The organism is Mesorhizobium sp. M0478, from assembly GCF_040321305.1.
Taxonomy (GTDB): domain Bacteria; phylum Pseudomonadota; class Alphaproteobacteria; order Rhizobiales; family Rhizobiaceae; genus Mesorhizobium.
The window spans coordinates 57672-115342 of the sequence record NZ_JAMYRH010000015.1 but is presented as its reverse complement, the minus strand read 5'-3'; the positions used below and the strand labels follow the sequence as shown (position 1 = coordinate 115342).

Genomic DNA, 57671 nt, shown 5'->3' with positions numbered 1-57671 from the left:
ATGGCCGGAATTCAGAAAATCAAACTGTCGCTATTCGATAGCAGTTTGGCCAAAGAGAAGACCGCTAAGCGAATAATAGTCGCGTCAGATATGATCGAACATACGGCGCTGTACTCACAATATCGTTCGGGTCTCGATTATCAGAAGTACCTTGATAGCGCGGCTGACAGGACTTACGGGACATCGCTCGATGGCGTCGGGTTTACGATACTCTACGTCGATAGGGCGAAGAAGCCATTTGGCTCTTTCGAACATGCAGAGTTCTGGACCCGGTGGGTTCAAAGCCATCATGGTGATTTTGAGAAGCTGGTAGGGTTGGAGGGGTTAAACTAATGGCCAAGAAGCGAGGGGAGTCGTTCTTAGGACATCCGAGCCTGCCCCTTTTCGTCTTTGCGACGCTAACCCTGGGTGGCTGCGTGTTCATCGCAATAGCCAAGCTGTCGGGCGTAGACCCTATAATGGCGGCGAGCGCACCGGTGTGCCTGATGCTCATCTATCTTGCCGCGTCCGTCTTCACCGGCAAGCTACGGCTCCACGATGAGCAAACAGGCGACAATCTCTACTACATGGGTTTCCTGTTTACGTTGACGAGTCTCGGCGTATCGCTGTTTCAGTTTGGTTCCGAAGGATCCACCGACACAATCGTGAGGAACTTTGGTATCGCGGTGACGTCGACGATCACGGGCATTGCTTTGCGGATCTTTTACAATCAGATGCGCCGCGATCCTGCCGACATCGAACGGACGGTCAGGCACGAACTCGCGGATATGACGCGGCGTGTAAGAGCCGAGATGGAAAGTGTAACCAGGGAATTCGCTGACTTTCGCCGCGTAAGCAATCAGATGTTGGAGGAGGGTTTTGCCGAAATCGCCGTTCAAGCGGAGCGGAACGGAGAGCACATAAGATCGGCCCTGGATAAAATCGCGATGGAATCGATCAGACCAGTTCAAGAGGCCTCGGGAAAGCTCAGCAATGCTTTGAGCCACAATTTTGGGCAGATCGAAAGTCAGTTCTCGTCGATCGCACAGCGCGTCGAGGCGGCAGCCGATCTGCTCGACAAAGCCAACAGCTCAATGTCCTCTTCAGTTGGCAGACTGGGTGAACAGGCCGAAAGCGTAGCCACCAAGTTGGAGAAGGTTGTCGTCCCTGATGAGGTCCTTAAGAACGATCTGGCGCCGATGGTGAAACTTCTTGGCAGCGCGGTCGCTCAGTATGCTGTCAAAACAGAGACGGCTTCGCAGGAACAAGAAGCCCGCATGGCGGGCATCGTTGATGCTGTGGCTAAAGTGGCCGCAGGTGTGGAAAAGGCTGTGGCAGCCGCAGAGCAAACAGCGGAGAGCGTCCAAGCGCAACAACGCTTGACCCAGGCGCTTGCCGCAGTGGTGCAAAAGCAAAGCAAGGACACCGAAGACCTTGTCGCAACCTTGGCAGGAAGAACCCTTCACGCGCCGAGGCATGTTCCCCCTCTCAACGCTCCTATCGCGATTGAACAGCCACTGGCAGATCTGGCCGCAAATGACACCGTCGAGAGCGCACCAATTCGGGTCGAGCCTGAGCCCCAACCAGACGCTTTCCAAACTCTGGGAAGCGAGCCTCCCGCCGAACGAACGGAACCGCCTAAGCGAACCAGTTGGTGGGGCAGGTGAGTGACGCTGGCGGGACTTCGGTCGCCTTCGAGCGCAAGGGTTTTGGCCGCGGTTTGATACTGGGCCTGACCATGGCCGAGACGATGCTGCTTTTGGTGTTCTGCCTGTTGCTAGCAGCCGGTGCTATCATCACGAAAAAGCAGAAAGAGACCGATGAGGCACTGCGAGCCACTCAATCAAACAAGGAAAACGTGCAGAGGCTCGAAGCCGAGAACAAGCGGCTTCTGGCTCAGATAAAAGCGGTGTTTCAGCCCACGAGGGGAGGAACCGTTCCCGACGAACAATGGCGCGAGCTGGTCCTGGCCAAGGATGCTGTTAAGTCGGTCAAGGAAGCAGGTATTTCTCTGGAGGAGGTCGTGCGAAATGCCCCTGTCGCGAAAGTCCTTGCGGACAACGACATAAGCATTGATCAGACCAAGGCCATGATAGATGCGGCGAAGGTCTTGAGAGAATTTGGTTACGCCGGCACCGACAAAGGGCTGCAGGATCTGGCTGATGTGCTCAAGGAGGCTGCAGAGCCGACGCAAGCAGCAAAACCTCACGATTGGCCGCCGATCATCAGTCTCAGCGAACTGGATGGCTATAATTTCGATACCGGAAGCGCAGAGCTTTCGAATGCCTTCAAAACAAAGTTGCGCGATCTTGCGAAGACCATCGCCGGGACTGCGACCTCGTACGGTGTCGACGTGATTGAGGTAATTGGACACACGGACGAACAGGCAATGGCGGGCGAATCCTCCAACATGGACAAGGGGCTCCAACCGGTCCTGTCAGGGAAAGTGGAAATCGGCTCACTCCATCCCGCCGACAATGCCGGTCTTGGGCTGGCCCGCGCGATTTCAGTTACAAGTGTGCTCAGTGACATGCCCGCATTAAAGGGGTTTACGATTTTGCCGATGTCTGGTGGTCAGCTCATCCTGCCCGGCGATCATCTCACCGACGGAGCGCAGATTGGCGATGTACGGGCTCGAAGGCGCATCGAGATTAGGGTGAGGCAGCGATCAAAATTGGCGCCGGTTGGTGGCGCCAAGCCATGAATGGGGACGAGAGACTGGCGCCTTAGTCGGTACGGCAGTTGAGTTGGGGGGATTGGGCTATGGGGTTTTACGTTCGAAAATCGATCAGTGCGGGACCATTCCGCTTTAACTTTTCGTCCGGTGGGGTTGGCGCTTCCGTTGGCGTGAAGGGCCTCCGCATCGGCACTGGGCCAAGAGGTCACTACATCCACGCCGGCGTGGGTGGGCTCTACTATCGTGGCACTTTAGGCAAGGCCAGCGCGAAGAAGGTAGTTCAGCTCTCTCAGACCCCATCTGCGCCGCAACCCCGTCCACAATCCTCGCGCCCGGAATACGTCTCTGACGGCGTCGTGATGAGAGAAATCGAGTCCCGCGATGTGGTGGAAATGCGTGACGAGACATTCGCCAATGTGCTCGATGAAATCAATGCCAGGCAATCGCAGACGCGGCTGTCCGTAGCACTCGCGGTTTTGTTCGGGATTGCAGGTTTCCTTGTGGGGACCAAGCTCGGAGGTGCCGCACCGGTGCTGGGCATCGGTGCCTTTGTGCCGGGTATGCTCATTGGCAAATGGTTTGACAGTTACCGCCGGGTGAGCGTGCTCTATTACGATCTGGAAAAAGACGCGGAGGCCGCCTACGGGCGACTTGTCGGCGCGTTCGAAACTCTCACCGGCTGCGCAGGGAGATGGCATGTCGCTGCCGGCGGCAAGATAGAGGATCTGACTGCTTGGAAGCGAAATGCCGGGGCCAGCATGCTGGTCGACAAAAAGCCCACGACCCTTACAAGCTCCTTGCCGAAGGTTGTACGCAGCAACGTTACTCCTCCTTCAATCCATGTGGGTCGGCAGGTGCTCTTCTTCATGCCTGACCTAGTGCTGGTGAAGGACGGAAACCGATACGGCGCAGTCGGATATGCCGATCTGCAGACCCAATTCGCCCCGAGTAATTTTATCGAGACCGGCAAAGTTCCATCTGATGCGGAGATCGTGAGCTACACCTGGGCTCACCCAAACAAAAACGGCGGGCCTGACAAGCGCTTCAAAGACAATCGGCAGATCCCTGTATGCCGCTACGAAGCGTTGCGGTTTTCTAGCCCGTCCGGACTTAACGAGCTGGTGGAATTTTCCAAGACAAACGTCAGCCAGCCCTTTTGCCAGGCTCTATCGGCACTCGCGCAATTGCATCGAAGCTCCGACCGCCAATTCATAACGCTAAATGCGCACACTAGGGAGTGATGGTTGGGGATGGGCTCAAAGCGTGAGCCCAGGTCAGCAAACGCCTTCGCACGGAATCCCGTCGCTATCTCGATCCAACTTGCTCCCCCATGAGCAGTTGGCGAGATACCAACGTGCTTCTTCGCAAGATGAAATCTGCGTGCACAAGCGGCGAGGTTGGCATGAGTAGCTCTGTGCTACTTGGCGACGGCTGACAAGCCCAAGGGGGCTTTTGGTTGGGCTCGCAGATTCGGCATGTTGTTCGCGCCAATCCCAAGGGTTGTCAAACGTCCCAATCCAGATTCCAACCTTTGCGGTTTCAGCATTAGTTTGCTGTTGCGCATAGGCGCCGTGGCTATAGCGGGGCCAGTCCAAGGCTTGGCCATGTTCGACCATCCAGGACGCGGCGCTGACACCGTCCGCGCGCCGACAATCACCGACGAAGCGACGGTACCGATCCCATGAAACAAATGTGCATTGGACAGGCTGCGAAGCCGCAAGGAAATTCGCCAATGCTTCGGCCGCCCGGCGCCCGCAGGGGTATTGATGTGCGCTAGCGTCATTGCAGTATTGGCGGCTTTCGGGTGCATCGATGCCGTTGAAGCGGACGCGCTGCCCGTGGATCTCTATCGTGTCTCCATCAATCACCGATGCTATGCCTACTATCGGCGCCCGTCTCGACCCGGCCGAGTTTGCTATATCGAGACCACGTAACTGGTCACCCGAGCCTGTAAATTAGTGGGTCGCGTAAGCAGCCAAGGCCACCACGATCACCAGGATCAGAGGCAAGCGCACATCTGGAGAGAAACGTCTGCGGACGATTGGTTCAGCGCCGCGCCTTGGTCGCGCGCGGCGACGATGAGAATAGCGATTGTTATTCAATTTCCGATCCTTTGCGAAACGCAAGCTGCATGATTTGTAACGTGCCTCTGCACCATTCATAGGCGCCTTTTTCGCTGGCGCTGGTTTGCCTTGTAGTTCGGCGCTTTGAACACCATGGTGCCTTCGCAGATCAGCCCGAAGTCACGACTTTGTAGTTACCTTTTCCGTAAACACGACCATCTTTCCGCGCTGGAGCCTACAAGTTTTCTCGGAATGAAATTAGGAGGCCGATTCAAAAAGAAGTCGGCTTGTGCGCCAGTTGGTCGTGGCCGGCGAGGCGGATGCCAGAACTGCCAACACCTCGTCCACACGTATGATGGCATTTTGTCCGAAAGGGAACCTCGAGATCAAGGTGGGGATGCGAAGTGTCCGGAACATTAAACAAACATCCGCAATTTTTCCACCAAGCCGCAGTGCTCACAATACTAAACGATTGAAGTGTTGGTGGCAGCCATTCGAGGTTGAAAAACCAGCATTTTATGTTGCGGACTGCCCTTGTCTAGGCTCTATGTGTCCAGCCTATCAGGGGGGTGTGAGTGTCGGAAGTTGAAAAATCGGTCTTCCAAAGCGATCTGCCTTTAAAGGAAAAGCTCGAGCGAGCCAGGATGGAATTGCTCGACCTTTCTGCTCGCAACCGACTTTTGAATGTGCCACGGTTTTCAAAGAGCGCGAAGACGATCGATATTGTCGACGAGAGGTCGTCTGAGATCTATCGATTGCTGGTGAGCGAAGGAAAGGCTTTTACCTTCCTGGCCGGCAAGCCGGATCGGCCGAAGGCAGGCCAGGTTGAAAGCAGCCCTCCAGACGAGGAAATCGACTATTCCCCCGTTGCTCTTGCTCAGCCTGAGGACGAAGGATTCGACGACAGAGGGGTATCTGCGCGACATTCTGACACCAAGCTTCAGACGAGGATGACCCCAACGGGGCTGCAGCGCCGGCTCCTTGATCTCTACCACGATGCCCGCACACTTGAGGAAGAGCAGGGCGTCAATATCCTCTTTCTGGCCCTTGGCATGCTGAAGTGGATTGACCCGAGCAACAAAGAAAACATCCGTCAGGCTCCTCTCATTTTGGTCCCGGTACGGCTGGAGCGAGGGGCCGCTGGAGAAAAGTTTCGGCTGCGAGCTCGTACGGAAGATCTTACCGCAAACCTCTCCTTGGAACTCTATCTCGACCGCATTCACAAGCTCGCCCTGCCGCGTTTTGAAGTAGGAGACGACTTCGACGTCTCGGCCTATCTCGAAGCCGTTGCCGAAGCAGTGTCGACCAAAGAGGGTTGGCAGGTTCTTGCCGATGATATGGTGCTCGGCTTCTTCTCGTTCGCTAAGTTCTTGATGTACCGTGACCTGGATCCGGATCTCTGGCCGGATGGCGCAAAGATTATCGAACAACCGAAGATCCGCTCGCTTCTTTCAGATGGTTTCGAAACACGCGAACCGCTGATGTCGGACGACATTGCGATTGATCCGCATATCGCGCCTGCCGAAATGTTGCATATCGTCGACAGTGACAGTTCTCAGACGCTGGCGATCCATGATGCAAGAAAGGGTCGCGACCTCGTTATCCAAGGTCCTCCCGGGACAGGAAAATCGCAGACGATCGCAAACATTATCGGGTCGGCCGTTGCCGATGGAAAGACCGTGTTGTTCGTTGCGGAAAAAATGGCCGCACTTGAGGTCGTAAAGCGACGGCTTGACACTGCGGGGGTGGGGGACGCCTGCCTTGAGCTCCATAGCAACAAGGCAAACAAGCGCATGATGCTGGAGGAGTTGCGGCGCACCTGGCAACTCGGATCGCCTCGCGGACAGCTTGCTTCTTCCCTTACTGAACGCCTGCTGGAGGCTAGGGATAAACTCAATGCACATGCTACAAGGATGCATGTTCCATTTGGAACGTCCGAACTCACTCCATACCAGGTTCTTGGCCAGCTAACCCGACTAAGGCAGAACGGGCAAAAGACAGTTGATATTGAACTTGAGGATGCCACCGCTTGGACGAATGACGGTGTCTCGCAACGTCGCAAACTTCTCGATGACGTGTCTCAGCGGATCAACGAGATCGGCTTGCCGATCCACCACCCATGGCGGGGAGTTGGCCTGGATGTCGTCCTACCAACGACCATTGAGAGGCTCGTCCCACGCATTGCGTCGTCGCTGGATCAAGCAAAGGCTCTGCACGCCAAACTGGCCGATATTGCTGAGCGGATCGAGGCGAAGCCTCCGCAAATCCTCAGCGACAGCGGCGAGGTAGAAGATCGCGCTGAGCTTCTCGCGTCCGCACCTGGACTTCCTGCCGAGGCGCTAGTCTCGCCGGTTTGGGATGAGCGTCCAAAGGACATTGCATCGCTTCTCTGGACAGGAACAGATTTCAACCGCAAATCCGAGGAACTGTCGGAGCAGTTGGTGGCGACGGCTATCGACACGCCAATTGAAGGTCTCGAGACAGAGCTTGCTAAGCTTCCTTCAGACTTTCCGAAAGATGGTTTCGTTCGTGCGCGCCAGCTAACCGTGTTGCTCCCACGCTTAAGAGAAGAAGCTGAGCGGCTAAATCAAGAACTGGGGTCTACGGTTTTACCGGACACGCTTGCAGGACTCCTCAGGTTAGTGATGACCGGCGAGAGAGTTGCGGCAGCCCCCGATGCGAGCCCTGAGGCATTCGCAGCCACAGTTTGGGACTCCGGGCTGGAACAGGCTGGTGACCTTGCCGACAGCGTAGCAAAGCTAGAGACTGCTAGAGCCGAGCTTCAGGGCAAAGTTGTTGATGCCGCTTGGAGTACCAACGTGGCCGCGGCGCGGCAAGCGCTCGCCGAGCACACGGGAATATTGAAAGCATTGAATGGCGATTACCGTCGTGCCACTGCACTTGTGCGGACTATTTTGGTGGCCCCTAGCGCGCCTGCGGCGGAGATAGTGGGTCTCCTCGACATTCTAATGAAGGGCCAGGCGGCCGCAGCAAAAGTGCGCGAAGGCGACGCCTTTGGCGGTTCCGCCTTCGGAGCCGATTGGCGCGGTGAGAGATCGTCTTCGGCACCACTCCAGGCCTTAGTGGAGTGGATGCGCACGCTGAGGGGACTTGGCTCGGAACCGCGAATTATAGCCGGGCGGATGGCGGAGCGCTCTGAAGCGGGCGCGCGTGCGGTCCGAGTTCGTAAGGTGATCGACATCGGTCAGCCGATTATCGAGGGGTTTTGGAACGATTTAGGCCACCTTGCGTCATCCCTGCAAGGTGACGTGGCTTCCGCCGAGCGGGCCTCGCTGCAAATGATGGAAGCGAAGGCAAGCACTGTAGCTCAAGCCGATGACGCGTCACGACAGGTTCTGACTGACGTTCCAGATCTGATCAGTGAGCGGGTGGAGATACTACGCCGACTAGGCAGACTACAAGCGCTTGATCAAGAGATCGAGGACGGGGAAAGCCTTGGCAAGTTCGCATTCGGCTCGTCGTGGCTCGGTCGAGGATCCGATTGGGCCGCTCTCGCGCAAGCCGAACTTTGGCTGAGAGAAAATGGCTCAATCCGGCATTTGGCTGCGCGGTTGCCTGAAAGAAAAGAGATCGCAAACTTGGCGCGTTCAGCGCGTGAAGCGGCCCAAGCGGCAGCGCGGGAATTGAAGGCGCTTGCAGGGGATTTGAAAGCCGATGCTCCCTCCTTGTTTGGAGTAGACGATTTTCCAGACGTCGCGATAGTCGAGGTTGTTTCTCGACTGGAGGGGTGGCTTGATCATCAGGAACAGCTCTCAAAATGGGTTGCCTATGGAGAGCGATCCGAAACAGCCCGAAAGGCTGGACTGGGACAGTTGATAGACGGCCTGGCCGACGGCCAGATTACAACAGGATCGGCGCGATCAGTCTTCGATATGGCCTACTACGAACGAATGTTTCTAGCGATGGCGACCGATGAGCCGGAGCTGGCAAGGTTCGACGGGGAATTGCATTCCAGGGCTGTACGTGACTTCGCGGATCTGGACCGACAGAGGATCAAGGCCGGTGCCATCGAAGTTGTGACGGCTCATCACCGAAAAATTCCTTCAAGAGACGGCGGAGCTGGACCAGTCGGATTGCTTCGTTCTGAGATGGCGCGCAGACGGGGCCACATGCCTATCCGGCAGTTGATGCAGAAGGCAGGGCCTGCCATCCAGGCACTCAAGCCAGTGTTCATGATGAGCCCGCTTTCGGTGGCCCAATTCCTGTCGCCCGGCAGGATGTCCTTCGATCTTCTTGTGATGGACGAGGCGTCTCAGATACAGCCTGTGGACGCGCTCGGCTCGATCGCCAGGGCCAATCAGGTGGTCGTTGTTGGCGACGAACGCCAACTGCCACCCACGACATTCTTCGCCAAGGTGACAGGCTCGCAGTCTGAAGATGACGAGGGTGAGGGCGCGCAGGTCGCCGACATCGAAAGCATCCTCGGCCTGTTCACGGCCCGCGGCTTGCCGCAGCGTATGCTCCGCTGGCACTACCGTAGCCGTCACCAATCTCTGATCGCCGTATCGAACAGCCAGTTCTACGAGAACCGGCTTTTCATCGTGCCAAGCCCCTATACTCAAGAGGCAGGCATGGGGTTGCGGTTTCATCATGTGCCAGAGGGGGTCTTCGATTCCGGTGGCACAGGAACCAATCCGGTAGAGGCGAGAGCAGTAGCCGAAGCGATCATCCGTCATGCGAAGGTGAACCCGCGAGAGACTCTAGGCGTTGCAACATTTTCGGTTAGCCAACGCCGCGCGATCCAGGATGAACTCGAAGGGCTGCGGCGACTAAATCCCGATACGGAGGAGTTCTTTCACGCGCACCCCAGCGAGCCATTCTTCGTCAAGAGCCTTGAAAATGTTCAAGGCGATGAGCGCGACGTGATCATGATCTCAGTGGGGTATGCCAAGAATGCGCAGGGGTACATGGCCATGCGTTTCGGCCCTCTTGGTGCGGAAGGCGGCGAGCGTCGGCTCAACGTCCTCATAAGCCGCGCCAAGCGCAGCTGCGAAGTATTCGCGTCCATCACAGACGAGGACATAGACCTGGAGCGTGGCAAAGGGAAAGGCATCTTCGCCTTCAAGCTCTTCTTGCACTACGCGAGAACAGGGCGAATTTCGCTTGCCCAGGCCACGGTTCGCGAAATGGATTCAATCTTTGAAGAGCAGGTAGCCAACGCGCTGATCGGAAAGGGTTACCAGGTTCATGCTCAGGTTGGCATTGCAGGCTTCTTCATCGATCTCGCGGTTGCTGATCCGGAGAGGCCAGGCCGCTATATTCTTGGCATCGAATGTGATGGCGCAGAATATCATTCATCGCGCTCGGCCCGAGATCGAGACCGGCTACGGCAGTCTGTTCTGGAAGACCATGGTTGGATAATCCATCGCATCTGGAACGCTGACTGGTTTCAGAGGCCACGCGAGCAGCTGGAGCGAACCATATTAGCGATTGAGGCTGCGAGAAAAGAGCTCGATGAGCGGGCCGAATTGGGGGTCCAGAGAAATCGTGCTGTAGCCGTGCAGGTTGTTACGGTCGACAGAGGCAACGTGACGGAAATCGGTCTCGAAAGCACAAAGGGATCCGAGATACCCAATCGAGCCTACGAAGAGGCCGAACTAAACCGACCGGGATCGTTCGAACTCCACGAGACGCCCAGCGGAATCATGGCCGGACTGGTCGAGCAGGTGGTGGCTATAGAAACACCAATCCATGTCGACGAAATAGTTTCGCGTATTCGGGGCGCGTGGGGTCTGCAGCGGGCCGGTGGCAGGATTCAGGATGCAATCGAGCGAGGGGTAGGCCTAGCGCAGAGAGGTGGTGCAGTAGCCCGTCGAGGCAGCTTCTGCTTCAAGCCAGGTGCTCCTGTTCGTCTCAGGGATCGCAGCGGCGTCGTGTCCGCTGGATTGCGCAAGCCCGAAATGATTGCGCAGGACGAAGTCGCCCAAGGCGCCATGGAAGTCGTGAAATCCAACCTCGGTGCGACGGAGGAAGAAATCGCAATAACCGTTGCGAGAATGCTGGGCTTCAAAGCCACAAGTGCACAATTGCGGCAGTTGATTTCAGCTGGGGTCGCCGATTTGATTGCCAAGGGCTTGCTGCGGCCCCAAGACGGTTTGTTGGTGGCCGGCGAGTCCGCGAGCGAGGCATTAGCTGAAGTGTGACCGGGCATTGTAGAGCCCTCGTTGCAATCTCTGTTGAAGCTCGGAACACCTCTTTTGCTGGCGGAGGCCGAATGGCATTTCGATTCGTACACACGGCCGATATTCATCTCGACTCGCCGCTGCGTTCGCTCGCGATGCGTAATGCCGATCTTGCCGGGCTCGTGGGCGACGCCAGCCGCCAGGCATTCGTTTCGATAGTGGATCTCTGCCTAGAGGAACGCGTGGATGCGTTGGTAATAGCCGGCGACTTATACGATGGTGATCAAACCTCGATGAAGACGGCGCGGTTCCTGGCAGCGCAGATGACACGCCTGCACCAGGCTGGCATCAGGGTTTTCAAGATCCGCGGCAATCATGACGCCCTGTCGCGGATTTCCAAACAGCTGGTGTTTCCTGACACCGTGACCATTTTTGGCGGTCGTGCTCAGTCGGTATTGCAGACAGCCGGCGGTGTGGACGTCGTTTTCCATGGTTTGAGCTTTGCGAACCCTAAGGCGCCGGACAGCCTGCTGCCCAAATATCCGGCTGCTCGCGAAGGAGCCGTCAATATTGGCATCATGCATACCAGTCTGGCCGGATCGCCCGGTCACGACGTTTACGCGCCCTGCAGCATCGCTGACCTGCACGCCCACGGTTTCGACTATTGGGGGCTTGGCCACATTCATCTTCGCCAAGTCCATTCCGGCGCAAGCACGGTGGTGATGCCGGGAATACCGCAGGGGAGGGACATTAACGAGGCCAGTGAGAAATCAGTTTCCCTAGTAACGGTGCGCGACGACCGTTCGGTGGAGGTCGAGGAAAGGCTGACCAGCGTTGCGCAGTTCGAGCGGGTCAGCGTCGACCTTACCGGAGCAGTTGAGTGGCCGGAAGCCGTCGCGCGTGTTCGCTACGCACTCGAAGAGATGCGGGCCACCGTCCGCTCGCGTCATGCTGTGGCCCGCGTTGGCCTAACAGGAACATCACCACTGATGTGGGCGCTGATCCGCGACAAGGACCTCCTTCTTGCCGAAGCCGAACAGGCTGCGGAACAACTGGGCCATACGTGGGTGGAGAAGCTCGAGCTTGACCTCGCGCCACCTCGGGCGGAGACGGCCGAGGATACTGCTGATCCGATTTTCGAACTCGAGCAATCCATGCGCGCCGATGCCACCTCGGATGCCTTCCGCGCCGAGGCGAGGGCGTTCGTCCAAAGGATGGTCGCCGACCTTCCGGCCGACGGACGGGATTTTGCTGGGAAGGACGAAGCCGGGCTGGAACGGTTCCTCGATCAGGTGCTTTCCAAGGGCGCAGACTTGGTGACTTCCCGCCTTAAGTCCGGTGGATCGTCATGAGGCTGCAGCGCCTTGACCTCATTCGCTATGGAAAGTTCACCGATGGTACGATCGACTTCGGACCCAAACCGGAATCCGGACCTGATCTGCATATCGTGTTTGGCCTGAATGAGGCCGGCAAATCGACAGCGCTTTCCGCCTATCTAGATTTGCTGTTCGGCATCGAGGAACGGAGCCGCTACAACTTCCTGCATGAGTACAGCGCCATGCGCATCGGTGGGGTGCTGGAACTGGCCGGCTCCGAGCACACGTTCACGCGTACGAAACAGCGTACTAATTCGCTATTGAACGCGACGGGCCAATCGGTGAGCGAGGTGGCGATCACGGCGCATCTCGCCGGACTGTCGCGTGACGCTTACACGACTATGTTTTCACTCGATGACGAGACGCTGGAAGCCGGCGGAAAATCGATCCTGGAGTCGCGGGGCGACCTCGGCAAGCTCCTCTTCACGGCCAGCGCCGGTCTTGGGAACGCAAGCGATACGTTGAACGGCCTCGAGGCCGAAGCAGACGCGCTGTATCGGAAGCAGGCGCATGGCACCGAACTGGCGCTGCTGAAGAAGCGCCTTGTTGACGTGAAGTCGCGCAGGGATGCGATCGACACACTTGCATCGACCTATGAGGGGCTGGAGGCCGAACGTCTCGATGCATCGCAGCAGTACGGCCGAACCATCAGCGATCGGGCGGTGCTGGTGGCCAGGCTGGATACCATTGCTCGTTACGTACGTGCTGCGCCGATGCTGGCGGATATGCGCCGCAAGATTGCCCGGCTGGATCAGCTGCCGGACATCACCTCCCCAGCCCGGACATGGACGGGAAGTGTCACCGAACTGATCGATGACGATGCCAGCCTCAGAACGCGACTGTCCGCAAACATCGATGAGGTCGAGCGGCTGTCGGCAAAAGTCACTGCGGTCGACGAGGACGAACGGATCCTGTCGATTTCCGAACGCATTCGCAGCCTGGCGGAGGGCAAGGTGCGCCATACCGCGGCTGGCTTTGACTTGCCCACTCGCAGGATGGGGCTGCAAATCCTCAACAACACCGTGGCAAGCTGCCTTGCCGCGTTGGGCCGGTCTTCCGAGCCGGATCCTGCCGCACTGCTTCCGCCTGCCGTCACAGTTGGCGTCGTTCGCGCTATGGTCGAGCAGAGGTCCGGTATTGCTACGGGCGCGCGCGCCGCCCGCGACGAGGCGGCGGCAGCACTCGATGCGTTGCAGGTGGCAAGGCAGCGGGTCGGCGAGGAAAGGGCGGTGCCCGAACCCGCCAGGGCAAGGCTGGGCTCGGCTTTGTCGAAAGCGCGAGCAAGCGGACACAAGGCAGAGATCAAGACGGCTCGCGAGGCGGGAGATGCGGGAACAATCCGATGGAAGGCATCGCTGGCTCGCTTGCGTCCATGGAACGGAGATGCCCTCGCTCTCGCCAACGTTGCGGTTCCGAGCGCCGGGCAGATTGCCGCCTGGAAGACAGTAGCGTCAGTACTGGCAAGGAACACCGCGGTACTTGCCGAACGCCTCGCCGAATACGAGGGCAACCATGCAATGCTCGCCGCACGATTGGATGCCCTTCGAGCCTCGGTCGACGTTGTCGACGATGAAGCGGCTGCCGCCATCCGCCGTCTCCGCGATGATGCGTGGGCAACGCACCGCGCAGTGTTGACTGGTGACACCGCTGACGATTTCGCCGTGGCACTGACGCGCGATGACGTTGCCAGCGCAGGCCGGCTGGCCGGCGCGGCGGATCTGGCCGAGATCCGGGCAATGACGCGTGCCCTGGCCGAGGCCACGGCCAACCTGTCACGAAACGGCATCCAAAGCCAACAGCTCGTCAAGGATGCGGATACCCAATTGTTGGAAATCCGTGTGGCCGCCAGCGAGCTCCTCGGAGAAGCCCTGGAACCTTCGTCTGAGCGCCTGATCGAAAGGATCGAGGATCAGATCGAGGCGCGCAGCGATGCGCTCGCTTCCTGGGAGCAGATCGAACTTGCTCGCTTGAAAGCCGAGCGAGCCGCTGACGCCGGCGAGCAGATACACTTGGAAATGAGAGCGGCGCTGGAAAGCGTCGGCATAGTATCAGAGCCCGGCGACACCCTCGAAGCAATCATGGCCATCGCGGAGCTGTTTCTGGACCGGCAGCGCAAGGTGGACGCCGAGTATGCCGAGGCGCTCAGAATGGTGAGTTCCAAAGAAGAGGATCTAGCTGCCCGACGGGTTGCGGTAGGGGTGGCGGAGCGTCGCGAGGAGGAATGGCTGGCCGGCATTACCGAAGCGCTCAAGGGAACGTGGCTCGAAAGCGGTCTGTCCGCGTCAGGCGTTGGCGCTGTGCTCGATCAATTGGCCGAACTGTCAAGAAGCCTGCAGGAACGGGAGGATCTGCAGCTGCGTATTGACAAGATGGAGGCCGACAGGGCCAATTTTCTGGTCGAGGTCATCGCCGTTGCGGTCGAAGCCGACGAGCCGACGAAGGATGGCGAGCCGGAGCAGTTGGCCACCCGCCTTGCCGAGCGCCTGGAGCGTGCCGAGCGGACACGTGAAACGAAGGCAAGCCTCGGCAACGAGCTGAAGCGCCTCAAGGAGGCGCGCGAAATCCTCGACACCGAGATTTCGGCACACGAACGCCGCAAGAATGAAGTGCTGGGCGTCTTTGGCGTCGCCACTCTGTCCGAGGTAATCGAACGCGACGAGCTGCTGCGTGAGCGCGACGGCTTGCGCACTACCGTCGCCGAACTTGAGGAACGGGTAGTGGCGGAACTCGCAGTCGATGGATTCGACCAGGCACGCTCGATCCTGGAAGCGATCGATTTCGACAGCCTCGCGGTCGAGAAGGCTGAGGGCGAGCAGCGGCTTCGCCAGTTCGATGAAATCATCCAGCAACAGCTGATCCGACAGACCCGCGCGGCAGACAAGTTGGACGCCATCGGCGGTGACAGCGCGGTTGCCCGCCTGGATGCCGAACGGCGCACAACCCTGTTGGAAATCGAGGAGAAGGCCGTTCGCTACATTGAGCTGAAGCTTGGTATCATGTCGGCTGGAAATGCTTTGCGGATCTACCGTGAGAACCACCGTTCGGGGATGATGGCGCGTGCATCAGACGCATTCAAGCTAATGACCCGTGGGCAGTATTCAGGCCTTACAACCCAGCCCGTCAAAGGCGAGGAGGTTCTCATCGCGGTGCAGCGCGACGGGCAATCCAAGCTCGCTGAAGCGCTTTCGAAGGGCGCGCGCTTTCAGCTCTACCTAGCACTGAGGCTCGCCGGTTATTACGAGTTCGCCCAATTCCGGCCCTCGGTTCCCTTCATCGCCGACGACATCATGGAAACCTTTGACCATATTCGCTCGGAGGAAGTTTTTAGATTGTTTGGGGAGATGGCGAACACAGGTCAGGTCATCTATCTCACGCACCACAAGCACCTATGTGAAATCGCCAAGGCTGTTGTGCCACAATCTACCATTCACCAGCTGGATTAGGCTCGATTAGAATTCGCGTCAAAACGGATCAACTAACCAACTCGGCTGACATAGGAACCTTCGATCGAATCCATCATGACGTCCCATAGAGGCTGAGAAATGCCTATTTTGTTCTGCAATGTTGCGTGGATGAACGACTTCGCCGGGCGGAGCGCGGATGACCCGCCTCTCGGTGGCGGGGCATTTCGAGTAAGCAGGGTTATTGCGCCGAAGAATGCAACTTTGTTGCAGCCAATGACGGTTACGTTTACGTCGCTTCGAGACGATTAAGGGCGAATTGGATCGGCAGGTGCGCCCACAATATGGGTTCAGTTCAAGGGGCGTAACCCGCCCAGCACTACAAGGATAAGATCAGGTCGCTAGGACGCTCGCCGAAAATGCATTCGTGCTGCCCCGGAGGGATAGGCACCGTGTCAAAGGGTGGAGTGGCCAGGCAAGCTGATGGTATGCGAACGATACGACAGATCGATCCGCCAGAGCATTCGTCAAGAGAGTAAAGGCATTATCGAAGGCGAGCCAGTCGCTCCCGTCGGGGCATCGCCCGCAAGCGGAGGATCGCGCCGCGCCGTGCATGCGATTGGACCTCTCGTCCCGCTGCGCTGCTGAGATCTCTCCTGTCAGGCGGTCTAGGTTCCGCGCTTCGGGCCGAGCAGGAAAACTATGAGGGCAGCGACGAACGTGGCAACAGCACTGTAGGCAATGGCGCTGGCGATCCCCGCATTCTCCACCAATAGCCCGCCGAAAATCGCGCCGGCTGCGATTGCCACTTGGAATGCAACGACCATCAGCACACCGGCGCTTTCGGCCTGCTCGGGAACGGCCCGCCGCACCATCCACGTCTGTAATCCCACCGGCACCGCGCCGAAGGCAAAGCCCCACGCGCCAACCGCAATCCCCGAGGCGAAGGCCGATGCTCCCGCCGTCAGTAGCGAAACAGCCGCTATCCCTATGAGCAGCGGTGCAAGGGCCGCGACTGCCTTGAGACTGTACTCGGCCAGAAGCCCGCCGGCCAAATTGCCGAAGAATCCGCCGATGCCAAAAGCAAGCAACACAAGCGAGATCGTCTCGACGTCGAGCGCGGGAATCTTTTCGAGGAAGGCGCGGATATAGGTGATTCCGGCGAAGTGGCCGGAAGCGACCAGCAGGATGACAAAAAGCGCAACCTTGACCATCGGAATTTTTGCCACATCCAGCAGGCTTCGGACGCTAGTCACTCCAATCGGAGGCAGTCTCGGAATGGTTATGAGCTGCACGAGCAGTGTAGCGACGCCGCCGGCTGCGGCGAGCATGAAGGCGCTTCGCCATCCCCAGATATCGCCGACATAAGCGCCGATTGGAGCTGCGCAGACGGTAGCTACGGAAACGCCGGTGAGGATGGTCGACATAGCGCGAGGCAGGAGGTGGCTTGGAACGAGCCGCATCGCCAGTGCTGCCGACATCGACCAGAAGCCTCCGAGCGCTATGCCGAGCACGACGCGTGCAGTCAGGAGAACCGCCAGCGACCACGCGCCGGCCGCCAGAACGTCCGACAGGATCAGCAGGACCGTCATGGTCCACATGACGGTCCTGCGGTCCAGGCGCTTTGTGATGATGGCCACCGTCGGCGCCGAGATCGCCCCGACGATAGCTGTCGCCGTCATCGCCTGCCCAGCCGCTCCCTCGCTGATACCGAGATCATGCGCGAGGGGCGTGAGCAGGCTGACAGGCAGAAACTCTGCCGTGACCAGCCCGAAGGTGCCCAAGGAAAGCGAAATGACGGCACCCCATGCCGGGCCAGACGGTGGGACTGGCTTTTCTGGGTCGTGCAGAACAGCGTTCATAACGCCTGCTGCGGATCGGGTCATGAACGAAGTCTCCACTTTGATGCAATGCAACGTGATGTTGGCTGCCTTGACCCAAATCTAAAAACACAAGCGCATTTCCCGGCGGCGTTGTACGGAGGAGGGGATGTTCATTGCTTCGCGATACTTTGTGACGGTGCGACGCGCAACATCAATGCCGGTTTCCTTCAGCCGGACAGCGATGTCCTCGTCGGAAAGCACGTCGCCGGGAGATTCTGCGGCAATGATCGCTTTGATCCGATGCCGGACAGCTTCGGCAGAGTGCGCATCGCCGCCTTGGCAGGACGCGATCGCGACGGTGAAAAAATACTTCAGTTCAAAAACTCCGCGCGGGGTAAGCATGTACTTGTTCGAGGTCACCCGGCTTACCGTCGACTCGTGCACGCCGATCGCGTCAGCGACGGTTCTAAGATTGAGAGGCCGCAGGTGGGCGACGCCATGTTCCAAAAAGGCATCCTGCTGACGCACGATTTCAGCCGCAACCTTAACGATCGTCTTGGCGCGCTGATCGAGGCTGCGGATTAGCCAGTTCGCGTTTTGCAAGCATTCTTCGAGAAATGCTTGATCTTTCGAATTTTGGGCAGTCTGACGCGTGACTTCGGCATAGTAGGTTTGGTTGATCAGCAGCTTCGGCAGCGTGGCGGGATCAAGTTCGATCTGCCACCCGCCTTGCGGCGAGGGCGTGACCCAGACGTCGGGTACGATTGATTCAGACGCACCGGATTCGAATCTGTTCCCAGGCTTTGGGTCGAGCGCACGAACCTCATGCATCATGTCGAGAAGGTCTTCTTCATCGACGCCGCAATGCTGCTTCAGCGCCTCAAAATCGCGTCGCGCAAGCATTTCAAGATGGGCAACCAAAGCTGCCATTGCCGGGTCGAGCCGGTTTCGCTGGCGCAACTGAATCTCGAGGCATTCTCTGAGACTTCGCGCAAAAACTCCCGGTGGATCAAATTGTTGCAAGGTTCCGAGAACCCGTTCCACAACAGCCTCATGGACATTTAGGCTCTCGGCCAGCTCCAAAAGGTTTGCCCGAAGATAGCCAGTGTCTTCCAGATCGGCGGCAAGCTGGCCAGCGATCAGCCGCTCCTGTGGTGTGAACGCAGTGAGGGCGATCTGACGAGCGACATGGTCGTGCAATGTTTCGGCGAGGGTAGCAAACTCGTCGAGGGAAGGGCCATTGCCCGGTGGGTTGTTGGTCGTGTTGCGAAGTGATTTCCATTGCCCGAGCCGTTCAGGCGACCCTGCCCCGGTCGGACCTTCAACGACGTTTGCCCCAAAGCCGACAGGCCGATCCGCTCCCGAAATCGAAGCATCGTCAAAAGGCCCGCCATCGTTTGACGCAGATTCCAAGAGCGGGTTCTTTTCGATTTCCCCCTCCACGAACTGATGCAGTTCGGTATGCGCCAGTTGCAGCAAGCGAATCGACTCAATGAGTTGAGGCGATGCGACGATGGATTGCTTCTGGCGCTGAAACAGGCTTGCTGAAGATTGCATGGTGAGTGCGATAATCCCGTCGAGGAGCCTCTTGGGGCCTGCAATGGCGCCAGTGAGACGTTTTCTAGGTCATGCGGCGGCTTTCAGCGTTTCGAGAACGTTTTGCGGGGATGAGACGCCATACGGGTCGGCCTCGCAGTTGTCCGAGAAACCTTCCTCCTCGAACCAGTGCTCCACCACGCCATTGTTGATCAGGGCGGCGTAGCGCCATGAGCGCATCCCGAATCCGAGATTGTCCTTGGCAACCAGCATGCCCATCTTGCGTGTGAACTCGCCTGAACCATCGGGGATGAGCTGGACCTGCTTCAGGCCCAAGGACTTCCCCCACGCATTCATGACGAAGGCATCGTTGACTGAGAGGCAGTAAATCGCGTCAATCCCCTGCTTCGCAAACTCATCATAGAGCTCTTCGAACTTGGGCAATTGGTAGGTCGAGCAGGTCGGGGTGAAGGCGCCAGGCAGCGAGAACAGGATGACCCGCTTGCCGGCAAAGTAGTCGTCAGATGTTTTTTCTTGCCAGCGATATGGATTTGGCCCCTGGACTGACTTATCGTGAACACGCGTGAGAAAGGTGACGAAGGGAACTTTCTTTCGAACTGTCATCAAGTTGCTCCTGAAGAAGACTGCGCTGAATTCTGGCAGAGGCTGGCGCAATACCGGGCAAAGGCTCGTATCCCCGGCACGGAATGAGGGCCTCGCGGCTCGCAACCTCCTTTTTTTCCTCCCGACGTACGGGAACGTCCTGGCTGCTGGCCTTTGCCATCCGAACGCAATCGATCTGAGCGAGCTGGACACCGTCGAGCCGCTTGCTTTCCACGGCTATGGCGCCGGAAGCGGGATCGGTCACTAGCGATAGTGCGTTTGGAAAAAGGATAGCGGCCGGAAGGAGCCAATATCGCAAAGCATGTGGGGGCCTGAAATGTCACTTCACGCAACAGACCCGCGTCACTGGACTCCGCGTCACTGGACTGGTTCAGCATGTTGTCGATATGTGACAGTGACCCGCCGGCCTTGGCTTGGGTGACGACCCTTTGACAAGGCTTTTCGGCACTCACATGCTGAACAGAACCGGCAAACCGCATTTGCGCGCGCGGCCCGTGTTGGCGCGCCGGCATCGGACCAGCCATGCGCAAAGCGGCCACCCAGAACGGACTTCCGGAGGAGACGATGCCCCGATGTTCAGCTGGAAGGGGCACCGTCTCCTCAGGCCACGGTCTGGAGCTTCGCGTATCGGGCATGGCACAAGTCGCTTTCATCGTGATTTGATGGTGCTCTAACCAGGAGCAGCAAGCGGCGTGCCATTTGGAATAGAGGTGCCGTTGGACCGCCCCCTTTCTTCTCGGAGGCCGTGTCTTGGAAGATCGGGCGCGCGCTATAACCGCCTCGTCACACAGGCAACAACGATGCTGTATGGTGCGGATATTCGGCGCTTCGGCCCCGGCTGGGCAAAGAAGACCGGAAGCCGAGCCGATGCACTACCTGAGGCTGGCGGGCACTCCAGTCATTGCGTAGCGTGTGCCGCTAGCATTCAAGCGCAGGCACGGCTATCGCGAACACGCGCCTGTCGCGGCAACATGAGCGCGCGCTCTTGGGCAAGCGCTTTGGCCCCGTGAGGATCGAATTCCCCAATCGTGTCTGTTTGCCGCCCTCTTATGTTCGAAACTGGACCAGAATGTCGCTAGCATGACCTAAAGGTCGCCAAGGCGTTCTGTCCGACACTGTTCCGTCGCCTTTGTTGGCCCGCGACACCGGCCTATTTCGCCTAGCTCTTCTCTGGCCTCAGGCTAAGCCCGTAAAAGCATCACAGATTTTTTTCTTAGGTCGGCCAAATTGGCACGAGTTTTGAAGCCTCTTCGTTGCGGGCCGGGAGCCGCCGACCGACTTTCATTTCGTGGATGGCACGAATGGAACGAAGAAAGAAAAGCAAAATGTCAAATCCGCGTCGGATAGCGTCTATGGGCATGGTGTGCTCGGCGAAACCGCCCTTACCCAACAGCTCGCCGCCCTTGTCGACCCTTGCGCAGGAAAGCTTGGCCGGCGGCGGCTCAAACGCTCACCGCGCCGACTTTGTCCTGACCTCGAAGGTGCAAGATAACGTTCCGCATCTCGCCGCGCGATGTGCCTAGACAGTTACGCGTTAGCCGTTCTTGATAATCGGTCTTCCTTCGGAGGACGTCATCTATATGCCGTCTTAGGTCTTCGCTGCCGCAGCGCCCGCCGGTCACCTTCCGCCCTCGCTATTGAGTGAAGTGCCACCATGTCAGAACAACCCTTGCCGACGCTGCCGATGTGGCGTCTCGATCACATTGAGCCATCGCCCGAGATGTTGGCGCTACGCACCAATGGTCCGATCCACCACGTGCGCTTCCCGTCCGGGCACGAAGGCTGGTGGGTCACAGGCTATGACGAGGCCAAGGCGGTGTTGACCGACGCGGCGTTCCGGCCCGCGGGAATGCCGCCGGCGGCATTCACCCCGGATTCGGTGATTCTCGGTTCGCCAGGATGGCTGGTCTCGCACGAGGGGGGCGAGCATACGCGGCTACGCACGATCGTGGCGCCGGCCTTCAGCAACGGCAGGGTGAAGCAGCTCGCGCAGCAGGTGGAGGCGATCGCCGCGCAGTTGTTCGAGACGCTGGCGGCCCAGCCCCAGCCCGCCGATCTGCGGCGCCACCTCTCCTTTCCGCTTCCTGCGATGGTCATTGGCGCGCTGATGGGCGTGCTCTACGAGGATCACGCCTTTTTCGCCGGGCTGTCCGACGAGGTGATGACGCACCAGCATGAAAGCGGCCCGCGAAGCGCGTCGCGCTTGGCCTGGGAAGAACTCCGCGCCTACATTCGCGGCAAGATGCGGGACAAGCGCCAGGATCCGGGCGACAACGTGCTGACGGATCTGGTCGCGGCGATCGACCAGGGCAAGGCGACCGAGGAAGAGGCGATCGGCCTGGCGGCGGGCATGCTGGTGGCGGGGCACGAGAGCACCGTGGCGCAGATCGAATTCGGCCTGCTGGCCATGTTCCGCCATCCGCAACAGCGCGAACGCCTGGTCGGCGATCCATCCCTGGTGGACAAGGCGGTGGAGGAAATCCTGCGCATGTACCCGCCGGGCGCCGGCTGGGACGGCATCATGCGCTATCCGAGGACCGACGTGACCATCGCGGGCGTGCATGTTCCCGCGGAGAGCAAGGTGCTGGTCGGCCTGCCGGCGACGTCGTTCGATCCGCGCCATTTCGACGACCCGGAAATCTTCGACATAGGACGTGACGAAAACCCGCACCTGGCGTTCTCCTACGGGCCGCACAACTGCGTCGGCTTGGCGCTGGCCAGGCTGGAACTCAAGGCGGTGTTCGGTTCGATCTTCCAGCGCTTTCCCGCGCTGCGCCTGGCCGTGGCGCCCGAAGAACTGAAGTTGCGCAAGGAGATCATCACTGGTGGGTTCGAGGAGTTCCCGGTGCTCTGGTGATGCTCGGATGCCACCAGAAATCGCGATGTTCTCGAATTGCCGGCGCGCCTGCCGCGCGCCGATCAGATCAGCCAACCAACAGGTGACCAAGATGGACGTGCAAGAAACCACGGCAGCATGCCGGGACGCCTTCGCCGAACTGGCGTCGCCAGCGTGCATTCAGGACCCGTACCCATTCATGCGGTGGTTGCGCGAGCACGATCCGGTACATCGCGCGGCGTCGGGCCTCTTTCTGTTGAGCCGCCACGCCGACATCTACTGGGCGCTCAAGGCCACGGGCGATGCTTTTCGGGGGCCGGCGCCAGGCGAACTGGCGCGCTATTTCCCGCGTGCGGCGACCAGCCTGTCGCTAAGTCTGCTGGCGTCCACTTTAGCGATGAAGGAACCTCCAACGCATACGCGTCTGCGCCGGCTGATCTCGCGCGATTTCACCATCGGCCAGATCGACAAGCTGAGGCCGACCATCGCTCGCATCGTCGCGGCGCGCCTGGACGGCATGGCGCCCGCGCTGGAGCGCGGGGAGGCGGTGGACCTGCATCAGGAATTCGCGCTGGCCTTGCCCATGCTGGTTTTCGGCGAACTGTTCGGCATGCCCCCGGATGACATTCTCGGACTCATCACCGGCATCAGCGCCATTCTGGAAGGCCTGAGCCCGCACGCCAGCGATCCCCAGCTCGCCGCGGGGGACGCGGCCAGCGCCAGGGTGCAGGCCTACTTCGGCGACCTCATACAGCGCAGGCGCACCGATTCCCGCCACGACATCGTGTCAATGCTGGTCGGCGCACACGACGACGATGCCGAGACGCTGTCGGATGCGGAATTGATCAGCATGCTTTGGGGCATGCTGCTGGGCGGCTTCGCCACCACTGCCGCGGCCATCGGCCATGCGGTCCTGGCGATGCTGGCGTATCCCGAACAGCGGCACTGGCTGAAGGGAGATGCCGTGGGGGTGAAGGCTTTCGTCGAAGAAGCCCTGCGCTATGACGCGCCCGCCATGTTCAGCTCCATTCCGCGTATCGCCCAGCGCGACATCGAACTGGGCGGCGTGGTGATCCCGAAGAACGCGGACGTGCGCGTGCTGATCGCGGCCGGCAATCGCGACCCGGACGCCTTCGCCGATCCCGATCGCTTCGATGCCGTGCGGTTCTACGGCACCAGTCCTGGCATGTCGATCGACGGGAAGATCATGCTGACCTTCGGCCACGGCATCCACTTCTGCCTTGGTGCGCAACTGGCCCGGGTGCAATTGGCCGAGAGCCTGCCGCGGATCCAGGCGCGCTTCCCCACGCTGGCATTGGCCGAGCAGCCGACCCGGGAGCCCTCCGCGTTCCTTAGGACGTTCCGCGCGCTGCCGGTACGGCTGCATGGGCAGGAGGGCTGAGATGCGCGTCCTGGTCGATCAGGATCTGTGCGGAACGACCGGGCAGTGCGTGCTGACGCTGCCGGGCACCTTTCGCCAGCGCGAACCGGACGGCGTGGCCGAAGTGTGCGTTGCGACGGTCCCGCAGGCGCTGCACGCCGCCGTGCGGCTTGCGGCGAACCAGTGCCCGGTCGCCGCCATTCGGGTCATCGAAAGCGACGCTGGCCATGACGAGTGCGCCAGCGCCGACCCGGCGCCTTCTCCGACGCAGGCCCAGCGGCATGCCGCGAAAGACCAATGCAATTCAGGAGACACGATGGGACGGTTTGAAGGCAAGGTGGCCGTGGTGACCGGCGCTGGCGCCGGCATCGGCAAGGCATGCGCTCTCGCCATCGCGCGCGGGGGCGGCAGAGTGGTGGTGGCCGACATTGATGGCCCTGCGGCCATCGCCTGCACCGCGCAGATCGCGGCCGAAGCAGGCCACGCGCTGGCCATAGCCATGGATATCGCCGATGAGCAGGCGGTGGCAGCGCTGTTCGAGACGGCGGAGCGGCACTTCGGGGGGGTCGACCTGCTGGTGAACAATGCGAGCGCCATGCATCTGACCCCGCGCGACCGCGCCATCCTCGACCTGGACCTGGCAGTCTGGGACCAGACAATGGCGACCAATCTGCGCGGCACGCTGCTCTGCTGCCGGCAGGCCATCCCACGGATGATCGCCCGCGGCGGTGGCGCGATCGTCAACATGTCGTCGTGCCAAGGGCTCAGCGGTGACACGGCGCAGACGTCCTACGCCGCGTCGAAGGCGGCGATGAACATGCTCTCGGCTTCGCTCGCCACCCAGTACGGTCACTCTCAGATACGCTGCAACGCGGTTGCGCCGGGTCTTATCATGACCGAGCGTCTCCTCGCCAAGCTGGACGAGTGCATGCAACGGCATCTGCGCCGGCACCAGCTCCTGCAGCGCGTCGGCCGCCCCGAGGATGTGGCCGCGCTGGTGGCGTTCCTGCTCTCCGACGATGCTGCGTTCATCACCGGCCAGCTCGTGTGCATCGACGGCGGCATGCTGGCGCATGTGCCGACATATGCCGACGGTGGCAACAGCTGCGCCGCGCGCCCTGCAGGCGACACCGAATCGGCGGCGGCGGCGCGCTGCTGATGGACATGCTGCTCAATCCACTCAACCGGCGGCACCGGCTGCGATGCGACATCCCGGTCATGCCTGGCGCTTTCCCCCTGGTCGGGCATCTTCCCGCCATTGTCTGCGACCTGCCGCGCCTGCTGCGGCGCGCGCAACGCACGCTGGGCAGCCACTTCTGGCTGGATTTCGGCCCTGCCGGACATCTGATGACCTGTGTGGATCCGGACGCATTCTCACTGCTCAGGCACAAGGACGTGTCCTCGGCGCTGATCGAAGAGATCGCGCCCGAATTGCTTGGCGGAACGTTGGTTGCGCTGGACGGCGGCGCGCACCGGCAGGCGCGCGATGCCATCAAGGCAGCGTTTTTGCCCAGGGGGCTGACCCAGGCCGGGATCGGCGACCTGTTCGCGCCCGTCATCCAGGCGCGGGTGCAGGCATGGCGCGCCCGCGGCGAGGTACTCATCCTGCGCGAAACCGGCGACCTGATGCTGAAGCTTATCTTCAGCCTCATGGGAATCCCCGCGCAGGACCTGCCGGGATGGCATCGCAAGTACCGGCAATTGCTGCAGTTGATCATCGCGCCACCGGTCGACCTGCCCGGATTGCCTTTGCGGCGCGGCCGCTCCGCCCGCGACTGGATCGACGCGCAGTTGCGCCGGTTCGTCCGCGATGCGCGCGCGCATGCCGCGCGCACCGGGTTCATCAACGACATGGTGAGCGCTTTTGACAGCAGCGACGGTCCGCTCTCCGATGACGTCCTGGTCGCGAATATTCGCTTGCTGCTGCTTGCCGGTCACGACACCACTGCCTCGACGATGGCCTGGATCGTGATCGAGCTGGCGCGGCAGCCTGTGCTGTGGGACGCCCTGGTCGAGGAGGCGCAACGCGTGGGCGCGGTGCCGACCCGGCACGCGGACCTGGCGCAGTGTCCGGTCGCCGAGGCGCTGTTCCGCGAGACACTGCGCCTGCATCCGGCGACCACGCTCCTGCCGCGTCGCGCGCTGCAGGAATTGCAACTCGGCCAACGGCGCATTCCCGCAGGCACCCAACTATGCATCCCGCTGCTGCATTTCTCGACCTCGGCGCTGCTGCACGAGGCGCCTGATCAGTTCCGCCTGGCGCGGTGGCTGCTACGCACAGAGCCGATCCGGCCGGTTGACATGCTGCAGTTCGGTACCGGCCCACACGTCTGCATCGGCTACCACCTGGTATGGCTGGAAATGGTGCAGTTCTGCATCGCCTTGGCGCTGACCATGCACAAGGCCGGGGTGCGGCCGCAGTTGCTGAGCGACGTCGAAAAAGGCCGGCGCTATTACCCTACCGCACATCCGTCAATGAAAATTCGAATAGGCTTTTCATGAGCTGGCATCGCATGCCCTGTGTGGCAAGGCAGCGGCGCCGGCGGGGCGCGGCATTGCTGCACTCAGCGCACGCACTCGTGTGACGCCGGCAACACCGTGACGACTTGCGCTCGCCGTGGCCGTCTCAGCTACAAGGACATCAACAACATGCAGACCGGTTCCACTCCACGCGACCAAATTGGCGTTTCCGCATTCGGCGGATTGGGCGCGCAGGCGCGCGGCGCCTCTGGCGGGCTGCTCCCGGAGATCTGGATGCAGGACGGCGCAAAGCGGGTCGAACAGGCTCTGGGGCGTCTGCTCTGCGCCGAAGACGACGGTAAGACAGAGCTGATGGCGGCCATGCGCTACGCCACCTTGCATGGCGGGAAGCGCACCCGCGCCTTGCTCTGTCTGGCTGCCGGCGCACTGGCGGGCACGCCGGCGCACATGCTCGACGACGTCGGCGCCGCCATCGAGATGATGCACGCCTGTACCCTGGTCCACGACGACCTGCCCGCGATGGACGACGACGTGCTTCGCCGCGGCCTTCCGACCGTGCACGTAAAGTTCGGAGAAGCCACTGCGATCCTGGCCGGCGATGCGCTGCAGGCCCACGCCTTCCTCACCCTGGCGAGCCTGGATGCGCCGGGCGACAACCGTATCGCGCTCGTGCGCGAACTGGCGCAGGCGGTGTCCGCCGAGGGTGCCGCAGGCGGGCAGGCCATCGATCTGTCGTTGGTCGGAAAGCATGCCGGGCTGGACAGGATCCTGGCGATGCACGGGATGAAAACCGGAGCGCTAGTGCGCGCGTCGGTTCGCATGGGCGCGCTATACTCCATCGCGGAGGATGCCGCGCACGCTGCGCTGTATGCTGCGCTCGATCGCTACACCGCCTGTTTCGGCCTGGCGTTGCAGGTGGCCGACGACATTCTCGACGCGACGGCGGATACCGCGACTCTTGGCAAGACCCCCGGTAAGGACGCGGCGGCGCAAAAGCCGACCTGCGCGTCGATCATGGGGCTGCAGGCTGCGCGCCAGTTCGCCCTGTACTTGTTGCACGACGCCGGGGAGGCCATCGCCCCTCTGGGGCCGCGTGCGGAAGGGTTGGCGCAGATGCTGCAGCGGGCCAACCTCTATCTGTCCGCGCCATACGCATGAGCGTGCGCATCCGTAAGGACTCGCCCCTGTGCTGCTGCGATCGGCCGGCGGGCGCTGCATGCTGCACTGTGTCCGTGTCGGCGGCGACGTGCGCGGCGTCTGCCCGTTTCTGTTCTCGTTAGCCTTCTGCAGAAGGAACATCCCGCGTGAACTTGTCCGAACAGATCCTTTCCGAAATGCGCCACCTGCTGAGCGATATGAGCGACGGCGGCAGTGTCGGTCCGTCCGTCTACGACACGGCGCGAGCTCTGCAGTTCCACGGCAACGTCACCGGTCGGCAGGACGCATACGCGTGGCTCATCGCGCAGCAACAGGCCGATGGCGGATGGGGAAGTGCGGACTTCCCGCTGTTTCGCCATGCGCCTACCTGGGCGGCGTTGCTGGCATTGCAGCGTGCCGATCCTCTTCCTGGCGCTGCCGACGCAGTCCACGCTGCAACCCGGTTCCTCGAGCGCCAGCCCGATCCCTACGCGCATGCGGTGCCGGAAGACGCGCCCATCGGCGCGGAGCTGATCCTGCCGCAGTTGTGCGACGAGGCCGCATCCTTGCTGGGTGGCGTGGCGTTTCCGCGCCACCCGGCGCTGTTGCCGTTGCGGCAAGCACGCCTGGCCAAGCTGGGGGCAGTTGCGACGTTGCCGAGCGGCCATCCATTGCTGCACTCCTGGGAAGCCTGGGGGACGTCGCCGGCCACCGCATGCCCGGACGACGACGGCAGCATTGGCATCAGTCCAGCGGCCACCGCCGCGTGGCGTGCGCACGCCGTGACACAGGGAAGAACGCCGCACGTCGGGCGCACCGACGGGTATCTGCAGGCTGCATCGCGGGCAACGCGCACCGGCATTGAAGGTGTCGTTCCCAACGTCTGGCCGATCAATGTGTTCGAGCCATGCTGGTCGCTGTACACCCTGCATCTGGCCGGTCTGTTCGCGCATCCCGCGCTCGCCGAGGCGGTGCAAGTGATCATCGCGCAACTCGACGCCCGCCTCGGAGTCCGCGGTCTGGGCCCTGCCTTGCACTTCGCGGCCGATGCGGACGACACCGCCGTTGCGTTGTGCGTCCTTCGCCTTGCAGGCCGCGACCCGGCGGCCGACGCGTTGCGCCAGTTCGAAACCGGCGAGCTGTTCGTCACCTTCCCCGGCGAGCGCAATGCCTCGGTGTCGACCAACATCCATGCCCTGCATGCGTTGCGAATCTTGGGAAAACCCGCGGCCGGCACCAGCGCCTACGTCGAGGCCAATCGCAACCTGCACGGTCTATGGGACAACGAAAAATGGCACGTTTCCTGGCTGTATCCCACCGCGCATGCGATCGCTGCGCTCGCGCAAGGCAAGCCTCAGTGGCGCGACGAGCGCGCGCTGGCGGGGCTGCTGCGGACGCAGCGCGACGACGGCGGCTGGGGCGCCGGTCGCGCGTCCACATTCGAGGAAACCGCCTATGCGCTGTTCGCGTTGCACGTGATAGACGGGACCGAAGAACCGGCAGGGCGCCGGCGCATCGCGCAGGCGGTGGGGCGTGCGCTGAAGTGGATGCTCGCCCGCCACGCAGCCCATGCATTGCCCCAGACGCCGCTGTGGATCGGCAAGGAACTGTATTGCCCCACCCGGGTGGTGCGCGTGGCCGAACTCGCCGGGTTGTGGCTGGCGCTTCGCTGGGGGCGGCACGTCTCGGCCGAGGGAGCAGGAGCGGGGCCATGATCCCGACCGATCGCGCCCTGCAGCACGTGCTGGAGTGGGGGCGTTCCCTGACCGGGTTCGCCGACGAGCACGCTGTGGAAGCAGTCAGGGGCGGCCAGTACATCCTGCAGCGCATCCATCCGAGCCTGCGCGACGCCAGCGCCCGCACCGGCCGCGATCCGCAGGACGAAACGCTGATCGTGGCGTTCTATCGGGAACTGGCGCTGCTGTTCTGGCTCGACGATTGCAACGACCTTCGCCTGATCGCGCCGGAGCAGCTCGCTGCGGTGGAGCAGGCGCTGGGGCAGGGCGTGCCGTGCGCGCTTCCCGGATTCGAGGGCTGTGCTGTGCTGCGCGCTTCGCTCGCCGCGCTCGCCTACGATCGTCGCGACTATGCTCAGCTTCTCCACGATACCCGGTGCTACTGCGCGGCGCTGCGCGCCGGACACGCGCAGGCGGCAGGGGCGGAGCGCTGGTCCTACGCCGAGTACTTGCAGAACGGCGTGGATTCGATCGCCTACACGAACGTGTTCTGTTGCCTGTCCTTGCTGTGGGGGCTGGGCATGGCGACCTTGCGCGCGCATCCGGCGTTTCGTCAGGTCCTGCGGCTCATCTCCGCGATAGGCCGCTTGCAGAACGACCTGCATGGACGCGAAAAGGATAGGTCGGCCGGCGAGGCCGACAACGCGGCGATCCTGCTGCTGCAGCGCTATCCGGCTATGCCTGTGGTGGAGTTCCTCAAAGACGAGCTGGCCGGCCACACACGCATGCTGCACCGGGTGATGGCGCAAGAACGCTTTCCCCCGCCGTGGGGACCGCTGATCGAAGCCATGGCGGCCATCCGCGCGCAGTACTACGAGACCTCAACCAGTCGCTACCGCAGCGACGCTGCGGGCGGAGGCGAGCGTGCGCCGGCCTGAACGCGCGGGAGACGGCGGCGTCCGCGCGCTGCCGTCGGTCCGATCCGACGCAACGCCCTCGCCCGATGACGCGGAAGGAGCGAGCATCAGCGACACCAACCTGAGCCGGCGCAAGGACGACCACCTGGACATCGTGCTGGATCGGCGAACGGCACGGGCCAAGGCCGCTGGCTGGGAGTGCATTCGTTTCGAACACTGTGCATTGCCCGAGTTGGACCTGACGCAGATCGACCTCAGCGCCTCGCTGCTGGGCAAGACCATGCGCGCGCCTCTGCTGATCAGCTCCATGACCGGCGGCATGCCACGTGCCGAGGCCATTAACCGCCATCTGAGCGAGGCAGCGCAAGCCTTGGGGATCGCCATGTGCGTCGGTTCGCAGCGCGTGAGCCTGCAATCCCGCAACTCCCAGGGGCTGACGCGCGCGCTGCGCCGCCTGGCCCCAGACGTTCCCTTGCTGGCCAATATCGGCGCCGCGCAACTGCGTCAGCCCGACGGCCTTGACCTTGCCCGCCGGGCGGTGGATGCACTGGAGGCCGATGGACTCATCGTCCATCTCAATCCGCTGCAGGAAGCAGTACAGCCGGAGGGCGACCGCGACTGGCGCGGCGTCCTGGCGCAGATCGCTCGCGCCGCGCGCAGCGTCGGCGTGCCGATCGTGGCCAAGGAAGTGGGGTCGGGCCTGTCCGCCTCGGTGGCCTGTGCGCTCGTCGAGGCGGACGTGGCGGTGATCGATGTCGCCGGCGCCGGCGGCACCAGCTGGGCCGCGGTGGAGGGCGAGCGCGCCCCCGATGCCGCCGACCGCGCAGTGGCAATGGCATTCGCGGATTGGGGGATTGCGACCCCGGCCAGCGTGCAGGCGGTCCGTCGGGCCCTGCCAGCGGTGAAGCTGATCGCGTCGGGCGGGATCAGCGACGGCGTCGACGTGGCCAAGGCCATCCGCTTGGGCGCGGACATCGCCGGGCAGGCAGCCGGCGTGCTGCGCGCCGCTACGGTATCCACCGAGGCGGTTGTCGCGCATTTCGAGATTGTCATCCGCCAGTTGGCCGTCGCCTGCTTCTGCACCGGCTCGGCTGATCTGGCGGCGTTGCGTCAGGCGCGCTTGTTGCCCTCGGCGCACCTGCCCGCCGGTTGACGGCGGCGCCCGTACGTGCGGCGGGCGCTAGTCTTACTGAGTGAGAAAGTCTCGGAAGCGGGGGGATTGCCTGGTCGCGGGGTTGTTCGGGTGCTGCTTCGTGATCGGGGAGGCACCCCGCCATGCCCCTAACGGACAGCCGAGAGTAAAGCGGTATTCGACGGCTATGTCGATGCTTGATCAGGGTGACCGGTCACGCAGAGCGAGAAGCCCCTCAAAGGGTCGGAACACCAGGTGCGGCGGGAGACCGGCAGGAGCAGATGGTACAAAGCCATTGCCATCAAGGAGTGGCGATCACATTGACCTCCAGTCAGCGCGGCCGGCCGTATGAACCAGAAGAGGCGAGCGATTTCAGCTGCCGGACCGCCTTGATTTAACATTCCGATAGTTTCGGTGGGCTGATCGGGCGTCAGTTTCGGACGGCGTTCACCGTCGGGCGGCGCCAAATGCAGGAGGATTGATCTCTTTACGTATCATAAGGCTGATGCATGATATGGGAACAGATCATAACGTGTTGACTCCATCACTGGATAAGATACTCTGCCATATCATCCAGCGTTGGAATGGAACGTTTACGTATCATATGGACTCTCAATCGGAAATTCTACGCGAAATCGGTGGGCTTTTCAGGCAGGCGAGGCTGGCCGCTGCGATGACGCAAGAGCAGGTCGCTGATTTGGCGGGTATATCCCGTCCCCGATATCGCGACATCGAAAAGGGAGCCGCAGCCGCGCGTGCAACAACGCTCATGAATATCGCTCGCGCGCTCGGTCTGGAAATGATGCTGGTTCCGCAAGTCATGGTGCCGGCTGTCCAGGCTCTATTGCGTCCGCATGATGATGGCGATCGACCGGCCTTTGTTTCTCAACCTGACGATGACGATCATGCCTCCAGTCTTTCGCGCACCTAAGACGATCCCGTCGCTGGACGTGCTCTTGAACGCAGTGAAGATCGGCACGATCGTCAGGACGCCGGGTGATTTCAATGCATTCAACTTCGATGAGGCCTACCGCGCGACGGGCGGCTTTCCGGTTCTCAGCCTGTCGTTCCGGGCAGCGACGGGAGGATTGCGGAAAGATCCGAAGCCTCTGGCAAGCGCCTTGCCCGCTTTCTTCGCGAACCTCCTGCCGGAGGAGAAATTGCGGGAGGCGATGGAAAGGCACCACGAAGGCAATGTGCGGCCAGGCAATGACTTCGATCTTTTAGCGGCACTAGGCGCCGATCTGCCGGGAGCCGTACGGGCGTTGCCCAGTGACGGCGCGATAGCGGTTTCGCAGGATGCTTCAAAGGATCAGCCCAAGGCACGGTTCTCGCTTGCCGGCGTGCAGATGAAGCTGTCGGTCATGAAGAACATTGGAAAAGGCGGCGGCCTTACCTTGCCGATGGACGACGAGCAGGGCCGGTACATTGCCAAGTTCCCTTCGACGGCCTTTCCGGGCGTTTCCGAGAACGAATTCGCTAACCTGGCGCTAGCAGCAGCAATCGGCATGGACGTTCCTGAATGCGAACTGGTCGAGAAGTCCGATTTTGAGGGCGTTCCCGAAGAATTCAACACGCTGTCTGACGGCAAGGTCCTTCTCGTCAAACGCTTCGATCGCGGCGCCGGTGGCGAGAGGATACACATCGAGGATTTCGCTCAGGTCTTCGGTGTCTACCCTTCGCGCAAATATGAGGGGGCTGCTTATCACGACATAGCCTTGGCTCTTGGCGTGGCCGTCTCGCCTACGGCGGCTCTCGAGTTCGCCCGCCGCCTGGCACTGACCGTCATCACCGGCAATGGCGACATGCACCTGAAAAACTGGTCTTTGATCTATCCCGGTAACGGCGACAAGCCGGCGCTTGCACCAATCTACGACCTCCTATCCACCGTGCCATATATTCCCGCCGACGCCATGGCGCTGTCGCTTGGAGGAGAGCGCTCGTTCAGGGCGCTGGCAGCACCGCGATGGAAAGCATTTGCGAACCGTGCACGGCTTCCGGAGCCAGCAGTCCTGAAGGCAGTGGTCGAGACGGTCAAACTCGTCAACGAACACTGGTGGCGTCTGCCTGAGCGCGACGTTGTCGCAGCGAAAGTGCTCGAGCGGATCGACGGACATGTGAAGGCGATGACGCCGATACTGAACTCCTGTGCCGACAAGTGAGCCGACCCCCCGAATTGCTGATATAGCGGGACCATCCGCCTGTGGCACCGGATGAGTGGCCGCGGACCGATGGTATGCCAGCGTCGCGCGCAGGATTCTACGCAGTCTCGACGAGGACACGCGAGACGAAGCACGTCAGCTCGCTGGCAGAAAGTTTCGCAGCTTCCCGCAAGTAGGTTGAGATGCTGTTCGTCCACTTCAACATAACGACGCGGTGCAAACGAATTCGGTGACTGAGGATCGCGATCCGACGCTTTGTGTCGCCAATGTCGCGTCCGCTACACGGGCTGTTCCGACGATCCTTTCTTGGAACTCAAGCTAAACCCCTGAAAAGCAACCATGAAATTATTCTTCGGTTGGATCAGCCAAGTTGGCACGAGTCTTGAGATCCTTAGGTGCGAGGCGGCTACAGCTGCCCGACCGGCATTCATGTCGCGGCAGCCGCGATGAATGGAACGAAGGAAGGAAAGCTACATGTCAGGTTTGCGTCAGATCGCCTTTTACGGCAAGGGCGGCATCGGCAAGTCCACCACGTCCCAAAATACGCTCGCCGCCCTTGTCGACCTCGGGCAGAGAATCCTCATCGTCGGCTGCGACCCTAAAGCCGACTCCACCCGCCTGATCCTGAACGCGAAGGCGCAGGATACGGTCCTGCATCTCGCGGCAGAGGAAGGTTCGGTGGAAGACCTGGAACTCGCGGACGTGCTCAAGGTCGGCTACAAAGGCATCAAATGCGTGGAGTCGGGCGGACCCGAGCCGGGTGTCGGCTGCGCCGGCCGCGGCGTGATCACCTCGATCAACTTCCTCGAGGAGAACGGCGCCTACGACGACGTCGACTATGTCTCCTACGACGTGCTCGGGGATGTGGTGTGTGGCGGTTTCGCGATGCCGATCCGCGAGAACAAGGCCCAGGAAATCTATATCGTCATGTCCGGCGAGATGATGGCGCTCTATGCCGCCAATAACATCGCCAAGGGCATCCTGAAATACGCCCATTCGGGCGGCGTGCGGCTCGGCGGCCTGATCTGCAACGAGCGCCAAACCGATCGCGAGCTCGACCTCGCCGAAGCGCTGGCTTCTAGGCTCAATTCCAAGCTTATCCACTTCGTGCCGCGCGACAACATCGTCCAGCACGCCGAGCTCAGGAAGATGTCTGTCATTCAGTATGCGCCGGACTCCAAGCAGGCCGGGGAATACAGGGCGCTGGCCGAGAAGATTCACGGGAATTCGGGCCAGGGCACCATCCCGACCCCGATCACCATGGAGGAGCTCGAGGACATGCTGCTCGACTTCGGCATCATGAAGACCGACGAGCAGATGCTTGCCGAGCTTCAGGTCAAGGAAGCGGCCAAGACTGCCGCACAGTAGCGACTGCTGCCGACATGAGGCGCCGCCTGACGTGGTGCGCCTTTCAAAGAACGGCGCCTCGTCTGTGAGGCGTCACCCTGAACCTTGAAAGGGGTCCCATGAGCCTGGAATACGAGAATGACGGTGCCCTCCATGCGAAGCTTATCGAGGAGGTGCTGTCGCAATATCCTGACAAGTCGGCGAAGCGCCGCAAAAAGCACCTCAGCGTCGCAAAGAGCGGCGACGAGGCTGGCGAGGAAAGCGAGGTCCTTTCCGAATGCGATGTCAAATCGAACATCAAGTCCATCCCCGGCGTGATGACGATTCGCGGCTGCGCCTATGCCGGCTCGAAAGGCGTGGTGTGGGGTCCAGTCAAGGATATGGTCCATATCTCGCACGGGCCGGTCGGCTGCGGGCAATATTCCTGGTCTCAACGCCGCAACTACTACGTCGGCACGACCGGCATCGACACGTTCGTCACCATGCAGTTCACCTCCGATTTCCAGGAGAAGGACATTGTTTTCGGCGGCGACAAGAAGCTGGAACGGATCATCGACGAGATCGAGGAACTGTTTCCGCTGAACAAGGGCATGACTGTGCAATCCGAATGCCCGATCGGCCTGATTGGCGACGACACCGAAGCTGTGTCCCGCAACAAGGCCAAGGAGCACGAAAAGACAATCGTGCCGGTGCGCTGCGAGGGCTTCCGCGGCGTCTCGCAATCCCTCGGTCACCACATCGCCAATGACGCGATCCGCGACTGGGTGTTCGAGAAGAAGGAAGTGGAGTTCGAGGCCGGCCCGTACGATGTCAATGTGGTCGGCGACTACAATATCGGCGGCGACGCCTGGGCTTCGCGCATCCTGCTCGAAGAGATGGGCCTGCGCGTGGTCGGCAACTGGTCGGGCGACGCTACGCTGGCCGAAATAGAGCGGGCGCCAAAGGCGAAGCTAAATCTCATCCATTGCTACAGGTCGATGAACTACATCTGCCGGCACATGGAGGAAAAGTATGGCATCGCCTGGATGGAGTACAATTTCTTCGGCCCCTCCCAGACCGAAGCCTCTCTGCGCAAGATAGCCAAGCACTTCGGGCCGGAAATCGAGGCCAAGGCCGAGGTGGTCATCGCCAAATACCGGCCGTTGGTCGATGCCGTAATCGCCAAGTACCGGCCGCGCCTCGAAGGCAGGACGGTGATGCTCTATGTCGGCGGGCTGCGCCCCCGTCACGTCGTCACGGCATATGAGGACCTGGGCATGGTGATCGTCGGCACTGGCTACGAATTTGGCCATAACGACGACTATCAGCGCACCGGCCATTACGTGAAGAAGGGCACGCTGATCTATGACGACGTGACTGGCTACGAGCTGGAGAAGTTCATCGAGGGGATCCGTCCTGATCTCGTGGGCTCCGGCATCAAAGAAAAGTACCCGGTCCAGAAGATGGGCATACCGTTCCGTCAAATGCATTCCTGGGATTATTCCGGCCCGTATCACGGCTATGACGGCTTCGCCATCTTCGCCCGCGACATGGATCTGGCCATCAACAACCCGGTCTGGAACCTCTACGACGCCCCCTGGAAGAAAAAAGCCGAGCCGTCGGCGGCGATCGCAGCCGAATGAAGCCCTGGCCTCCCGGAAGCCGGGAGGCCGTGAACGCCTGTGGCCTTTGTCCGCGGGAGAGCTGAACCGTTTCGATGTCCCTGTGCCGCGTATGGCGGGCCAGATGGAAAGAGGTAACCACTTATGCCGCAGTCGGCTGAAAAAGTTCTCGACCACGCGCCCCTGTTCCGCGAGCCGGAATACAGGCAGATGCTCGCCGAGAAGAGGCTGAATTTCGAATGTCCTCACCCGGACCAGATCGTTACCGACCAAGGCGAATTCACCAAGACGTGGGAATACCGCGAAAAGAACCTTGCTCGCGAAGCGCTTGTCGTGAACCCCGCCAAGGCCTGCCAGCCGCTCGGCGCGGTGTTCGCGGCCGCAGGCTTCGAGCGAACCATGTCCTTCGTCCACGGCAGCCAGGGCTGCGTGGCCTATTACCGCTCGCACCTGTCGCGCCATTTCAAGGAGCCTGCTTCGGCGGTTTCCTCCTCGATGACCGAGGACGCGGCAGTGTTCGGCGGCCTGAAGAACATGGTAGACGGGCTCGCCAACACGTACCAACTTTACGACCCAAAGATGATCGCCGTCTCGACCACTTGTATGGCGGAGGTCATTGGCGACGACCTGCACAGCTTCATCGAGAACGCCAAGGACGAAGGCTCGGTCCCGCGCGACTTCGACGTGCCCTTCGCCCACACGCCGGCCTTTGTCGGCAGCCATGTCGACGGCTATGACGTTGCGGTCAAGGGCATTTTGGAGCATTTCTGGAAGGGCGAGGAGCGAACGGAAGCCGAGGGAACCATCAACATCATTCCGGGCTTCGACGGGTTCTGTGTCGGCAACAACCGGGAACTCAAGCGCCTGCTCGATCTGATAGGCGTGTCCTATACTTTCATCCAAGACGCCTCTGACCAGTTCGACACGCCGTCCGACGGCGAATACCGCATGTATGACGGCGGCACGAAGATCGAAGACGTGAGGAAGGCACTCAACGCCGAGGCGACACTTTCGCTTCAGCATTACAACACCCGAAAAACACTGGAGTATTGCGAGGGGGTAGGGCAGGCGACTGCCTCGTTTCATTACCCGCTTGGAGTCCAGGCGACCGACGACTTGCTGATGGAGGTCTCCGCGATTTCCGGCAAGCAAATCCCCGAGGCAATCCGCCTGGAGCGCGGCCGACTTGTTGACGCCATGGCCGACAGCCAATCCTGGCTGCACGGTAAGAAATACGCCATTTACGGTGATCCGGACTTTGTCTACGCCATGGCCCGCTTCATTATGGAGACGGGCGGCGAGCCGACCCATTGCCTCGCCACCAACGGCACCTCGGCATGGGAAGCGGAGTTGAAGGCACTGCTTGCATCATCGCCCTTCGGCAACGGTGCTCAAGTCTGGGCGGGCAAGGACCTCTGGGCGATGCGCTCGCTGCTCTTCACCGAGCCAGTGGACCTGCTGATCGGCAACTCCTATGGCAAGTATCTGGAGCGCGACACGGGCACGCCGCTGATCCGGCTGACGTTTCCGATCTTCGACCGCCACCATCACCATCGGTTTGCGCTCATGGGCTATCAAGGCGGATTGCGCGTACTGACGACGATCCTGGACAAGATCTTCGACAAGCTCGATCGCGAGACAAGCGAGACGGGCGTGACGGACTACTCGTATGACCTCACCCGCTAAGCATGACGGTCGGCTTTGGCCGGTCGTCTTCCCGAGGGACTTTGGAGACCGACGCAATGTCCTTGCTCAGAGCCAAAATCCAGGATGTCTTCAACGAGCCCGCCTGCGAGCAGAACCGCGGCAAGGATGCCAAGGCCCGCAAGGAGGGCTGTTCGAAGCCACTGACCCCCGGGGCGGCGGCCGGCGGCTGTGCCTTCGATGGCGCCAAGATCGTACTGCAGCCGATCACCGACGTCGCACACCTGGTCCATGGGCCGCTCGCCTGCGAGGGCAATTCCTGGGACAACCGCGGTGCGGCTTCGTCCGGGCCAACGCTGTGGCGCACGAGCTTCACGACCGACCTCACCGAACTCGATGTTGTGATGGGGCGGGGCGAGCGGAAGCTTTTCAAAGCGATCCGCGAGATCAAGGAAGCGTATGGGCCGCCGGCGATCTTCGTCTATCCGACCTGCGTGACGGCGCTGATCGGCGACGACATTGAGGCCGTGTGCAAACGCGCGGCGGAAAAGTTCGGTCTACCGGTGGTGCCCGTCAATGCGCCGGGCTTCGTGGGCTCCAAGAATCTTGGCAACAAGCTTGCCGGCGAGGCGTTGCTCGAGCATGTCATCGGCACGGTGGAGCCCGACGAGGCCGGCCCTTACGACATCAACATCCTTGGCGAATTCAACCTCTCGGGCGAATTTTGGCTGGTGAAGCCGCTGCTGGATCGGCTCGGCATTCGGGTGCGCGCCTGCATTCCGGGCGACGCGCGTTACTTCGACATTGCCTGCGCGCACCGCGCCCGGGCGGCTATGGTGGTGTGCTCGACCGCGCTCATCAATCTCGCCCGCAAGATGGAGCAGCGCTGGGACATCCCGTTTTTCGAGGGCTCCTTCTACGGCATCACCGACACCTCGGAAGCGCTCCGACAGATCTCTCAGCTGCTCGTGCAGAAGGGTGCCGATCCGGAGATCCTCGGCCGCACCGAGGTATTGATTGCAGAGGAAGAGGCAATCGCTTGGAAGAAGCTGGCCGCCTACCGGCCGAGGCTCGAAGGCAAGCGCGTGCTGCTCAACACCGGCGGCGTGAAGTCCTGGTCGGTCGTCCATGCGCTGATGGAGATCGGGATCGAGATCGTCGGCACCTCTATCAAGAAGTCGACCGTCGAAGACAAGGAGCGCATCAAGCAGATCCTCAAGGACGACAACCACATGTTCGAGCAGATGGCTCCGCGCGAGCTTTACGCCATGCTCTCGGAACACAAGGCCGATATCATGCTGTCGGGCGGGCGCACGCAGTTCATCGCCCTGAAGGCCAAGACACCCTGGCTCGATATCAACCAGGAGCGCCAACATCCTTACGCCGGCTATCACGGCATGGTGGAACTCGTACGCCAGATCGACCTCGCTATTCATAACCCGATCTGGCGCCAGGTGCGGGAACCGGCACCATGGGATTGCCAGCCCGCGGTGAGGCAGGAACTGCCGCGCACGAAAAACGAGACCGCGACCTTGCATGTTGTCCAGGAATTCGCCGGCACGACGGCCGGTAATTTCGGCGAGTGTTGAGGAGAGCCGATGGTCCGCATCCTTCCCCAGACCAAAGCGGCGGCGGTCAATCCGCTGAAGTCATCGCAGCCGCTGGGTGCCGCCTTGGCCTTTCTTGGCGTCGACGGCGCGATGCCGTTGTTCCACGGCAGCCAGGGGTGCACCAGCTTCGCGCTCGTGCTCTTCGTGCGGCATTTCAAGGAAGCCATCCCCCTGCAGACAACGGCGATGGACGAGGTGGCGACGATCCTCGGCGGGGCAGACCATCTGGAAGAGGCGATCCTCAACCTGAAGGCCCGCACAAAGCCCACACTGATCGGGGTCTGCACGACGGCGCTGGTGGAAACCCGGGGCGAAGACTGCGCAGGCGATATCGCCAATATCAGGCTGAAGCGCAGGGAAGAACTCGCGGGTACGGAGGTGGTGCTAGCCAACACACCGGATTTCGATGGCGCGATCGAAGAGGGCTGGGCCAAGGCTGTCACCGCGATGATCGAAAGGATTACGCGGCCCGGCGAGCAGGCGCGGCAGTCGAAGAAGATCGTGATCCTGCCTGGCTGGAACCTCACTGTGGCTGATATCGAGCATTTGCGTGAGATGGTTGAAAGCTTTGGACTGAAGCCGGTGATTCTGCCGGACGTCTCCGGCTCGCTCGACGGTACGGTGCCCGACCGCTGGGTCACGACCACCTATGGCGGCACCAGTGTCGAGGATATCCGTGAGCTTGGCACGGCCGAGCAATGCATCGTCATCGGTGAGCATATGCGCCGCCCGGCCGAGCTGCTGCAGAGGTTGACCGGCGTGCCTTACGTGCTGTTCCGGTCGCTGACTGGATTGAAGGACACCGACCGGTTCGTCTCGCTGCTATCCGCAGTTTCGGGCGCGGCAGCGCCGGTTGGGGTGCGCCGTCGCCGGGCGCAGTTGCAGGACGCGTTGCTCGACGGACATTTCCACTTTGGAGGCAAGAAAATTGCGATCGCTGCTGAACCAGACCAACTCTACCAACTCGCGAGCTTCTTCATCGGAATGGGCTCCGAAATCGCGGCGGCGGTCACAACGGCCGCTATGTCGAAAATTCTGGAGGAAGTACCAGCGCAGTCGGTTCAAATTGGCGATCTCGGCGATTTGGAAGCTCTTGGCGCCGGCGCTGATCTTTTCGTTACTCATTCCCACGGCCGCCAGGCGGCGCAGCGCCTCGGCATTCCGCTCATGCGGGTCGGCTTCCCGATCTTCGACCGGCTCGGCAGCCAGCACAAGCTCACAATCCTCTACCAGGGGACCCGCGACCTGATCTTCGAGGTTGCCGGCATTTTTGAAGCCAACTGGCACGCGCCAACGCCTGAAGCGCCTGATCCACTCCGTAAGCGAGAAATCCCAGATGAGCTCCGTTCGTCGCCTCTCGCTCGTCACTGACGAGGTTCGCGCACCGGCGCCGAAACGCCAAGCCGGCGCATTGCGCGTAGCGATCGCCACCCAGGACATGAAGAACCTCAACGCCCATTTCGGATCGGCCAGGCGCTTTGCTGTCTACGACGTGATGCGCGAGGAGTGGAATCTCGTGGAAGCCGTGGCCTTTGACGACGTTTCCGACGAGAGCGGGAAGCACCGAACCGAGGGCGATGACCGCATCACCCCGAAGGTGGAGGCGCTAAAGGGCTGCCATTTGCTGTTTTGTCTGGCAATCGGCGGACCTTCGGCAGCCAAACTTGTTTCCGCAAAGATCCATCCGATCAAAGTGCCGCAGCCCCAGACCATCCAAGAGGTGTTGTTGCGCACGCAGATGATGCTCAGGACGTGTCCTCCCCCTTGGCTGCGCAAGGTGCTGGCGCAGGCAGGTGCCGCCGGACAGAAACCCTCCTTCGAGGACGAAAGCTGAAATGAGGAGTGGGCGAAATGTTTGAATCCGCTGTTAGCCCTGCCGCCACCGAGGATGAGGCGGCCCTTGCCACCCCGTTCGTCAAATGCCTCGTGCGGCTGATCCGTGCCAATGATTCCCATGGGTCATGGGAAGGCAAATCGGACGCCGAGCTGCTGGGCGACTTCATCATCACCAGGGAACAGCGCCGTGCAATTCCCATCATCGGCGATCCCGATCCGGACGTGCTGTGGAGGCTCGATAAGTTCTACACCGCCGTCGGGCTTGCGATCGAGGAGCGCTCCGGCCTGATGGCATCGCCGATGATGGAGATGAGCCACGAGGGCTTCGGGCGCGTGCTCTTCACGGCCGGGCGACTGGTCGTTCTGTCCAAGACCCTGCGCGACGTCCATCGGTTCGGCTTCGAGACGTTCTGGAAACTCGCTGCGGCCGGTACCCAACTGGCCGGCGATGCCACCGCAGCCATTGAGGCTTATCCCGAGGTGGCGCGGGCGTGATGGAACCGATTTTCGATCAAGGGGATCATGTCAGGCCTTGAGGACATGCGATGGCCAGCCCACTCAACCGAGGCGGTCGATGCCTATTTGGTTCTTGGGGCAGCGCTGATGAAGCCACTGGTCCTGATCTGTTCGCAAGATGCTGAGTTGTATCTGTTCCTCAGCCATATTCTGGGAGTGGACGGCTTCACGAGTGAGCCGGCAGGCGGGGTGAAGGAAGCACTTGCATTGGCCGATCAACGGGAGCTCCAGGCGGTAGTGCTGGACTGCGGGCCGGCAAGCGCGACAGGCTCCACAATCTGCGCCCGGTTCAAGGGGGAGCCCCGGACCGGCGGCCTGCCCGTAATTGCGCTGATCGCGCCCGGCGCCGAGAACCAGCACCTCGATCTCTTGAAGGCTGGTATTGACGAGAGCTTTGTGCGGCCCTTCGCGCCGGCCAAGCTGCTTGACTGTCTACGGATGAAGCTGGCGCTGCCACAGCCGGGTTCAAACGGGATAAAAAACGGCAGCTGGCTCTGTTGCGGCAGCCTTGAGATGAAGCTCGATGCTCACCGGGTTCGAGGTAATGGCCACGACATCCATCTCGGACCTCTCGAATTCAACCTGCTGCGGCAATTTCTTGAGGCTCCCGGCAAGGTCTTCAGCCGAGACGAGCTGATCGACGCGGCCTGGCCGGACAATATCCATATCGGTGAACGCACTGTCGACGTACATATCAGCCGGATCAGAAAGGCGCTGAAGGCGGCCTCGCCAAGTAGCGTCATTCGTACTGTCAGGTCTGCCGGCTACTCGCTCGAGAAGCCGGACGACTGAATAGCGAACGGATGGTGTGCCACTCTCCATCTTAGTTGGAAGGCAAGTCTTGCGGCTTCGAAACGAGCTATGAGCGCGACTAACTCAGGGGAAGCATTCAAATGGCCTTCAAAAGCCTACTCAGTGTAGCGGGAGCTGACCACTCCGATCGGGACGTCACAACAGCTGCGAGCTTGTGCGCCGAGGTCGGCGCACATTTGTCCGTCCTGATTATGTCGCCTCCGCCTCTCGTTATGGCGCCTCCGCCGCTGGGTGATGGCCTCCCCGAATGGCCCAGACAACGCGCACACGCCATTGCCGCACTGGAAAAACGGTACAGGCAAATCGAGAGATTTTCACAGGACGCGGCCAGTCTGGAAAAAACATCTAGGGAAATTCACTGCTGAGAGCCACGTGGCCATGCTATGATGTCGATATTGCCAATTGCGATCAGGCCAGCATCGGTGACGCGGTGCGAGAGCGGGCGCTCTGCAACGACCTGACAATCGTCCGCCCCGCACTTCTCAACGACATTAACGTAGGTCCCCTTGTTATCAACGCCAGCCTGTTCGACACAGGAAGCCGGTGCGTGTCGTGTCGGACGGCGCGGAGGTGACTCTATCTCGTGCCGGTCGGCTGGGACTCGCGAGTCGAGACGTCCCGTTCGATTCGGGAAGCGCTGGATCTGCAAACCGGTGCCGAGGAAGTTCGTGTCGCAGTAGTCGGTCCGGAGGTGACCTGCACCGGAAACGGTACCGAGCCGGGAGCCGATATCGCTGCCTATCTCACTCGGCAAGGTGCTCGGGTGTCGGTTGACCTGCTGGCAGCGCCGGGAAATCGGCAGCCACGATTCTCGCGCAGCACGCAATCGACACGTCTGCCGATATGATAGTCATGGGCGCTTATGGCAGCCGCCGGCTGCGCGAGCGGCTCTTCGGTGGCGTGACGAGATGGATAGTTCGGAAGCCGCCATTGCCGCTGTTTTTGGCTCGCTGACGGGCTTGAAGTAGCACCGATGCTGTTCGAAGCTCTACTCCCCTGGGTCACCTATCCTGATGCCAAGTCGGAGAAAGGTCGCGGCAAAGGCGCAAGTCGCGAAGCTCATGAGCAACTTGCAAGCGCCGTCGCGAAGAACATTCCCCGAACGCCACTAACGCTCGGTGTCTGCTCGCCGAGACAACCCGTAACGCGCAGACAAACGGCCCGGCAGAAGCCCAGGCCTCCTCAATGCGCTCAAAACACCGATACTCGAGCCGGCGTCAGGTCGAGAAAGAGACTCGTTTCAGCGCCGCAGGCCGCGTTCGGACCGTAGCCTCATCGTATTGGCGTTATCACGATTTCCTTCACCACTGGCCGGGAACGGAACACGGCAACGACCGTGCAGCGGCCAAGGCCCGACCTTCGAGTCCGACGGTCGCACTCTTGCCGGCTCTCGGCGCGAACGGTGGCATCAATCACGTGTCATCGCCTGGGATGGTAGCCGGTTAGCGGCGAGGGCGGCCGCATCTTCGACGTTTTCAGTCTGCGGCCCACCGCGTGGCCACCGAGCGGCGTTGAGGCCGGTCAATTCCCACAACGCTCACATTCGCACCAGGCGGTCCCTCAAGGACCTGTGTACAGGGATAGAACAACAAAGCAGGAATCCGGGAGAGTTCACCGGCCTGGCACATGCCGGCACACATCGGCTCTCTTCGCCACGATCATCGTCGTCAATCTCGCGTTATTCGCAACCCGCAGCCGGACATGACCGGCTTCGTCGTGAAACTCTGGCGTTGCGAGCCAGGGATTCAAGCGCAAGCGGAAGAGCTAGGGCAGAGGCGATGCTCGGATGGAGCGGCGCCTGCAATCGCAATGGCGTTCCGCTGAGTGACCGCAACGGCCAAAAAGGTCAAGCACAAGGCTTGAGGCGGACGATGATGACGAGGCTGGGCGGTAGCCGACGCGATCATGCTCTGTTCGTCCCTATATGTCGAGACGTCCGTGGCCACGCTTCTGTGCCGACGCGAAGCGGAGGTGCGCGTCCAAGAGCTGACAATGGCAGAAAACATGTCGCGACTGATACAACCGGCTATCTGAGCGCCCCGGGAGCTTTTGTAAGTAGGATCAAGTGGATACTGCACGCTGAGCGCGTTGGCATGGCCTTTGCGAATTAAGATTCAGCAACACTGAGTGAAGGCTGACTGCACGCAGATGCGCAAGACGAGCGATGCTCTCCCTTCGTTGAACCCTCGTGCCCCGTCTCAAAAGGGGAACAAGCTTGCGCATAAAGCCACGCAACCTTTGGCAACAGCTTCGGAGGGCAAGATATGTTGCGGATGGGGTCTCCGGCTCCTTCGATCAAAGTGGAGGACTGGCTGCGTGGCGAGCCCCTTGCGGACTTCCAGCCCGGCAAAGTTTATATCGCCCAGTTTTGGGCAACTTGGTGCGAACTATGTGCGGCGGAGATGCTCGAGCTGATGCAGCTACAGGAGAAATACAAGGACAGCGGACTTGAGATCGTCGGGATCGCGGCTGATGAAGACGCTCCAACGGCCGTCGAGGCCCGGACCAAGTTGGACGCGTGGTTGGCCGAAAAGTGCCCGGATCTGAATCATCGGATTGCGTTCGACTTCACAGGCGAAATGAAGAAGCTTTGGAGGGAACCCAGCTTTTGCGTCGGGGTTCCGACCTCGTTCGTAGTCGACCGAGACGGCTGCATCGCCTTTATCGGTCATCCGAGCCAACTAGGTGAGGTTTTGCCGAAAGTGCTCAACGACAGCTGGCGTACCAGCAACAAAGCGAAAGCGGCCGATCAGGAGCGGATCGCAACAAGCGAACCCCTGGCGCGCGGACAAGCGTTGAAGAAGCCGATCGATGACAGGTTCTGGGCGGCGGTGAAGTTGGAAGATTGGAAGACGGCGCTCTGGGCGATCGAAGAGGGCATTGCCTTTATGCCGGACGACCTCAATTTCCGCCTGGCTCATGCGCATCTGTTGCTCCAAAAAGTGCAAGACATGTGGACCGGCTTGCCCGTGATGCGCCAATTGGTTCGGGACGCGATCGACAAAAATTCCGAGGATTGGATGGTTTCGGCGCTAGACCAACTTTTCCATCCGGCCAATGACCATTCGCGCCTTCCCCCTGCTGAGCGCTTCGCGATGGGCAAGGAGCTGTCCGAACACATTCTGGCGCTGAATCCCCCGCAAGGCGACAGTCCTAAGCTCCGGTCCTATCCCGCGGTCGCCCGGTACTATCACGAGAACGGCAACAATGATCGCGCGATCGAGTTGGCCGAACTGGCACTGACGTCGCTGGACGGTCCGGAGCCTATCCCAGCCGAATTGAAAGAGCAGCATCTGCCGGATTTGCTGCAGGCCCTCGCCAACTACAGGGGTGCGAAGGCTTGTTGCGGCGCTCTCTTTGCGGCTCCGCAAAAGAGTTTCCCGAAGGTGCCAAAGCGCGGTCGGCCGAGGAGGAAAGATAGAAAAGGGTAATTGGTCGAAATGGCTTACTGGCCAATTCGACCATTTCCCTGGCGTGACCGCAGGAAGGAGGTCCATGCAGCACTTGGTCCATCGTTTGCAGCAGGATCGACGCTCGAATCTTCATGGCCTCCCGCATTGCGGCGGAAGCGATCTTCGACGCGAATTCGCGTGGAAGACTTCGCAGTCGAGGACGTGTTCAAGGTTGGCCCGAGGGACATCAATTGCGTGGAATCAGCGGGGCCGAGCCAAGCGTCGGCTGCGCAAGTGTGCCCGAAGTAGGCGTCCCCGAAAACAGGCAGCGTGCTTCGAGGAAGAGGACTGAAACTGAGGAGAAGGCGAAATGTCCGATACCGCGATCAGCCCTGCCGAGGACGAGGCGGCCCTTGCCACCCCGTTCGTCAAATGCCTGGTGCGGATGATCCGTGCTCAGGAGTCCTACTGCTTATGGGAAGGCAAATCTGACGCCACGCTGCTGGCCGACTTCATCATCACCAGAAAAGCGCCAAGCGATCCGAGGCATGGGCTACCCCGATCCGGACGTGCTGTCGAGGCTCGATGTGTTTTACACCGCCGTCGGGCTTGCGATTGCGGAGCGTCTCCGCCCGGTGACATCGCCAATCGTGGAGATGAAACCGTAAGGACTTCGGGCCGTGCTTTTCATGGTCGGGCAACTCGTCTTTCTGTCCAGACGTCCATGGGTTCGGCTTCGAGACGTTCAGGAAGATCGCGGAGGCCGGTACGAAACTGGTCGACGATTCGACTTCAGCCATCGAAGCCGAGCCCGACGTGGCACGGGCGTGAAGAAACCGATTTCGAGGAAGGATTTATGTCAAAGCTAGACGAGATGGGGAAGAAAGTCCGAAGGCTTCAGCTGCGCGCGGCAGTAGCCAAGATGCAATTGAGACCTTGCAGAGGATCTCCCGGAACTGGACTGAGATAGAGGAAGTTGCTCAGGAAACGTCGGCGGTTTCTGCCGAGTTGTATGGTGCCAAGAGAGCGCTCGCTGAAATGAAGAAGTTACGATGACGAACACATTTATCACCCGCGACGGCTCCGGATGGGTGCCGGAATATCTCACCGCTATAGACGGCACGACCTGCATCGGCTGCGGCCGCTGTTTCAAAGTCTGCTCTCGCGAGGTCATGCATCTTTACGGCGTCGATGACGCGGGTGAAATCCTCGGCGCCTGCGACGGCGAGGACGACGACGACTTCGATGGTGAGCTCAATCGCATGATTATGGTCGTCGACCATGCCGGCCGCTGCATTGGCTGCAGAGCCTGCGGCCGCGTCTGCCCGAAGAACTGCCAGACCCATGTTGCGGCCGACCAGGTCGCAGCATGATCTGAGGAGACAAAACCAGGAGAACGGCGTTGCCCTTTAGAATCTTTTGTCGCGTCCTGGGCCTGGTGCTGTGCAGCACCGCACTGATTGTCTACTTCGCTTCTCATTCCATTGGCACAGTAGTCATCACGACGCTGACTTGTTCGCTGCTCCTTCAGCTGGCGTATTTCGCAAGCGTGCTCTTTCTGATCTGGCAGTCTGGCTGGGTTAGCCGAGCTGGCCAAAGGGCTGAGCATTTCGCCAGTTGCAAGGAAGTTGGATCCGAGCCGCCAGACCTTGATGAGGTGACGAATGAATCCGCAGATTTGCTCCAGCGCGATCAAATGCTAGCCATATCGCTGCTGCTGCCTTGAGGTGCCATGGCAAGGTCGGTGCTGACGTCCTCCCCCTTTTGTCCACGTTTATAAGTTAGCCCTTTTCACAGGTGCTCCCCGTCTTTGGGTCATGTATGGACGGCCCCTCTTAGGCAAGAGGCAATTAGCAGATACGGCGCAAGTCTGGAGCGGTCATGTATTCGGCCTTTGATGCGGTCGATTTGTTGACCGCTGGCCCTCAAGGGCTACGCGGATCGGGTTCCAATCATCCCAGCGCGCTTTTGTATCGCGATGACGAAGGCGGAGTGTCCCCAGGTCCTGACCATTTTGCCGTGCTGCCTTTTGCTCCTTACGCTGTTAAGGGCCTCGATTGCGGTTTATGCCGCAGCCGGTGCCCTGTATTCCTGTCCCGAGTTCAGCATCGCCCAGATGATGCGGGCGGTCTTGGCTGCCTGGGCGACGACCGCGACCCTGACCGGCCGCCTGGCCAGCAGGCCACGAATCCAGGTCGAGCCCTTGTCGGGCTTGGCCCTGACTTGACGCAACCAGGAACTGGCGCCGAGAATGAGCAGCCTTCGCAAGCCGCCATCACCGGCGCGGCTGATATGACCTGTCAGCCTGTGCTTGCCGCCGGTGTCGTGGTTCTTGCGGGTGAGACCAACCCATGCGGCGAAATCCCTGGCCGAGCCGAATTGACGGCCATCGCCGATGGCGGCGATCGTCGCATGCGCGATGATCGGGCCGACGCTGGGGATCGTCGTCAGGCGCAGAGCCGCCCGCTGCTGCCTGACCTGAGCCAGGATCTGCTTGTCCAGCTTGCCGATCTCACCATCCAGCGCCCGCCATTGCCCGGCCAGAGGTGCCAGACAGATCAACAGTGCCGCAGGAATGGCTTCATCCTGCGTTTCGATGAGCAGCAGCAGCCTCTCGATGCCCGCCGCCCCCTGAGGGCTCGCAAGACCCATTTCGTAGAGATGGCCGCGAATGGCGTTGGCCGGCTGCGTGCGCTGGCGCACCAGAAGATCCCGCGAGCGATGCAGTGCCCGGGCATATTGCTGTTCGACCGTCTTGATCGGCACGAACCGCATGTCGGGCCGGCTCACCGCCTCGCAACAGGCTTGCGCATCGCGGGCATCGTTCTTGTTGCGCTTGACGTAGGGCTTCACATAGGTCGGCGGCATCAGCTTGACCTCATGGCCCAGTGCGCTCAGCGTGCGGCCCCAGTGATGGGCCGAGCCGCAGGCCTCCATGCCGATCAGCGCCGGCGGCTGTGCGGCGAAAAACTTCACCACCTGCGCGCGGCGCGGCTGGCGCTGCACCACCACGTGCTCAGTCGCATCCACACCCTGCACCTGAAACACATTCTTGGCCAAATCGATTCCAAATCTGATAACTTGCATATCGGACGGTCTCCTCCGCTGGGGGTTAATCACAACCCAGTTTGGCACATTCGATGCCGCAAGGGGCCGTCCACCCATCAATCCCTGGCCGGAACTTCCGGGGGGTAATGGCTCAGGGCGGCACGGCCGCCAATGAGCCTTTCATGAGCGATATCGGCGGCTTATTGCCGATCGCGCCTGTGTTGTAGTCCTTAAGCCATCGGACCGCGAGAACAGCGGTGTTTCGGGGGGTGGCCGGGCTGTACTGGCGAAAATCGAATGCCACTCTGGCGGCTGAGCAAAAAGCAAGAGTACTGTTGGAGATCAGTGATGACGACTAGCCAAAGTTCAAGAGCGAAGCCTTCGAGGCGATCCACAGCGCCGTGGACGGCATGTACCGGGCCGGAACGATCGACAAGGCGACGCTGCGCAGCTTCGACGACAGTTGCCGAGCGCTGCCGCAAGAATTCGCACCGGACGAGATCAAGGCGCTGCGTGAGAAGAGCATGTCAGCGAGCCGGTGTTCGCGCGCTATCTGAACACGTCGGAATCGACGGTGCAGAAGTGGGAGGCTGGCGCCAAGCGGCGGAGCGGGATGGCGCTGAAACTGCTGTCTGATGGTGCAGAGGCACGGACTGGAGGTGCTGCGCTAGGCGTTTTGCCTTTATGTCCGATAAGGCAAGCTTATCGGACACAATACAACATCGACAGGCGCGGCGGTTTTGAGTGACACATCTTGCAAAACGCGCCGCGTGAATTCATCCTGTCGAGGATGATTCTTCGACCCAAACCGTCCCCGCGCCACCATGCCCAGTCTCCCGGGGTCGGGCTGTCCGCTCTCGCGGCACCGGTGCCGTCCTGGCTGCGCAGGGCAGTCCCCGACGCGCAAACCCTCGCCGCACAACGCTTGGAGGATATCGCCATCGTCGCAGGCGCTGCCATCGGCGCGCTGGACGCGATCGTGCGCCGGCAGGAGCGGTGGGCCGGCGCCTGGCGGCAGCGCCTCGCACTCGCAGCGGCCGCAATGACGGCGCGGCAGGCGGGGCGCATCGAGGATGAAGCGGCGCTGCGCGACGCCATGCTGCTGACCCGCCCAGGAGACGAGGTCGGTCCCGCCGGTCTTTTGCTCCTCGCCTGGCGTCGGCTGGCCGCCCGGCCCGCGGAGATCTTCTGACGAAGAGAAACCTGCTCGCTGTATTGGAGGAATTCGGTCGAACTCACGACGACGAGGCGGTCAGCGATCTGGCGGACGAGCTTCGGCAGCTCGGCGAAAAAGATCGATGGCGCGCAATGCGGCGCGCGCCTGCGCGGCGAGCAGACTTTTGGCACGCTCAGGATCTGACTCAATGCGTGTCGCGACAAAGCTGGCCACCGATCGACGCGGGCGAGCGCCCTGCTGGCGCAACGTCTGGGTTGGGCACATGCGGTGCCGCTGCTGGGCGCCGAAGCGGTTTTGGGCATAAGCGCCCGCGTCGAGACGGTCGAAACGCTGACCGGTGCGGTCGCGGCCGCCGAACGCCACGGCTTGGGGCGCGCCCTTGGAGCCTGGCTCGCCGACGTCGAGCTTGAGCGTCGCGCGGACCGGCTGCTTGCGGTTGCTCCGAAACTCAGGGCCAAGGCGGCGGACACGGTCGTCGAAAGGCTCTTGTCCGACGATGCGATCGTTGCCTCGGAAAAGATCGCGGGCATGAGCGACCGTGGGCTGCGCCGCTTGTTCGACCGGCTGGTTGAACTCGGCGCCGTGCGTGAACTGTCCGGCCGCCCAACCTTCCGCATCTACGGACTCTGACGATAGTGGCGGAGGCGGCGCGCAGACGAGGAGGGAGCCGGTCAGATGACCGTCGATTAGGCGAACGGCGATCAGCTGACCAGCTGTTTGACCGGGAGCTGGATCATCTGCCGGCGGAGGTGCGCTGGCGGGAATGGATGCACCGGGTCGAAGCAACGATCTTCGCCGCCAGCGAACCGGTCACACGTAGTGTGCTCGCGCGCGTGGTTGGCGCCAATTGCAATCTCGATCTCCTCATCGACGGCATCCGCGAGGAACTGCGCGGCCGGCCCTATGACCTGGTCGCCGTTGCCGGCGGTTTTCGGCACCTGACGCGGCCGGCCTATGCCGAGGCCATCCGCAGTGCATTTGGCACCGCCGTCGGCGGCAACGAACGGGCGGCCGACCTGACGCAGTCGGAGGTGCTGGTGCTGATGTGCATCGCCTACTTCCAGCCAATGTCTTACCCAAAATGGCAAGGCCAGCACGCCGCCAGCGATCGACCATGATGCTGTCAGGCTTTGCTGCCGCCCCGTTGAAGTATGCTGAACCGAAGGTTGTCGGCATATCCGACGAATACAAGTTCACGTCCTTCAAGAGGAAAGGCACACCTCGCAATGCACCAGGGGAGGTATCCAACAGTGAGCCGTCCGCATCGAAATTGCGCACTATGTAATCATGCGATCTCAGTTACCGGTTCGATCAAACCAGCAAATGAAGTTCGGCACGGATCGTTTCAGCATGTTTTGTTTTCGCTCGTTCCCCACTGGGATTGTCATCACCATCGGCGGCAAGAGACACTGGTTGTGCCGCGCCGTCGACCAGGACGGCTATGTGCTCGATGAGATCGTCCAGACCCGCCGCAACACCAAGGCGGCCAAGCGCTTGTTGAGGCGGCTGTTGAAGAAGCAGGGTGTTGCGCCGAAACGCATGGTCACCGACAAGCGGCACTCGTATGGAGCGGCCAAGCGTCAAGTGATGCCGGTCGTCGAACATCGATCCCACAAAGGCCTCAACAATCGCGCCGAGAATGCGCACGTGCCATTGCGAAAACGGGAGCGGGCGATGCAGGGCTTCCGATCACAGGAGCACTGCAACGCTTCGTCTCGATCTCCCCGGCTCTGCGCAGTCTCTTCGTCCCACCCCGCTCAAAACGCGCCGCACTCGCCCCCTTATCCACCGCCTGAAGGCCATCGCCGAATGGAAAGCCGTGACTGTTGCGGCGCGACAATGAAGCTGCGAGCGCGTCTCATCAGAATTGGGATCTTCCGCATATTTGGTGCAGGGGCGGCGTTCCCGTGGTTGCCTCGTCTGTTTCTACGGTCGTTAGGCGGCCGCCAGCAGCCTGTTTCTCAGCAGCGGATACCCGGAGCGCCCATACATCTGGCGCTTGATGGTCTTGAGACGGTTGATCTGTCCCTCGACGGGACTGGTGCTCCAGGGCTGGGTTATTGCGGCCCGAACAGCCGCAATGTCACGGCCGATGCCTGCTGCAAGGGAAGCCAGTTCGCTGTCAGTGGCGTCTCGATCCATTGCTCGAGGCCGGCATCGTCGTCGCCGCGTATCAGTGCAGCGAAACGTCGAGCCAGGTCACCCGCCTTCAAGAGCTCCGGCGCGCAGTCATAGAGAGGGCTCCCCGCCCGCGGCAAGCCAGCGCTCGACCGTTCTCACGCTCATGCCGGTCCGGGGCGCGATCTGTCGCGGCGACATGCCGGTCGTCCGCAAATCAAGGACTTCAGCATAGAGTTCACTGCGCTGGTTGCGGCGCGACCGGCGCAGGCCATCAAGCCTCGGGGAAGAGTCTCCACTGATGGTTCCGGATTGGCGTCGTCATCGCCACTCATCTCGGCCATCATCGCCTTTCCGGCGGCACTGACCGCTTTGCGATGGCGGCCGAGGGCCAGACGCAACGCTTCGCCCAGGTTCTGGAGAAGATGCCAGCGGTCCGCGACCTGCGTTGCATCGGGAGCACCGCGACGGGCGCCGTCAGCATAAACGCCGGCTCGATCGCGAGCGATGACTTCTATGCCCGGATGACGTTTCAGCCACGACGCGACCGTGTTGGCATTTCGGTCCGGCAATAAATCGAGGACGCGGTTGCGCTCCAGATCGCAAATTATCGTTCCGTAGCGCTGCCCCTTGCGCCAGGCCCAGTCGTCGATGCCGACCACCCGCGGCGCGTCCGGCGGCTCGAACCCGGTTGCGCGGATCATCCGCAGCAGCGTGTCGCCGCTTATCGGCATGGCCAGTTTGCGCGACAGGCGCGAGCCGGGTTCACCGCCCGCGGCCGATCACCAACTGGCTCTCGCCGAGGCGGGCGGCGCGTCTCGCTTTCGGCTGCACCGCTTCCGGCAATCGTTCCGTAAAGATCCGCTGACGGCATTGTGGATCGGCGCAACGGAAGCGCCTGGCGTGAAGCCGGATTTCGACAACCCGTCCCTGCCACGGCAGATCAGCCACCCGGCGCATGTAGTGGCTGTGGACGCGGCCGGTTCGGCAGCCGCAGGAGGGACAGCACGATTCTGTCGCCTTCGTGAATCCCGGCACCTGCACCAAATATAATATGCGGAAGATCCCAGAATTGTCGCGCCACAGACTGTGGTCAGCTGACATGGACGGCCATAGGCCTCGATACATTTATATGCAGACAACGCCACACCGCCTGCTTCCCAGCCGTGCCGGCAGTTCCATCGACTCGGGTGTGGCCCGATCCGAGCATTTCTCCTTCAACGACGTGAAGGCTCGGCCATTCTTGGCTGCGTGCCACACCGCTGGCAACCAAAACGTTGCAACAAATCCTTTCACTAAATTCACAGAATCTTTGCAACCGCAGAGCGCTTAAAATGGTACCTTCATCGCAAGTCTGAAGGAGGCACGGCTAAAAAGCTGATGCCCCATCTACACTCTGACCGCCGCATAGCTGGCAACAGAAAGTCGACAGCAATGAGAAGAAGAGCACTCATCCTCGTTGAAGGCGGTCCATGGGGTTGTTGTCAGCTATACGTCCAAGCAGCCCAGCGTCTTGGCCTTCATCCAATTACCCTTTCGGCTAATCCAACTTGCGACGACTACCTTGTGACAGAAGGGACTGAGGCAATTCGTGTCGATACAAGCAATCTCGATGCGCTGATCCGCGAATGTTCCCAGATACGTGCGACCTATGATATTGCTGGTATTATGGGCAGATCGCTGTTCTATGCGACAATCGGCAAGCTCTGCCGGCATTTCGATCTACCGGGACCGAACGCCGCATCGATTGAGCGATGCGGCGACAAATTTACTCAACGTCAGCTCCTTGCGGAGGCCGGTGTTCCAATGCCTGCCTATCGCTTGGCAGCAGATGCGAGGGACGTTGAAAGATCCGCCGCGGAGATCGGCCTGCCGGTGATTCTTAAGCCAACTCTAAACGGCGGCAGTATCGGTGTTCGATTGTGCCGCAACTTCGACGAGGTAGCCGAACATACGGCCTATCTGTTGGGCGGGAAGTACATATGGCGGTCTTCGCCGAGGATACTGGTTGAGGAATTCGCACAAGGCCCCTACTATACCGCTGACATAATGGGAAGTGAGGTCATTGGGATTGGCGCCGGTGACTTCGGCCCTCCACCACATTTTGTCTATCGCCAGTTCACTTATCCGGCCCTTCTGACTGATGGGGAATATAACCGTATCGCCGATGTTTCGTTGAGCTGTTTGCGAGCTCTTGACCTTGGCTGGGGGCCAACGAACATCGAATTCCGGTGGACGAGGGGTGGCCCAGTCGTCATTGAAGTCAATCCGCGTATGGCTGGCACGCCCGATCCCCAACTGGTTCAGCTGGCTTACGGTGTTGATCTAATCACCGAACACATCAAGCTAGTCATCGGTGACGAATGCGATTTGCGTAAAAGGCTTTCGCACACTGCGGCCGCGCGGTTCCTGGTGGCTGATCGCGACGGCGTCCTCGATTGGATCGGTGGCGACAGCCAAGCGGCTGCCGTATCAGGTGTCGCCGAGGCCGAATTCTACGTCCAACCCAAAACGCCGATCATCAGGAAAGGCGACTACCGAGACACGATCGGACATGTCATCGCCGCTTCACCTACCCATGCGCAAACCGAGGCGATACTTCAGCATGCCGTCGACTTGATCGATTGGTCCATCACACCATTTCCGAACCTTGGCGAATAGAAACAATCTGCTGCTGGTACCGCACGTCGCAGGTGGCGTAAGATGAGAGCTGATCGTGGCCGAACATTGGTGCAATTCTTTGAATCCGAGACGCCAGTGTAGGCGCGTGCCTAATTTAACGAGAAGGCCAGCGATCGCCAGGCGAAAATGTAGTAGAAATCCTTGTGCGCATGCGGGAGACTCGCATGCGCACCGGTCAAACGGAATCCCAATCGGACTCACGTGTTAGTCAGGATCAAAATTCATTTGGATTAATGACTTGGAAGCCTCCAGCTACGAATTTGACTTCCTTGCGACTTGGTTGATTAAGAAGTGTACCGCTTGCGGGCGCTGGGGCTTGCGCAGTGGCACCTGGGAGAATCGGGAGGGTAATTCTGGAAGAATGCGTTTCAGAATGTTGAATCCGATTGATGGAGGGCGAGCCAGCTGGAATGCTCGCCATTAAGTGGTGCGGGATAGGGTTGGGCGCCCCAATTGTTAACTCAAGACTATGCCGCTTTCGAACAACATGGGCAAACGGACTGAGTAAAGACATCCGAACTTCATATATCTCTCTCGGCCTAAGCGTTTCGCTCCTAGAGAACGTATGCAAAACTTCTTCGGAATCGGTCTGCGCTCCATCAATTTCCTGAAAGGATACACGATGCAGGCCAGACTGCAGAAAAAGGACAGTACCATCAGGACTGACATCCTTCAGGGTGATAGCTACATCGGCATCGTCTCCACTATCGATGCTAAAAAACAGAATTATTTCGGGATTCCCGAGCAGAGTCATGTCCTCAAGTACCGGCTCAGTTCGATAGTTTAGTACCCCATAGGTATAAGGAACAAGCGCAAATTGTTGATCGCTGCCGGTAAGCTCGACTCCAGTTGGATAGAGATATGAACGAACGCCTTCCTTGGGGCTCGAGGAGGCTTGTTCGATTGAAAGGCCCCCGTCTGCCGTGAGGAAATAGGTCCGTCGTTGCACCGCAGGTTCTGGCCAAGTAGCGTGGGAGGTTGTCCAACCTGCAGCCGCTTTCTTCGGATCGCCCTCGGCCGCGCTGACTTCCCAGAACACCTTTACGGCTGGTTCATGCTCAATACCATTTCTGATACCTTTGACCCAGCGATCTAGAAACTTAATCTGTTCATCGGCGATGAAGGGGTAGCCTCTCCAAAACGATGCCGTCCTGTGGTCACCATTGGTCAGAAGCAGTCGTTTGTGTGGCAAGTTAGACACCAACCGACTGAAGATGCGTGCGCCTTCTCTCGCGGCGCCGCCATCTTCGTCCTGCCACGCGCCTATGATCATTGTTGGTACGTTGATTTGGCCGACGAGCTCAGCACTAGTTACATCGACGCTGTCCCACCATGCATCTTTGAACTTGTGCTCTTGCATCACTTCGAAATATTGGTTCTTGACTATCTGCCGGGCGCTTCCGCGAACCTTGGCGCATTCGGTATCGCCATGGCTGATCCGCCATTCCATCCCGGTCGAGTGCATGTTCTGGGTATAGGCTTCCCAAGTCGCCAAATATGGTTGCAGCATGCCACCCATATAGCCCATAGTTTCGAAACCATCGACGATCGCAGTGGGCACAATGGCTTTCAAGTGAGGAGGCCTCTCCGCAGCGACCCAGAGTTGGCTCGATCCCGAATAGGAATTTCCCACCATCCCCACGTTGCCGTCGCTCCAAGGCTGCTCAGCGATCCATTCGATGACCTCTGCACCATAAGCCCCCACCACGCGGTTTGGAAACCAGTGGTCGACGATGCCTTCCGAACACCCTGTAGCGGGCCAGTTTGCGCCGAGGACAGCATAACCAGCATTTAGAAGTGGCTTCGCTTGTTCGAATGGTAGCGCACCGGCGCTGTAGCAATTGTAGATGAAGATGGTCGGATGTCGGCCGACCTCAGGACGGTATGAAGCATAAGCGATACGTGTGCTATCTCTCATGGACACATAAGCTACGTCGCAAATAACGCCAGATTCCAGATAGTTCATGTCGTTCTCCGTTTTATAGGTATGCGCAAGTTTCTCTCGATTCACGGAAGGGTTTCATTGACAAGGCCTTCGCAAAGTTAGGACATCGCAAACTCGGAAAATGTTGCTCTTCCTAAACACCAGCGGCCGACCCGTTATCATGGAGTTCGTTCGACGGAAGACAGCGGTGGTGGCCGCGCTTACGGCGCTGTTTCGGGCTCTAGCGGGAAATGGCATCTGAAGCTGCGCTCGTTGTCTCCCGCGCTTGCTGAAGCTTCAGGGAAGACGCGATGACAGATGTCCTGCGCACAACGACAACGGGTGTGGAACTCGCAGCCGGATGGTCGTCTCATCAGGCTCGGCACCTCACCCTTGAGCTCGATTCTATTGAGCACCGCATCCGGGTCAGGCTCGGGATTGGCCGCAAGCAGCGCTTCCGTGTAGGGATGACGCGGTTGATCGAAGATCCGCTCGGTCGAGCCGACCTCAATAAAGCGGCCGAGATACATGATCGCCATTCGATCGGTCATATGGCGCACGACATTGAGATTATGCGAGATGATCAGGATCGCCATGCCGAGTTCGTCCTGAAGCCGCG

At 60.6% G+C, this 57671-nt stretch carries 41 protein-coding genes and 7 pseudogenes (2 of these 48 cut by a window edge); 36 read left to right on the top strand and 12 right to left on the bottom strand.

Going from position 1 to position 57671, the window contains the following annotated elements:
• The 4 genes in view from NKI64_RS27440 to NKI64_RS27425 are tightly spaced (at most 59 nt apart) and all read left to right on the top strand, a layout consistent with a single transcriptional unit that may run on beyond the window.
• Positions 1 to 333: the 3' end of a hypothetical protein gene (locus tag NKI64_RS27440; RefSeq protein ID WP_023687338.1), read on the top strand. The gene continues 486 nt to the left of window position 1, outside the view; only the last 333 of its 819 coding nucleotides appear in the window; its start codon lies beyond the left edge, outside the window; its stop codon occupies positions 331 to 333.
• Positions 333 to 1646 carry a methyl-accepting chemotaxis protein gene (locus NKI64_RS27435; protein WP_352671263.1) on the top strand — a complete coding sequence of 438 codons (1314 nt, stop codon included), beginning with the start codon at positions 333 to 335 and terminating at the stop codon, positions 1644 to 1646. The genes NKI64_RS27440 and NKI64_RS27435 overlap by 1 nt, the downstream gene beginning before the upstream one ends.
• Positions 1643 to 2683: an OmpA family protein gene (locus NKI64_RS27430; protein ID WP_031198374.1), complete on the top strand. Its 1041-nt coding sequence runs from the start codon at positions 1643 to 1645 to the stop codon at positions 2681 to 2683. Before NKI64_RS27435 ends, NKI64_RS27430 begins: the two co-directional genes overlap by 4 nt.
• A 59-nt stretch (positions 2684 to 2742) precedes the next feature.
• Positions 2743 to 3897 (top strand): DUF4236 domain-containing protein, encoded by a 1155-nt coding sequence (locus tag NKI64_RS27425; protein WP_023672191.1) that lies wholly within the window; start codon positions 2743 to 2745, stop codon positions 3895 to 3897.
• Between the two features lie 33 nt (positions 3898 to 3930).
• Here the strand turns inward: NKI64_RS27425 and NKI64_RS27420 are convergent, their stop codons facing one another.
• Positions 3931 to 4524: a thermonuclease family protein gene (locus NKI64_RS27420; protein ID WP_352543513.1), complete on the bottom strand. Its 594-nt coding sequence runs from the start codon at positions 4522 to 4524 to the stop codon at positions 3931 to 3933.
• Between the two features lie 770 nt (positions 4525 to 5294).
• On the opposite strand from NKI64_RS27420, the gene NKI64_RS27415 reads away from it, so the two are divergent.
• The 3 genes from NKI64_RS27415 (at position 5295) to NKI64_RS27405 (ending at position 15681) form a co-directional block, all read left to right on the top strand.
• A complete protein-coding gene (locus NKI64_RS27415) occupies positions 5295 to 10883 on the top strand; it encodes a DUF3320 domain-containing protein (protein ID WP_352671261.1) in 5589 nt (1862 codons plus the stop codon).
• Between the two features lie 71 nt (positions 10884 to 10954).
• On the top strand, positions 10955 to 12214 hold the full coding sequence (locus tag NKI64_RS27410) for a metallophosphoesterase family protein (protein ID WP_352671258.1): 1260 nt from the start codon (positions 10955 to 10957) through the stop codon (positions 12212 to 12214).
• Positions 12211 to 15681: an ATP-binding protein gene (locus NKI64_RS27405; protein WP_352671256.1), complete on the top strand. Its 3471-nt coding sequence runs from the start codon at positions 12211 to 12213 to the stop codon at positions 15679 to 15681. Before NKI64_RS27410 ends, NKI64_RS27405 begins: the two co-directional genes overlap by 4 nt.
• Positions 15682 to 16307: 626 nt before the next feature.
• Here NKI64_RS27405 and NKI64_RS27400 read toward each other — a convergent pair.
• The 3 genes from NKI64_RS27400 to NKI64_RS27390 form a co-directional block, all read right to left on the bottom strand.
• Entirely contained in the window at positions 16308 to 17525 is a 1218-nt protein-coding gene (locus NKI64_RS27400) for an MFS transporter (protein ID WP_352535966.1), read from the bottom strand.
• A gap of 57 nt (positions 17526 to 17582) precedes the next feature.
• Complete coding sequence (gene rpoN, locus NKI64_RS27395; RefSeq protein WP_352671253.1) at positions 17583 to 19019, bottom strand: RNA polymerase factor sigma-54; 1437 nt, start codon at positions 19017 to 19019, stop codon at positions 17583 to 17585.
• A gap of 69 nt (positions 19020 to 19088) precedes the next feature.
• The gene (locus tag NKI64_RS27390) at positions 19089 to 19622 is read right to left on the bottom strand and encodes a peroxiredoxin (protein ID WP_352662714.1); all 534 of its coding nucleotides are present in this window, start codon (positions 19620 to 19622) and stop codon (positions 19089 to 19091) included.
• Positions 19623 to 21276: 1654 nt separating this feature from the next.
• Here NKI64_RS27390 and NKI64_RS27385 point away from each other — a divergent pair.
• The 24 genes and pseudogenes from NKI64_RS27385 to NKI64_RS27270 all read left to right on the top strand — a co-directional run bounded on the left by NKI64_RS27385 (position 21277) and on the right by NKI64_RS27270 (position 47829).
• Entirely contained in the window at positions 21277 to 22479 is a 1203-nt protein-coding gene (locus NKI64_RS27385; RefSeq protein WP_352671251.1) for a cytochrome P450, read from the top strand.
• A gap of 91 nt (positions 22480 to 22570) precedes the next feature.
• On the top strand, positions 22571 to 23860 hold the full coding sequence (locus NKI64_RS27380) for a cytochrome P450 (protein WP_352554149.1): 1290 nt from the start codon (positions 22571 to 22573) through the stop codon (positions 23858 to 23860).
• Positions 23844 to 23987, top strand: a pseudogene (locus NKI64_RS27375) (ferredoxin); the annotation flags it as partial. The gene NKI64_RS27380 and the pseudogene NKI64_RS27375, both read left to right, overlap by 17 nt.
• 168 nt (positions 23988 to 24155) lie before the next feature.
• Positions 24156 to 24998, top strand: a complete 843-nt coding sequence (locus NKI64_RS27370; protein ID WP_352671310.1) for an SDR family oxidoreductase — start codon at positions 24156 to 24158, stop codon at positions 24996 to 24998.
• Complete coding sequence (locus NKI64_RS27365; protein ID WP_352671248.1) at positions 24998 to 26341, top strand: cytochrome P450; 1344 nt, start codon at positions 24998 to 25000, stop codon at positions 26339 to 26341. The genes NKI64_RS27370 and NKI64_RS27365 overlap by 1 nt, the downstream gene beginning before the upstream one ends.
• Positions 26342 to 26488: 147 nt before the next feature.
• Entirely contained in the window at positions 26489 to 27478 is a 990-nt protein-coding gene (locus NKI64_RS27360) for a polyprenyl synthetase family protein (protein ID WP_352671245.1), read from the top strand.
• 176 nt (positions 27479 to 27654) lie between these two features.
• The gene (locus tag NKI64_RS27355) at positions 27655 to 29172 is read left to right on the top strand and encodes a hypothetical protein (RefSeq protein WP_502901405.1); all 1518 of its coding nucleotides are present in this window, start codon (positions 27655 to 27657) and stop codon (positions 29170 to 29172) included.
• A complete protein-coding gene (locus NKI64_RS27350; protein WP_352671239.1) occupies positions 29169 to 30071 on the top strand; it encodes a terpene synthase family protein in 903 nt (300 codons plus the stop codon). The genes NKI64_RS27355 and NKI64_RS27350 overlap by 4 nt, the downstream gene beginning before the upstream one ends.
• A 28-nt stretch (positions 30072 to 30099) precedes the next feature.
• Complete coding sequence (gene fni / locus NKI64_RS27345; RefSeq protein ID WP_502901404.1) at positions 30100 to 31203, top strand: type 2 isopentenyl-diphosphate Delta-isomerase; 1104 nt, start codon at positions 30100 to 30102, stop codon at positions 31201 to 31203.
• A 583-nt stretch (positions 31204 to 31786) separates the two neighbouring features.
• Positions 31787 to 32113, top strand: coding sequence for a helix-turn-helix domain-containing protein (locus tag NKI64_RS27340; RefSeq protein ID WP_352671304.1), 327 nt, complete (start codon positions 31787 to 31789; stop codon positions 32111 to 32113).
• Entirely contained in the window at positions 32088 to 33344 is a 1257-nt protein-coding gene (locus tag NKI64_RS27335) for a type II toxin-antitoxin system HipA family toxin (RefSeq protein WP_352671302.1), read from the top strand. The genes NKI64_RS27340 and NKI64_RS27335 overlap by 26 nt, the downstream gene beginning before the upstream one ends.
• A 474-nt stretch (positions 33345 to 33818) precedes the next feature.
• Complete coding sequence (nifH, locus tag NKI64_RS27330; RefSeq protein WP_023763052.1) at positions 33819 to 34712, top strand: nitrogenase iron protein; 894 nt, start codon at positions 33819 to 33821, stop codon at positions 34710 to 34712.
• A gap of 98 nt (positions 34713 to 34810) precedes the next feature.
• The gene (gene nifD / locus NKI64_RS27325; RefSeq protein WP_023736345.1) at positions 34811 to 36313 is read left to right on the top strand and encodes a nitrogenase molybdenum-iron protein alpha chain; all 1503 of its coding nucleotides are present in this window, start codon (positions 34811 to 34813) and stop codon (positions 36311 to 36313) included.
• 123 nt (positions 36314 to 36436) lie between these two features.
• Entirely contained in the window at positions 36437 to 37978 is a 1542-nt protein-coding gene (nifK, locus tag NKI64_RS27320; RefSeq protein ID WP_352671235.1) for a nitrogenase molybdenum-iron protein subunit beta, read from the top strand.
• Positions 37979 to 38034: 56 nt separating this feature from the next.
• Positions 38035 to 39525, top strand: a complete 1491-nt coding sequence (nifE, locus tag NKI64_RS27315; RefSeq protein ID WP_352671232.1) for a nitrogenase iron-molybdenum cofactor biosynthesis protein NifE — start codon at positions 38035 to 38037, stop codon at positions 39523 to 39525.
• A gap of 9 nt (positions 39526 to 39534) precedes the next feature.
• The gene (gene nifN / locus NKI64_RS27310; protein WP_352671229.1) at positions 39535 to 40917 is read left to right on the top strand and encodes a nitrogenase iron-molybdenum cofactor biosynthesis protein NifN; all 1383 of its coding nucleotides are present in this window, start codon (positions 39535 to 39537) and stop codon (positions 40915 to 40917) included.
• Complete coding sequence (nifX, locus tag NKI64_RS27305) at positions 40883 to 41380, top strand: nitrogen fixation protein NifX (protein WP_352671226.1); 498 nt, start codon at positions 40883 to 40885, stop codon at positions 41378 to 41380. Before nifN ends, nifX begins: the two co-directional genes overlap by 35 nt.
• A gap of 17 nt (positions 41381 to 41397) precedes the next feature.
• Positions 41398 to 41877: a NifX-associated nitrogen fixation protein gene (locus NKI64_RS27300; RefSeq protein WP_352671223.1), complete on the top strand. Its 480-nt coding sequence runs from the start codon at positions 41398 to 41400 to the stop codon at positions 41875 to 41877.
• Positions 41878 to 41985: 108 nt separating this feature from the next.
• Positions 41986 to 42690: a response regulator transcription factor gene (locus tag NKI64_RS27295; protein ID WP_444848990.1), complete on the top strand. Its 705-nt coding sequence runs from the start codon at positions 41986 to 41988 to the stop codon at positions 42688 to 42690.
• Between the two features lie 864 nt (positions 42691 to 43554).
• The gene (locus NKI64_RS27290) at positions 43555 to 43665 is read left to right on the top strand and encodes an adenine nucleotide alpha hydrolase family protein (RefSeq protein WP_352671217.1); all 111 of its coding nucleotides are present in this window, start codon (positions 43555 to 43557) and stop codon (positions 43663 to 43665) included.
• Positions 43666 to 44975: 1310 nt separating this feature from the next.
• Positions 44976 to 46142, top strand: coding sequence for a TlpA disulfide reductase family protein (locus NKI64_RS27285; protein ID WP_352671214.1), 1167 nt, complete (start codon positions 44976 to 44978; stop codon positions 46140 to 46142).
• Between the two features lie 331 nt (positions 46143 to 46473).
• Positions 46474 to 46934 (top strand): annotated as a pseudogene (locus tag NKI64_RS27280) (DUF269 domain-containing protein).
• Positions 46935 to 47155: 221 nt separating this feature from the next.
• Positions 47156 to 47476 (top strand): ferredoxin III, nif-specific, encoded by a 321-nt coding sequence (gene fdxB / locus NKI64_RS27275; protein WP_352671212.1) that lies wholly within the window; start codon positions 47156 to 47158, stop codon positions 47474 to 47476.
• A 29-nt stretch (positions 47477 to 47505) separates the two neighbouring features.
• On the top strand, positions 47506 to 47829 hold the full coding sequence (locus NKI64_RS27270) for an exopolysaccharide production repressor protein (RefSeq protein WP_352671209.1): 324 nt from the start codon (positions 47506 to 47508) through the stop codon (positions 47827 to 47829).
• 338 nt (positions 47830 to 48167) lie between these two features.
• Here the strand turns inward: NKI64_RS27270 and NKI64_RS27265 are convergent, their stop codons facing one another.
• Entirely contained in the window at positions 48168 to 49190 is a 1023-nt protein-coding gene (locus tag NKI64_RS27265; protein ID WP_352671206.1) for an IS110 family RNA-guided transposase, read from the bottom strand.
• Positions 49191 to 49561: 371 nt separating this feature from the next.
• On the opposite strand from NKI64_RS27265, the pseudogene NKI64_RS27260 reads away from it, so the two are divergent.
• The 3 pseudogenes from NKI64_RS27260 to scpB all read left to right on the top strand — a co-directional run.
• Positions 49562 to 49822, top strand: a pseudogene (locus NKI64_RS27260) (helix-turn-helix domain-containing protein).
• Between the two features lie 119 nt (positions 49823 to 49941).
• A pseudogene (locus tag NKI64_RS27255) lies at positions 49942 to 50958 on the top strand (DUF1403 family protein).
• A 5-nt stretch (positions 50959 to 50963) separates the two neighbouring features.
• Positions 50964 to 51401 (top strand): annotated as a pseudogene (gene scpB / locus NKI64_RS27250) (SMC-Scp complex subunit ScpB); the annotation flags it as partial.
• A 55-nt stretch (positions 51402 to 51456) separates the two neighbouring features.
• Here the strand turns inward: scpB and NKI64_RS27245 are convergent.
• Positions 51457 to 51525 (bottom strand): annotated as a pseudogene (locus tag NKI64_RS27245) (hypothetical protein); the annotation flags it as partial.
• Positions 51526 to 51708: 183 nt separating this feature from the next.
• Between NKI64_RS27245 and NKI64_RS27240 the strand changes: the two are divergent.
• A pseudogene (locus NKI64_RS27240) lies at positions 51709 to 52171 on the top strand (DDE-type integrase/transposase/recombinase); the annotation flags it as partial.
• Between the two features lie 92 nt (positions 52172 to 52263).
• Here NKI64_RS27240 and NKI64_RS27235 read toward each other — a convergent pair.
• The 4 genes from NKI64_RS27235 to NKI64_RS32210 form a co-directional block, all read right to left on the bottom strand.
• Positions 52264 to 52470, bottom strand: a complete 207-nt coding sequence (locus NKI64_RS27235) for a hypothetical protein (protein WP_352671203.1) — start codon at positions 52468 to 52470, stop codon at positions 52264 to 52266.
• Between the two features lie 87 nt (positions 52471 to 52557).
• Entirely contained in the window at positions 52558 to 52647 is a 90-nt protein-coding gene (locus NKI64_RS27230) for a helix-turn-helix domain-containing protein (RefSeq protein WP_352671201.1), read from the bottom strand.
• Entirely contained in the window at positions 52611 to 53108 is a 498-nt protein-coding gene (locus tag NKI64_RS32215) for an ISL3 family transposase (protein ID WP_502901403.1), read from the bottom strand. The genes NKI64_RS27230 and NKI64_RS32215 overlap by 37 nt, the downstream gene beginning before the upstream one ends.
• 103 nt (positions 53109 to 53211) lie before the next feature.
• Entirely contained in the window at positions 53212 to 53406 is a 195-nt protein-coding gene (locus NKI64_RS32210; RefSeq protein WP_502901402.1) for a hypothetical protein, read from the bottom strand.
• A gap of 474 nt (positions 53407 to 53880) precedes the next feature.
• On the opposite strand from NKI64_RS32210, the gene NKI64_RS27220 reads away from it, so the two are divergent.
• Complete coding sequence (locus tag NKI64_RS27220) at positions 53881 to 55107, top strand: ATP-grasp domain-containing protein (protein ID WP_352671198.1); 1227 nt, start codon at positions 53881 to 53883, stop codon at positions 55105 to 55107.
• Between the two features lie 235 nt (positions 55108 to 55342).
• Here the strand turns inward: NKI64_RS27220 and NKI64_RS27215 are convergent, their stop codons facing one another.
• Both NKI64_RS27215 and NKI64_RS27210 read right to left on the bottom strand, forming a co-directional pair.
• Positions 55343 to 57094, bottom strand: coding sequence for a CocE/NonD family hydrolase (locus tag NKI64_RS27215; protein WP_352671195.1), 1752 nt, complete (start codon positions 57092 to 57094; stop codon positions 55343 to 55345).
• A 179-nt stretch (positions 57095 to 57273) separates the two neighbouring features.
• A protein-coding gene (locus NKI64_RS27210; RefSeq protein ID WP_352671192.1) for an ABC transporter ATP-binding protein crosses the window boundary here: on the bottom strand, positions 57274 to 57671 show its end. Its footprint extends 601 nt past the window's final position; the window shows 398 of its 999 coding nt (coding positions 602–999); its start codon lies off the right edge, out of view; its stop codon occupies positions 57274 to 57276.

Excerpts from the sequence above, each read along its gene's own strand:
- NKI64_RS27230 (WP_352671201.1), bottom strand. The coding sequence starts at position 52,647 with ATGTCGCCGCGACAGATCGCGCCCCGGACCGGCATGAGCGTGAGAACG.
- NKI64_RS27350 (WP_352671239.1), top strand. The coding sequence starts at position 29,169 with ATGATCCCGACCGATCGCGCCCTGCAGCACGTGCTGGAGTGGGGGCGT.
- nifN (WP_352671229.1), top strand. The coding sequence starts at position 39,535 with ATGGTCCGCATCCTTCCCCAGACCAAAGCGGCGGCGGTCAATCCGCTG.
- NKI64_RS27360 (WP_352671245.1), top strand. The coding sequence starts at position 26,489 with ATGCAGACCGGTTCCACTCCACGCGACCAAATTGGCGTTTCCGCATTC.
- NKI64_RS27435 (WP_352671263.1), top strand. The coding sequence starts at position 333 with ATGGCCAAGAAGCGAGGGGAGTCGTTCTTAGGACATCCGAGCCTGCCC.
- nifX (WP_352671226.1), top strand. The coding sequence starts at position 40,883 with ATGAGCTCCGTTCGTCGCCTCTCGCTCGTCACTGACGAGGTTCGCGCA.
- nifH (WP_023763052.1), top strand. The coding sequence starts at position 33,819 with ATGTCAGGTTTGCGTCAGATCGCCTTTTACGGCAAGGGCGGCATCGGC.
- NKI64_RS27390 (WP_352662714.1), bottom strand. The coding sequence starts at position 19,622 with ATGACAGTTCGAAAGAAAGTTCCCTTCGTCACCTTTCTCACGCGTGTT.
- NKI64_RS27335 (WP_352671302.1), top strand. The coding sequence starts at position 32,088 with ATGCCTCCAGTCTTTCGCGCACCTAAGACGATCCCGTCGCTGGACGTG.
- NKI64_RS27400 (WP_352535966.1), bottom strand. The coding sequence starts at position 17,525 with ATGACCCGATCCGCAGCAGGCGTTATGAACGCTGTTCTGCACGACCCA.
- fdxB (WP_352671212.1), top strand. The coding sequence starts at position 47,156 with ATGACGAACACATTTATCACCCGCGACGGCTCCGGATGGGTGCCGGAA.
- NKI64_RS27265 (WP_352671206.1), bottom strand. The coding sequence starts at position 49,190 with ATGCAAGTTATCAGATTTGGAATCGATTTGGCCAAGAATGTGTTTCAG.
- NKI64_RS27365 (WP_352671248.1), top strand. The coding sequence starts at position 24,998 with ATGGACATGCTGCTCAATCCACTCAACCGGCGGCACCGGCTGCGATGC.
- NKI64_RS27215 (WP_352671195.1), bottom strand. The coding sequence starts at position 57,094 with ATGAACTATCTGGAATCTGGCGTTATTTGCGACGTAGCTTATGTGTCC.
- NKI64_RS27410 (WP_352671258.1), top strand. The coding sequence starts at position 10,955 with ATGGCATTTCGATTCGTACACACGGCCGATATTCATCTCGACTCGCCG.
- nifK (WP_352671235.1), top strand. The coding sequence starts at position 36,437 with ATGCCGCAGTCGGCTGAAAAAGTTCTCGACCACGCGCCCCTGTTCCGC.
- NKI64_RS27340 (WP_352671304.1), top strand. The coding sequence starts at position 31,787 with ATGGACTCTCAATCGGAAATTCTACGCGAAATCGGTGGGCTTTTCAGG.
- NKI64_RS27385 (WP_352671251.1), top strand. The coding sequence starts at position 21,277 with ATGTCAGAACAACCCTTGCCGACGCTGCCGATGTGGCGTCTCGATCAC.
- NKI64_RS27285 (WP_352671214.1), top strand. The coding sequence starts at position 44,976 with ATGTTGCGGATGGGGTCTCCGGCTCCTTCGATCAAAGTGGAGGACTGG.
- NKI64_RS32210 (WP_502901402.1), bottom strand. The coding sequence starts at position 53,406 with ATGCGCCGGGTGGCTGATCTGCCGTGGCAGGGACGGGTTGTCGAAATC.
- NKI64_RS27290 (WP_352671217.1), top strand. The coding sequence starts at position 43,555 with ATGATAGTCATGGGCGCTTATGGCAGCCGCCGGCTGCGCGAGCGGCTC.
- rpoN (WP_352671253.1), bottom strand. The coding sequence starts at position 19,019 with ATGCAATCTTCAGCAAGCCTGTTTCAGCGCCAGAAGCAATCCATCGTC.
- nifE (WP_352671232.1), top strand. The coding sequence starts at position 38,035 with ATGTCCTTGCTCAGAGCCAAAATCCAGGATGTCTTCAACGAGCCCGCC.
- NKI64_RS27235 (WP_352671203.1), bottom strand. The coding sequence starts at position 52,470 with ATGGATCGAGACGCCACTGACAGCGAACTGGCTTCCCTTGCAGCAGGC.
- NKI64_RS27355 (WP_502901405.1), top strand. The coding sequence starts at position 27,655 with ATGCGCCACCTGCTGAGCGATATGAGCGACGGCGGCAGTGTCGGTCCG.
- NKI64_RS27425 (WP_023672191.1), top strand. The coding sequence starts at position 2,743 with ATGGGGTTTTACGTTCGAAAATCGATCAGTGCGGGACCATTCCGCTTT.
- NKI64_RS27405 (WP_352671256.1), top strand. The coding sequence starts at position 12,211 with ATGAGGCTGCAGCGCCTTGACCTCATTCGCTATGGAAAGTTCACCGAT.
- NKI64_RS27380 (WP_352554149.1), top strand. The coding sequence starts at position 22,571 with ATGGACGTGCAAGAAACCACGGCAGCATGCCGGGACGCCTTCGCCGAA.
- NKI64_RS27370 (WP_352671310.1), top strand. The coding sequence starts at position 24,156 with ATGGGACGGTTTGAAGGCAAGGTGGCCGTGGTGACCGGCGCTGGCGCC.
- nifD (WP_023736345.1), top strand. The coding sequence starts at position 34,811 with ATGAGCCTGGAATACGAGAATGACGGTGCCCTCCATGCGAAGCTTATC.
- NKI64_RS27295 (WP_444848990.1), top strand. The coding sequence starts at position 41,986 with ATGAAGCCACTGGTCCTGATCTGTTCGCAAGATGCTGAGTTGTATCTG.
- NKI64_RS27300 (WP_352671223.1), top strand. The coding sequence starts at position 41,398 with ATGTTTGAATCCGCTGTTAGCCCTGCCGCCACCGAGGATGAGGCGGCC.
- NKI64_RS27220 (WP_352671198.1), top strand. The coding sequence starts at position 53,881 with ATGAGAAGAAGAGCACTCATCCTCGTTGAAGGCGGTCCATGGGGTTGT.